This window comes from Listeria goaensis, from assembly GCF_900186125.1.
Taxonomy (GTDB): domain Bacteria; phylum Bacillota; class Bacilli; order Lactobacillales; family Listeriaceae; genus Listeria; species Listeria goaensis.
Map to the genome: position 1 here is coordinate 1 of NZ_FYBQ01000008.1, position 57671 is coordinate 57671.

Annotated in this window: 46 protein-coding genes; 15 read left to right on the forward strand and 31 right to left on the reverse strand. The window is 39.7% G+C overall.

Translation table 11 applies throughout. From position 1 onward, the window contains the following. The 6 genes from CFT42_RS14980 to ppsA all read right to left on the reverse strand — a co-directional run. Positions 1–6091 (reverse strand): Ig-like domain-containing protein (locus CFT42_RS14980; RefSeq protein ID WP_088816034.1); only part of this gene is annotated, 6091 nt, incomplete at its 3' end. Positions 6092–6422: 331 nt separating this feature from the next. Beyond that, the gene (locus tag CFT42_RS09780; RefSeq protein WP_369821476.1) at positions 6423–6854 is read right to left on the reverse strand and encodes a DMT family transporter; all 432 of its coding nucleotides are present in this window, start codon (positions 6852–6854) and stop codon (positions 6423–6425) included. A 48-nt stretch (positions 6855–6902) separates the two neighbouring features. Beyond that, positions 6903–7352, reverse strand: a complete 450-nt coding sequence (locus CFT42_RS09785) for a DMT family transporter (RefSeq protein WP_088810392.1) — start codon at positions 7350–7352, stop codon at positions 6903–6905. Between the two features lie 68 nt (positions 7353–7420). Continuing rightward, positions 7421–8503 carry an excinuclease ABC subunit UvrC gene (uvrC, locus tag CFT42_RS09790; protein ID WP_088816035.1) on the reverse strand — a complete coding sequence of 361 codons (1083 nt, stop codon included), beginning with the start codon at positions 8501–8503 and terminating at the stop codon, positions 7421–7423. A 396-nt stretch (positions 8504–8899) separates the two neighbouring features. Continuing rightward, positions 8900–9577, reverse strand: a complete 678-nt coding sequence (locus tag CFT42_RS09795; RefSeq protein WP_244169958.1) for an HD domain-containing protein — start codon at positions 9575–9577, stop codon at positions 8900–8902. A gap of 26 nt (positions 9578–9603) precedes the next feature. Next, on the reverse strand, positions 9604–12207 hold the full coding sequence (gene ppsA / locus CFT42_RS09800) for a phosphoenolpyruvate synthase (RefSeq protein ID WP_088816036.1): 2604 nt from the start codon (positions 12205–12207) through the stop codon (positions 9604–9606). Positions 12208–12381: 174 nt separating this feature from the next. Here ppsA and CFT42_RS09805 point away from each other — a divergent pair, with 174 nt between their 5' ends. After that, positions 12382–12984 carry a class I SAM-dependent DNA methyltransferase gene (locus CFT42_RS09805; RefSeq protein WP_088816037.1) on the forward strand — a complete coding sequence of 201 codons (603 nt, stop codon included), beginning with the start codon at positions 12382–12384 and terminating at the stop codon, positions 12982–12984. 38 nt (positions 12985–13022) lie between these two features. Here the strand turns inward: CFT42_RS09805 and CFT42_RS09810 are convergent, their stop codons facing one another. Beyond that, positions 13023–13361, reverse strand: a complete 339-nt coding sequence (locus tag CFT42_RS09810) for a zinc ribbon domain-containing protein YjdM (RefSeq protein ID WP_088810397.1) — start codon at positions 13359–13361, stop codon at positions 13023–13025. Between the two features lie 150 nt (positions 13362–13511). Here CFT42_RS09810 and CFT42_RS09815 point away from each other — a divergent pair, with 150 nt between their 5' ends. The 3 genes from CFT42_RS09815 (at position 13512) to CFT42_RS09825 (ending at position 15633) form a co-directional block, all read left to right on the forward strand. After that, positions 13512–14225: a YebC/PmpR family DNA-binding transcriptional regulator gene (locus CFT42_RS09815; RefSeq protein WP_088816038.1), complete on the forward strand. Its 714-nt coding sequence runs from the start codon at positions 13512–13514 to the stop codon at positions 14223–14225. A 253-nt stretch (positions 14226–14478) separates the two neighbouring features. Beyond that, positions 14479–15003 carry a hypothetical protein gene (locus CFT42_RS09820; protein ID WP_088816039.1) on the forward strand — a complete coding sequence of 175 codons (525 nt, stop codon included), beginning with the start codon at positions 14479–14481 and terminating at the stop codon, positions 15001–15003. A 96-nt stretch (positions 15004–15099) separates the two neighbouring features. After that, the gene (locus CFT42_RS09825; protein WP_088816040.1) at positions 15100–15633 is read left to right on the forward strand and encodes a hypothetical protein; all 534 of its coding nucleotides are present in this window, start codon (positions 15100–15102) and stop codon (positions 15631–15633) included. A 130-nt stretch (positions 15634–15763) separates the two neighbouring features. Here the strand turns inward: CFT42_RS09825 and CFT42_RS09830 are convergent, their stop codons facing one another. Together CFT42_RS09830 and CFT42_RS09835 are read right to left on the reverse strand one after the other, a co-directional pair. Then, complete coding sequence (locus CFT42_RS09830; RefSeq protein WP_088810401.1) at positions 15764–16402, reverse strand: Vat family streptogramin A O-acetyltransferase; 639 nt, start codon at positions 16400–16402, stop codon at positions 15764–15766. Positions 16403–16438: 36 nt separating this feature from the next. Then, positions 16439–17308: an alpha/beta hydrolase fold domain-containing protein gene (locus tag CFT42_RS09835; protein ID WP_088816041.1), complete on the reverse strand. Its 870-nt coding sequence runs from the start codon at positions 17306–17308 to the stop codon at positions 16439–16441. Positions 17309–17451: 143 nt separating this feature from the next. On the opposite strand from CFT42_RS09835, the gene CFT42_RS09840 reads away from it, so the two are divergent. Genes CFT42_RS09840 through CFT42_RS09865 form a run of 6 tightly spaced genes read left to right on the forward strand, consistent with a single transcriptional unit; the run spans position 17452 to position 24932 of the window. Continuing rightward, positions 17452–17895 (forward strand): PTS fructose transporter subunit IIA, encoded by a 444-nt coding sequence (locus CFT42_RS09840; protein WP_088810403.1) that lies wholly within the window; start codon positions 17452–17454, stop codon positions 17893–17895. A gap of 17 nt (positions 17896–17912) precedes the next feature. Beyond that, positions 17913–19370: a PTS fructose-like transporter subunit IIBC gene (locus CFT42_RS09845; RefSeq protein WP_088816042.1), complete on the forward strand. Its 1458-nt coding sequence runs from the start codon at positions 17913–17915 to the stop codon at positions 19368–19370. Beyond that, complete coding sequence (locus CFT42_RS09850) at positions 19330–20388, forward strand: zinc-binding metallopeptidase family protein (RefSeq protein WP_088810405.1); 1059 nt, start codon at positions 19330–19332, stop codon at positions 20386–20388. The genes CFT42_RS09845 and CFT42_RS09850 overlap by 41 nt, the downstream gene beginning before the upstream one ends. Positions 20389–20447: 59 nt before the next feature. After that, positions 20448–21602, forward strand: a complete 1155-nt coding sequence (locus CFT42_RS09855) for a MalY/PatB family protein (protein ID WP_088816043.1) — start codon at positions 20448–20450, stop codon at positions 21600–21602. 13 nt (positions 21603–21615) lie between these two features. Next, on the forward strand, positions 21616–23361 hold the full coding sequence (locus CFT42_RS09860) for an HTH domain-containing protein (protein WP_088816044.1): 1746 nt from the start codon (positions 21616–21618) through the stop codon (positions 23359–23361). A gap of 47 nt (positions 23362–23408) precedes the next feature. Continuing rightward, the gene (locus CFT42_RS09865; RefSeq protein ID WP_088816045.1) at positions 23409–24932 is read left to right on the forward strand and encodes an AMP-binding protein; all 1524 of its coding nucleotides are present in this window, start codon (positions 23409–23411) and stop codon (positions 24930–24932) included. A 145-nt stretch (positions 24933–25077) separates the two neighbouring features. Here CFT42_RS09865 and CFT42_RS09870 read toward each other — a convergent pair whose 3' ends face one another. The 5 genes from CFT42_RS09870 to CFT42_RS09890 form a co-directional block, all read right to left on the reverse strand. Then, on the reverse strand, positions 25078–25716 hold the full coding sequence (locus CFT42_RS09870; protein ID WP_159458161.1) for a hypothetical protein: 639 nt from the start codon (positions 25714–25716) through the stop codon (positions 25078–25080). A 73-nt stretch (positions 25717–25789) separates the two neighbouring features. Beyond that, on the reverse strand, positions 25790–27172 hold the full coding sequence (locus CFT42_RS09875) for a T7SS effector LXG polymorphic toxin (protein ID WP_159458162.1): 1383 nt from the start codon (positions 27170–27172) through the stop codon (positions 25790–25792). A gap of 8 nt (positions 27173–27180) precedes the next feature. Then, positions 27181–27534 (reverse strand): DUF3958 family protein, encoded by a 354-nt coding sequence (locus CFT42_RS09880; protein WP_088816048.1) that lies wholly within the window; start codon positions 27532–27534, stop codon positions 27181–27183. Between the two features lie 15 nt (positions 27535–27549). After that, entirely contained in the window at positions 27550–27831 is a 282-nt protein-coding gene (locus CFT42_RS09885; protein WP_159458163.1) for a TIGR04197 family type VII secretion effector, read from the reverse strand. Positions 27832–28208: 377 nt separating this feature from the next. Continuing rightward, on the reverse strand, positions 28209–29219 hold the full coding sequence (locus CFT42_RS09890; RefSeq protein ID WP_088816050.1) for an ABC transporter ATP-binding protein: 1011 nt from the start codon (positions 29217–29219) through the stop codon (positions 28209–28211). Between the two features lie 138 nt (positions 29220–29357). Here CFT42_RS09890 and CFT42_RS09895 point away from each other — a divergent pair, with 138 nt between their 5' ends. Then, positions 29358–29705, forward strand: a complete 348-nt coding sequence (locus CFT42_RS09895) for a nuclear transport factor 2 family protein (RefSeq protein ID WP_244169959.1) — start codon at positions 29358–29360, stop codon at positions 29703–29705. A 9-nt stretch (positions 29706–29714) separates the two neighbouring features. Here CFT42_RS09895 and CFT42_RS09900 read toward each other — a convergent pair whose 3' ends face one another. Both CFT42_RS09900 and CFT42_RS09905 read right to left on the reverse strand, forming a co-directional pair. Next, positions 29715–30278: a DUF2975 domain-containing protein gene (locus CFT42_RS09900; RefSeq protein WP_088816052.1), complete on the reverse strand. Its 564-nt coding sequence runs from the start codon at positions 30276–30278 to the stop codon at positions 29715–29717. A gap of 15 nt (positions 30279–30293) precedes the next feature. Further along, positions 30294–30626, reverse strand: a complete 333-nt coding sequence (locus CFT42_RS09905; protein WP_088816053.1) for a nucleotide pyrophosphohydrolase — start codon at positions 30624–30626, stop codon at positions 30294–30296. A gap of 156 nt (positions 30627–30782) precedes the next feature. On the opposite strand from CFT42_RS09905, the gene CFT42_RS09910 reads away from it, so the two are divergent. Next, on the forward strand, positions 30783–33254 hold the full coding sequence (locus CFT42_RS09910) for a YfhO family protein (protein WP_088810415.1): 2472 nt from the start codon (positions 30783–30785) through the stop codon (positions 33252–33254). 24 nt (positions 33255–33278) lie between these two features. On the opposite strand, the gene CFT42_RS09915 is transcribed toward CFT42_RS09910, so the two are convergent. The 7 genes from CFT42_RS09915 to CFT42_RS09945 all read right to left on the reverse strand — a co-directional run bounded on the left by CFT42_RS09915 (position 33279) and on the right by CFT42_RS09945 (position 44476). Continuing rightward, entirely contained in the window at positions 33279–33734 is a 456-nt protein-coding gene (locus tag CFT42_RS09915) for a GNAT family N-acetyltransferase (protein ID WP_088810416.1), read from the reverse strand. A 23-nt stretch (positions 33735–33757) separates the two neighbouring features. After that, complete coding sequence (locus CFT42_RS09920) at positions 33758–36598, reverse strand: DEAD/DEAH box helicase (protein ID WP_088816054.1); 2841 nt, start codon at positions 36596–36598, stop codon at positions 33758–33760. 24 nt (positions 36599–36622) lie between these two features. Beyond that, positions 36623–37009, reverse strand: coding sequence for a (deoxy)nucleoside triphosphate pyrophosphohydrolase (locus CFT42_RS09925; protein WP_088810418.1), 387 nt, complete (start codon positions 37007–37009; stop codon positions 36623–36625). Between the two features lie 167 nt (positions 37010–37176). Beyond that, positions 37177–39723, reverse strand: coding sequence for a metallophosphoesterase (locus tag CFT42_RS09930; protein ID WP_088816055.1), 2547 nt, complete (start codon positions 39721–39723; stop codon positions 37177–37179). Continuing rightward, positions 39724–41004 carry a methyltransferase domain-containing protein gene (locus CFT42_RS09935; protein ID WP_088810420.1) on the reverse strand — a complete coding sequence of 427 codons (1281 nt, stop codon included), beginning with the start codon at positions 41002–41004 and terminating at the stop codon, positions 39724–39726. 66 nt (positions 41005–41070) lie between these two features. Next, positions 41071–43119, reverse strand: coding sequence for a TerD family protein (locus CFT42_RS09940; RefSeq protein WP_088816056.1), 2049 nt, complete (start codon positions 43117–43119; stop codon positions 41071–41073). 145 nt (positions 43120–43264) lie between these two features. Continuing rightward, positions 43265–44476 carry an RtcB family protein gene (locus tag CFT42_RS09945; RefSeq protein ID WP_088816057.1) on the reverse strand — a complete coding sequence of 404 codons (1212 nt, stop codon included), beginning with the start codon at positions 44474–44476 and terminating at the stop codon, positions 43265–43267. 111 nt (positions 44477–44587) lie between these two features. Here CFT42_RS09945 and CFT42_RS09950 point away from each other — a divergent pair, with 111 nt between their 5' ends. From CFT42_RS09950 to CFT42_RS09960, 3 genes are read left to right on the forward strand one after another with little or no spacing between them, the layout of a single operon-like run. Next, positions 44588–45796 (forward strand): WYL domain-containing protein, encoded by a 1209-nt coding sequence (locus CFT42_RS09950; RefSeq protein WP_088816058.1) that lies wholly within the window; start codon positions 44588–44590, stop codon positions 45794–45796. Position 45797: 1 nt separating this feature from the next. After that, positions 45798–46739, forward strand: a complete 942-nt coding sequence (locus CFT42_RS09955; protein WP_088816059.1) for a WYL domain-containing protein — start codon at positions 45798–45800, stop codon at positions 46737–46739. Between the two features lie 57 nt (positions 46740–46796). Next, positions 46797–48320 (forward strand): glycine betaine uptake BCCT transporter, encoded by a 1524-nt coding sequence (locus CFT42_RS09960; RefSeq protein ID WP_088810425.1) that lies wholly within the window; start codon positions 46797–46799, stop codon positions 48318–48320. A 35-nt stretch (positions 48321–48355) separates the two neighbouring features. On the opposite strand, the gene CFT42_RS09965 is transcribed toward CFT42_RS09960, so the two are convergent. The 8 genes from CFT42_RS09965 to yycF form a co-directional block, all read right to left on the reverse strand. After that, on the reverse strand, positions 48356–48979 hold the full coding sequence (locus tag CFT42_RS09965) for a hypothetical protein (protein ID WP_159458164.1): 624 nt from the start codon (positions 48977–48979) through the stop codon (positions 48356–48358). Between the two features lie 11 nt (positions 48980–48990). Then, the gene (rlmH, locus tag CFT42_RS09970) at positions 48991–49470 is read right to left on the reverse strand and encodes a 23S rRNA (pseudouridine(1915)-N(3))-methyltransferase RlmH (RefSeq protein WP_088810427.1); all 480 of its coding nucleotides are present in this window, start codon (positions 49468–49470) and stop codon (positions 48991–48993) included. Positions 49471–50088: 618 nt separating this feature from the next. Further along, positions 50089–51582, reverse strand: a complete 1494-nt coding sequence (locus CFT42_RS09975; RefSeq protein ID WP_179946584.1) for a S1C family serine protease — start codon at positions 51580–51582, stop codon at positions 50089–50091. 135 nt (positions 51583–51717) lie between these two features. Next, a complete protein-coding gene (locus CFT42_RS09980; protein ID WP_088816062.1) occupies positions 51718–52548 on the reverse strand; it encodes an MBL fold metallo-hydrolase in 831 nt (276 codons plus the stop codon). Positions 52549–52644: 96 nt separating this feature from the next. Continuing rightward, positions 52645–53505, reverse strand: coding sequence for a two-component system regulatory protein YycI (locus CFT42_RS09985; protein WP_088816063.1), 861 nt, complete (start codon positions 53503–53505; stop codon positions 52645–52647). A 2-nt stretch (positions 53506–53507) separates the two neighbouring features. After that, a complete protein-coding gene (locus tag CFT42_RS09990) occupies positions 53508–54818 on the reverse strand; it encodes a YycH family regulatory protein (RefSeq protein ID WP_088810431.1) in 1311 nt (436 codons plus the stop codon). Then, the gene (walK, locus tag CFT42_RS09995) at positions 54815–56641 is read right to left on the reverse strand and encodes a cell wall metabolism sensor histidine kinase WalK (protein WP_088810432.1); all 1827 of its coding nucleotides are present in this window, start codon (positions 56639–56641) and stop codon (positions 54815–54817) included. Before walK ends, CFT42_RS09990 begins: the two co-directional genes overlap by 4 nt. A gap of 277 nt (positions 56642–56918) precedes the next feature. Continuing rightward, on the reverse strand, positions 56919–57632 hold the full coding sequence (gene yycF / locus CFT42_RS10000) for a response regulator YycF (RefSeq protein ID WP_088810433.1): 714 nt from the start codon (positions 57630–57632) through the stop codon (positions 56919–56921). Positions 57633–57671 lie beyond the last annotated feature (39 nt).

A 57671-nucleotide genomic window follows, 5' to 3' on the forward strand; every position in this document is an offset into this window, starting at 1 on the left:
AATCTAAGGCATTAATTGTCGTTGGCGCAATATTACCTTGTGCAACCGTAGTATTCGCACTTTCTGTTTTGCCTTTCGCTGTTGCACTTGCCGTTACGACCGTTCCAAATGCTTGTTTTGGAATAGTTAACATATACGTTCCATCAGAAGCTACCGTTCCACTTGCAATTTGGTTGTTGTTTTGATCTTTAATCACAATCGTTGCGTTTGGTTCTGCGGTTCCTTCTGCTTTCACAGAATCCGTTGTAAGTGAGTTAATCGTCGTTGGTGCAATATTACCTTGGGTGACGGTTGTATTCGCACTTGAAGATTTACCATTCTTCGTTGCGGTTGCCGTTACAACCGTATTGACTGCTTGTTTTGGAATCGTAATGCTATATGTGCCGTTCGCTTGAACAACACCACTTGCAATTTGGTTGTTGTTTTGATCTTTAAATACAATCGTTGCGTTCGGTTCTGCGGTTCCTTCTGCTTTCACAGAATCTGTTGTAAGTGGATTAATTGTTGTTGCAGCAATATTACCTTGTGTGACGGTTGTACTCGCACTTGCTGTTTTTCCACTCGCACTTGCCGTTGCCGTTACCACAGTTCCAACAACTTGTTTTGGAATTAAGAGAAGATACGTACCATCTGATGCTACTCGGCCACTTGCAATTTGATTATCATTTTGATCTTTAATCACAATCGTTGCATTTGGCTCTGCGGTTCCTGCTACTGATGTAGAGTCCGTTGTCAAAGCACCAATTGTTGTCGGCGCAATATCTCCTTGAATAACGGTTGTGTTTGCACTCGCTGACTTACTATTTTTCGTTGCATCAGCTGTCACAACTACTCCAGCCGCTTGTTTTGGAATGGTGATGCTGTAGTTTCCATTCGCATCCACTTTTCCTGTTGCAATCGTAGTGTTACCTACTTTAATAGCCATATCTGCGTTTGGTTCTGCTGTTCCTTCTGCTTTCACAGAATCTGTCGTTAAGCTATTAATTGTCGTTGGTGCAAGGTTACCTTGAGTAACCGTTGTATTCGCACTTGCTGTTTTTCCATTTGCACTTGCTGTCGCGGTTACGACTGTTCCAAATGCTTGTTTTGGAATCGTAATACTATACGTACCGTCTGATGTTACTCGGCCGCTTGCAATTTGATTATCATTTTGGTCTTTAATTACAATTGTTGCATTCGGCTCTGCGGTTCCTTCCGCTTTCACTGAATCTGTTGTTAATGCATTAATCGTTGTTGGGGCAATATTGCCTTGGGTAACTGTTGTACTCGCACTTGCTGTTTTTCCACTTGCACTTGCTGTTGCCGTTACTACAGTTCCAACAACTTGTTTTGGAATCACTAGAAGGTACGTGCCATCTGACGCTACACGACCACTTGCTAATTGATTATCATCTTGATCTTTAATCACAATCGTTGCATTTGGCTCTGCTGTTCCTGCTACTGATGTAGAGTCCGTTGTCAAAGCACCAATTGTTGTCGGCGCAATATTACCTTGAGTAACCGTAGTACTTGCACTCTCTGTTTTTCCACTTGCACTTGCTGTTGCAGTTACAACCGTTCCAACTGCTTGTTTCGGAATTAAGAGAAGGTACGTACCATCTGACGCTACACGACCACTTGCTAACTGATTGTTATTTTGATCTTTAATCACAATCGTTGCATTCGGCTCGGCTGTTCCTTCGGCTACTGTAGAATCCGTTGTCAAGGCACCAATCGTTGTTGGCGCAATATTGCCTTGGGTAACCGTTGTGTTCGCACTTGCTGATTTGCCATTCTTCGTTGCGGTTGCCGTTACAATCGTACCAGCAGTTTGTTTCGGAATCGTAATGCTATAGGCTCCACTTGCATTAGATGTACCCGTTGCAATCGTCGTTTGGCCGGCTTTTATTGTAATTGATGCATTTGGCTCTGCTGTTCCTTCTGCTTTCACAGAGTCCGTTGTTAACGCATTAATCGTTGTCGGCGCAAGGTCTCCTTGCGTTACCGTTGTGGTTGCCGTATTCGATGTTACACCATTTTTTGTTGCCGTTGCTTCCACAACTGTTCCAACTGCTTGTTTTGGAATCGTAATGCTGTAATGACCACTAGCATCTGCTTTTCCTGTTGCAATTGTTGTTTGACCGACTTTAATTGTCATATCCGCGTTTGGTTCAGCCGTTCCTTCTGCTTTCACGGAATCGGTTGTTAGACTGTTAATTGTCGTTGCGGCAATCGCTCCTTGAGTAACTGTTGTGGTTGCCGTATTTGATGTTTTGCCATTTTTTGTTGCCGTTGATTCGACAACTGTTCCAACTGTTTGTTTTGGAATCGTAATGCTGTAGGCTCCACTTGCATTAGATGTACCCGTTGCAATCGTCGTTTGACCGACTTTTATTGCAATTGATGCATTTGGTTCCGCGGTTCCTTCTGCTTTTACAGAATCCGTTGTTAACGCATTAATCGTTGTCGACGCAAGATTTCCTTGCGTGACTGTTGTATCCGCACTCTTCGTTTGGCCGTTCTTCGTTACAGCTGCCGTGACAACTGTTCCAACGGCTTGTTTTGGAATCGTAATGCTGTAGTTTCCATCAGAACCTACTTTTCCACTCCCGATTTGCGTATTGTTTTGGTCTTTAATCACAATATCCGCATTTGGTTCCGCTGTTCCTTCTGCTTTTACGGAATCCGTTGTTAATGCATTAATCGTTGTATCTGCAATAGTAGCAACTAGTGGTACTCTTGTTCTTGCAATTTCAAGATTTTCTGAGTTATAACCAATCGCATAGACTTCATCTGTTGCTGCATTTGTGATAGCTGTACGTGCATAATATTGGAAGGTACCATCTGTTCCAACTGGAATCTTCGTAAGAGGCGTCCCATTTACAACAAGTCCTACTTTGACAACAGAACCTGTGTATGTTCCGCGTACATAAGAATCTGCACCACCAACAACAAAGGTATTCGGTGTAATCGTTCCAACTTTTAAGTCGCCATCTTTCACCGTCACACGTTTCCGGTCTAATTCTTGATTGGATGCATCAAGACCAACTAAATACGCGACTTGATTCGTATTTGTTATCACGCCTTTTGCATAATATTCAAAGCTTCCTGTAACAGGAATGGTTGATTTTCTAACACCATCTACTTCGAGATACACTTTTGTAATATCCCCTGTTACTTCGGCTTGAATGCGACTGTCATAGCCCACATAGAAGTCTTCTTTCACCGTTACGGTTCCCGTATGTTCACGCGTAACTTCAGTAGAGGCACTCGATGTTTTTCCATTTGCAGTGGCTGTCGCCGTTACCATTGTCCCTTCTGCTTGTACAGGGATAGTGAAACTATAACGTCCGTCAGAACCTGCAGCTCCTTGGGCAATCGTTGTCGTACCTGCTTTAATCACCATGCTTGCATTCGGTTCCGCAGTTCCTTGTGCAATCGTTGATGTTGTTGTTAATGGATCAATCGTCGTTTGTGCAATTGTTGCGCCCGCTGTTACGGTCGTATTTGCACTCGATGTTTTTCCGTTCGCTGTTGCAGTAGCTGTGACAACTGTTCCCATACTTTGTTGTGGAATCGTCAAGCTGTATTTCCCATCAGAGCCTACTTTTCCACTTGCCAGTTGCGTATTGTTTTGGTCTTTAATCACAATATTCGCGTTTGGCTCAGCCGTTCCTTCTGCTTTTACAGAATCCGTTGTTAACGAATTAATGGTAGTTTGCGCAATACGATCATTGATGACTGTTGTATTTGCACTTGATGTCTTACCATTCGATGTCGCGGTTGCTGTTACAACTGTTCCAGCTGCTTGTGGTTGAATCGTCACCGTGTAAATTCCATCAGAACCAATTCTTCCACTTGCAATTTGGTTGTTATCTTGATCTTTTAGAACGATTGTTGCGTTTGGCTCACCAGCCCCTGAAGCCGTTACGGATTCAGTATTTAATGGGTTAATGGTAGTTTGCGCAATACGATCATTAGTAACGACCGCAACGGCACTCTCTGTTTTTCCATTTTTAGTTGCTGTCGCTGTGACAATCGTTCCAACCAATTGTTTCGGAATCGTCACACTATAAATACCATCAGAACCTACTGTTCCACTTGCAATTTGATTGTTATTTTGATCTTTAAACACAATCGGCGCATTTGGTTCTGCAGTACCTTCTGCTTTCACAGAATCTGTGTTCAATGGGTTAATCGTTGTTTTCGCGATACTACCTTGAGTGACGGTTGTGTTGGCACTCGATGTTTTCTCGCCAATTGTCGCGGTTGCCGTTACAACTGTTCCGACTGTTTGTTTCGGAATGGTAATGTCATAGCGACCATCAGAACCCGCTTGTCCCGTCCCAATTGTACTCGAACCTACTTTAATCACTACATTCGAGTTAGGTTCAGCTGTTCCTTGTGCTTTTATCGAATCCGTTGTTAACGCATTAATCGTTGTTTGCGCAAGGTTCCCTTGTGAAACGGTTGTATTCGCACTCGATGTTTGGCTATCTTTTGTTGCCGTTGCCGTTACAATTGTTCCTACGGCTTGTTTTGAAATCGTCAAGCTATACGTGCCATCAGAAGCCACTTGACCATTAGCCAGTTGGTTATTATTTTGATCTTTAATCACAATAGCCGCATTTGGTTCAGCGGTTCCTTCTGCTTTTATTGAATCTGTTGTTAAGGAATTAATTGTGGTTTGCGCAATAGCTCCTTGTGTGACGGTCGTATTCGCACTCGACGTTTTGCCAGCTAATGTAGCTGTTGCGGTAACGATTGTTCCTACGGCTTGTTTTGGAATACCTAAGCTGTAATTACCATCAGCGGAAACCCTACCTGTTGCAATTGTATTTCCACCAACTTTAATCGTAATATCTGCGTTGGGTTGGGCAGTTCCTTCTGCAAGAGTAGAATTAGTCGTTAACGCGCCAATAGTTGTTTGCACAAGATTCCCTTGTGTAACAATTGTAGAATCGCTTTCTGTCTTACCACCTTTTGTTGCCGTTGCCGTTACAGTTGTTCCCACCACTTGCTTCGGAATGGTTACACTGTACGTACCACTTGCGGTTACAGTACCAGTTGCAATTTGATTGTTGTTTTGATCTTTAAACACAATGCTTGCACCTGGTTCAGCTGTTCCTTCTGCTTTTATTGAATCCGTTGTTAAAGGATTGATGACTGTTCGTGCAATATTGCCTTGGGTAACTGTTGTATTTGCACTTGCTGTTTTATCATTCTCTGCTGTCGCAGTTGCCGTTACAACCGTTCCTGCGGCTTGCTTCGGAATAGTTACACTGTACGTACCATTAGCGGCTACATCGCCACTTGCAATTTGATTGTTATTTTGATCTTTAAACACAATCTTTGCATTTGGCTCAGCTGTTCCTTCTGCTTTTACAGAATCTGTTGTTAGTGCATTAATCGTTGTCGGCGCAATTTCTGCATCTAAATCGACAATGCTAAAATCGCTCATTTGAATGGTCCCATTCGTTGTTTCAAACATAACGTGAGACTTGTCTGAAAGTGCTGTAAATGTACCAGTTGTTAATTGACCGTCAGCATTTGCAAAGCCATAAGGACTGTTATGATGAGAGTAGAGTGCATCGCGATCGGTTACATTCGGGAAATAATTGTCCCCATTATTAACAGCCACCTCTACTTTTCCAGTTCCCCCAGTTGGCGTAACTCTATATTGAATTCGATAGTTATGTCCTGCCACCGTGTCGAAACCTTGACCTATCCCAAAAGATGTAGCGTAAGGTTGTGTTTGATTAGCACGTATTTGACCTATTCCATTCCCAGAGAATTTAGCGGCATAATTATCATTATTCCACGTATATTCCCAACCATCTTGAGATGTTCCCCAACCAGGCCTTGTTAAATTACCTGTATTTGGTACACCAATCCAATAGATAGGATACCACTTTAGTTTACTGCTGAAACTTGCATCCACAAGATTTCCGCTACCTGCTTCCAAATTGGCTTTAAGATTATTTACGCCAGCATTAGCTGCATCTGCCGTTACTACATTAAACGGTATCGATGTCGCAATAGTCGACGCAAAAACAGTTGCTGCCACTGTACTAAGTGCAATTTTTTTCAACTTTGATTTTTTGATCTTCAAATTGTCAATTCTCCTTCTTAATTGTTTTTTGAACATAATAAAAGATAGAAAATTTACATTAGGGTTCTAATCCCTAAACTCTTTTCTACTAAATCGCTTCCCGTCTATAGATATCTAATTTTTTCGTCAATCCTCCTCTTCTAAAACAAATTGATATTCTATACTTTTTCATAGTAACACTTAAAATCTATTGAAAATGGCTATAAAAATAGATTTTCCAATTGATTTTTTGTAAATTCTGTGACAAAATGACACAACTAAACTTCAAACAGCAAAAAAAGCGAGAAAAATAAATTTCTCACTTTTTTTCGTTATTTTATACCTTTTTAAATCAGAATTTTTGAATTAGAATAACGCCTATCAGCATAATAAGAACCCCTAAAACACGGTAGCGATTAATCGGATGGCGGATAACTCCGAACCAGCCGAAATGGTCAATTAAAAGAGCGATGAGCATTTGACCACAAATCGCGAGAACAACAACCATTGCGGAGCCGAGCACTGGCAGAAGCAGGATATTAGACGTGATGAAGAAAACGCCCATTAGGCCGCCTGTGAAAATCCACCACGGTACTTTTCCGACACCGCGAAGTTTAAAAGTGACTCTTTTCTCAACGACAAGGCAAATGATGAAAAGCGCGATTGTTCCGACTGAAAACGAGATTAGCGAAGCGACAAACGGAGACCCGACGGCTTCGCGAAGTTTTCCGTTGATGGACGTTTGAACGGGCGACATCATTCCAGCGAAAAAGCCCATCATCATGAATAAAAATACTGTTTTTGGAGCTTGTTTAACCAAATGAATCCCTCCCTAAAATCTTTGCATCAAAAAGACGCCGAAAAACATGAGTAACACTCCAATGAGTCGTTCGGGGTTTAGTTCATGGACAGGCAAATTGAACCAGCCGAACTGGTCGATTAAAATTGCCATAATCATTTGTCCACAAACGGTCACCATAACGGTTAATGCCGCGCCTAATTTTGGTAAAAGTAAAATGTTATTCGTTAAGAAAATGATGCCGAGCACACCGCCGCCAAACCAAATCCACCATGGGCTTGTAGCGATGGCCTCGCTAAACACACTATAATCACGAAATGTAATTAATGAAATAATAAGTAAAACGGTGCTGCCGACTGCAAATGAAACGAATGATGCGATGAACGGTGATTGTGTGTACCCTTTTAATCGCGTGTTTACAGATGTTTGAACGGGCAGCATCATGCCAGCTAGAATACCGGCTAGTAAGTAAAAAGCAATCAATTTTTTTCCTTCTCCCTCTCTAATTCACTCACTTAGTTTACGCGTAAATATGCCATTTGTAAACACCATTACTGTTCAGCATATTCAAGCATTTTATAATGCGCATCTAACGCGCTTTTGGCATTTTCATAAACAAGATTTAATAGTGCTTTCTTTTCGCCTTTTTTAGGCGTGCGGACTTTGATTTCGAGCGTTTCTGCTAATAATTTCGCGTTTAGTTGTTCTGGGATGAGTAGTTCTTTTGGTTTTAAATGGTTGGGATGCGAATAAAATGTGACGAGGTAGCTTTCGACCATTTCTTCGAGGTCCGTTGTATACTCAAATACTTTTGCGGTTCGGCCAACGATGGCGCCATTTCGAACGAAGAAAACTTGAACGGCGAGAGCCGCTTCTCCGGCGACAAAATTGGCTACGTCGCGGTGGCCAAAATCGCGGGTGATTACTTTTTGTTTTTCGGTAAGGCGTTCTAACACGCTTAAAAGTTCATTTGTTTCTTTGGCTCGTTCAAATTCGAGCGCCTCCATTTGGCTTGCCATACGCATTTTCATTTCCCGTTTGACTTCTGTTTGTCCGCCGTTTAAAAAGTGCCTAATCTTTTTGATTTGCCTTGTATACTCTTCTTGACTCACATTTCTAGCACAAGGGCCAATACACATGCCTAAATGATAGTAAAAACATGGTCGGCCTCGCTTTCCTGAACAATAACAGAGGGGGTAAAGTTTTTGTAGCAATTCAAGGGTTTCTGTTGCCATGTAACGGCTTGCGTATGGTCCAAAGTAATGGGCACCGTCTTTTTCGATGTCTTTTGTGAGCTCAAGATGCGGGTTTTTTTCGTTTGTGATTTTAATGTAGAGATAGCGGATTTCTTCTTTCAACATAACGTTATAGGGCGGCTGATATTTCATGATGAGCGTCATTTCAAGCAGAAGTGCCTCTTGTTCGGTGTCTGTAAGAATAAGTTCAAAATCGTGGATATGGTGAACTAAACGTTTTGTTTTCCCAATTTGCGTTTTTGTAAAATAGGATTTTACACGTTTTTTTAAGTTTTTTGATTTTCCAATATATAAAATTTCGCCTTTTTTGTCGCGATACATGTAGCAACCTGGCGACTCTGGCAAAGTTTTGAGTTTTTGCTGCAACTCGCTATTCATTTGACGACCTCCAAAAACGTACGTTCGCCCTTTTATTTTAGCCCTTTCGGATAGTTTTGTAAAGACGAGACAGGAAATGTCTTTTGTCAAATTGAGTTGTTTATTCAAATTCGCTCACTTTTAAATAAACCCCGTTTTGAGAGATTTTTTTGATTTTCTCGTTCAGCTTTCTAATTTTGATAGAGTATTTAGACGCACACTCTATCTTTCCAGCTATTCTCACAAGCGGATCAACGTAGCGCCACTTTAGCTTCTTATGGATATCAAATGATTGTTCTGATTTTCTGACGACTACTTTGGCATATAACTCGCGTATGCACTCGCTAAGCTCTTGGTTCTTAGATGATTTTAAGATTTCGAGCACCTCATCATCTGTTTTTAATAAGTCTTCCCACTTTATAATATTTTTTCAAGAGCGAGGTTTAAGGCAGAAGATAGTCGTTCGTATCCATAAATGTTTAATGGATGATAAAAGAAATCTATCACTTCTCTCTTATAAATTTCAACAAACCATTCTGCACTTTTTAAAGATGTCACAACAATTTGATCATCCATTAAAACCAATTTTTTTAAAAAGGAATGACTTTCATCAAGCGTAATGAAGCCATACTCATACATGTCTCGCAATGTATAATCAATTCTATCTACACTTAAAAAGGGAAGTTTTTTGTCTAAAAGAAGCCAATTGCCGTTTAAAATAGTTGATAAGTTTATCCCATATTTTTTTAGGATTTTGGGAATTTCTGAACGCAGTACAATATCTTCAAATATCTTTTCATGATAACTTTCATCTATCAGCTTCAAGCTCATATCAATTACATGCGAAAAAGCTGTATGCGAAATATCATGGAGAAGTCCTGCAATTTGTTCCTCAAGAGACCCGCCCAACTTTTTAATGAGGAGCATTACTCCAACAGAATGGTCGTAGCGATTTACATTCCATGAAGGATTTACAATATAGCTCGCGCCTCCTTGGTGGATTTCTTTTAATCTTTGAACGGGGGCTGACTCCATTAGCTCAACCACCACTTGTTCAACCTCAAAATTTCCATATAAATAGTCGGCTATCTCCATATTTTTTTCACCTCAGTTAATGACATCTACAAAATCTCAATATAACCTTTCGTGCCATTTACGCGGATCATTTGGCCGTCTTTGATTTGGCTGGTTGCGCCGTCTACGCCTACAACTGCCGGGAGGCCATATTCGCGTGCAATGACGGCGCCGTGTGTCATCAAGCCGCCGACTTCTGTCACTAAACCTTTAATCCCAAGAAATAACGGCGTAAAACTTGGGTCGGTAAAAGTGGTTACGAGAATGTCTCCCGGTTCGAGTGCGGCGTCTTCTATTTTGGTAATCACTCGGGCGCGTCCTTCGGCAACACCAGAAGAAACGGCAAGCCCTGGAATGGCGCCTTTTGGAAGGTCGTCCGTTTTATATTCTCCTGTCACAATTTCGCCGTCTGACGTCATGACTCTAGGCGGTGTTAGGGTTTGATACAAGTCATACTCGGCTTTTCGTTTTTGGATAAGCTCGGCATTGGCGGTTTGCGTTTGGAATACTTCTTCTAATTCAGCAAGCGTGAGGTAATAAATATCCTCTGGTTGCTCGATGAGGCCAGCAATTTGCAGGGTTTCTGCTTCTTTTAAAAGCGCTTGTTTGTAGACAAAATAATGCGTGATCATGACATATTTTGGATACTCGCGGAAACCGCTGAACGTTCGGAGCGCCTGAATGACCTGACTAGTTTCAGCCGCTTTTGTTTCCCCGTCTTCGAGCTCCATGAGGCGTTCTAATAGTTCGCTCCGTTTGTTTGACGCTTCCGTTAGACCGGCATCAAATTTTTCTTTGCGAGCACCTTGGCTGAAATTTTTAATGTTGCTTAAAATCATTGGGACAAGTATTTCTGGTTCCTCACTCCAGCGTGGTTTCGTTAAATCAATTTCGCCGACACAGCGCATACCATACGCTTGTAGGTAGTCGAGTAAGGCAGCGCGTACTTCTTCTCCTCCTTTAAAACGAGGGAGCTCTTTTAAGAATTGATTGTCTTTTACGCTTTCCAAGTAGGCGATGTTTTCGGGATACGGGCGGAGTGTGTCGGCAACGTCAAGCAGTGCGAGGCCCATTTCGGACGTGATGTTGTCTGGAAGTGACTGTGAGAGAACATCTGCGGCATTTATTTCGCCTAGCCAGTCCTGCATTTTCTCGTTTAGCCATGCGGCAGAATCCATGGAGGCCATGATGGCGCTAATCGTTTGTTTATCCGACAAAAAGCTTTTTAATTTGGCTATATCATTTTGAATGAACTGAATGAGTTCGGCGCCAGTTAACGTTTTAATCTCATGTTTTAACTCATTTAGCACATTTTCACGATTTTGTACGATGGTAGGCACAATTTGCGGGTCGAGATTTATCGTTTCTGGCACAGATGCTAGTTTTTTCACTTTGTTTTCTGTAATTCTCGCTTCATCAAATTCGTCTGCTGTTTCAACAAAATTGCCGCGTTTTAAAATCGTTGTCAGCGCATCTTTCGTTAGCGGCTCAGAACCGAACGTTTCTAAAATAGCATAGCGGCTTTCAGGCGAAACGAGCCTTGGCAACACATCAACGAACAGACGGCCACCCGCTTGAAATCGCTCGCCAAAAGACGTCTGCACATAAACAGACATGCCAAGTGGCAAGAGCGGTTCGGTCATCATTTGCTGGTGCCCAACTGACAAATAAATTCGCTTAACCGCCTCATCATTTGCCGGTAGCGGGTAAAGCGTCGTAATCGGACGGGCTTGCACGACATAAAACTTGCCGTTAAATAAGCACCACTCCACATCAACCGGGTAGCCAAAATTTCGCTCGATTTCACGCCCCACGTTCGTCAGCTCCAAAATTTGTTCATTCGAGAGCACTTGCTGGGCGCGCCTCTCCTCGCTAAGCGCCTGCTTCAAAACCCCTTTTTCTCCCTGAGTAAAAAAAGCGACCTCTTTTTGCGCCACCAGCCGAGAGGTTACCTTGCCGTTTTTTGTCTTATAAACGTCCGCCTGAACTTGCCCAGAAACAAGGCCTTCGCCTAAACCAAAACTTGCGTCCACCGTCGTGACCGTTCGATCCCCCGAAAGCGGATCCGCTGTAAATAGCACGCCTGCTGCCTCAGCCGGCACGAGTTTTTGAATGGCAACCGCGAGTTTAGGCTCGCCCGAAAACCCATTTTGCAGCCGGTAAATAATGGCCCGTTCATTGTAAAGCGACGCCCAACACTTCTGAACGTGCGCTAAAATGCCATCTTCGCCCTTGATATTCAAAAATGTATCTTGTTGCCCTGCAAATGACGCCCCCGAAAGGTCTTCTGCTGTCGCGCTCGAACGCACTGCATAGGCAAAATCAGTTCCGTAGCTTCGGAGGACGGATTTGATTTCATCTGCTACTTCATTTGGTATCGCTTGAGTTAAAATGGCATGACGGATTTTTTGCGCAACTTCGCGAATCGCCGTTTGTTGACCGATTTCTAAAGCCGCCAATTGGGTGAGCACATGTTGAATGTCACTTGAACTCTCCATCATTTTTTGGAAGGCATCTGTTGTAACGCAAAAACCTGCTGGGACGCGGATAGCTTGGATTTTCCTAAGCTCACCTAAATTCGCTGCTTTTCCTCCCACTAAAGAGAATTTCGTTTGGTCAATCTCCTGAAAATCATAAACAAATGAACCCATTTGATCTCCTCCTCTTTCAAAGTAGACTTATTATAGCAAGCAAAAAATACAATAAACAGTCTATAATTCTAATTTTTTATCTGGTATAATAGAAATAGAGATACGGAACATTCATGGTTTGCCCTAATTTGGGGATTATAAACCATGTTTTTGTTTTTTAGGAGGATAAGTATAATGGAAAATAATGTTTTTGAGGGTATGGCGAAAAAATATGATTCTCCTGACCGAATCGAGCTTGCACAAGTGATTTCGGCGCAAATTCGTACGAAATTACCAGATGCGCATGACAAGAATATGTTAGATTATGGCAGTGGTACGGGGCTTGTTGGCTTAGCACTTACGGATTTAGTGAAGGACATTTTGCTTGTTGATTCGTCCCTAAACATGGTGGAAATCATTCAGGAAAAAATCGCGAAACGCTCAATTTCAAACGCAAAAGCGGAAGTAGCTGATTTAACGAAAGAACGCTTGGCTGAAAAAGTAGATATCATCATCGTTTCATTAGTTTTGCTACATATTCCTGATACGAAATTAATTTTACAACGCCTTTACGACAGTTTGAATGCTTCTGGGCGTTTAATCATTGTCGACTTTGATAAAAACGAGGCCGTCTTTCATCCAAAAGTTCATAATGGTTTTGTTGCTTCTGAACTTAGCAATTTATTGCAGGAAACTGGCTTTTCGTCTACTGAAATAAATATTTTCCACCACGGTGAAAATGTGTTTATGAAACAGGATGCGGATCTTTTCATTGCGGTTACTGAAAAAAGCAACTAAAAAAACAGCGGAAATTCAAATTGAATTTCCGCTGTTTTTTATATTTTCTTCACGAATTCTGATTTTAATTTCATGGCACCAAAGCCATCAATTTTACAGTCAATGTTATGGTCGCCTTCGACTAATCGAATGTTTTTAACTTTCGTCCCGATTTTCAAAGCAGAAGAGCTTCCTTTTACTTTTAAATCTTTAATGACTGAAACCGTGTCACCATCTGTTAGCAGGTTCCCGTTTGCATCGCGCACAACGAGCTCTGTGTCAGCCGTAGCTGTCGCCTCCGCGCTCCACTCATGACCACATTCTGGACAAATAAAAAGTCCACGGTCCTCGTAAGTGTACTCTGATTTACATTCTGGGCAATTTGGCAAATTTGACATTTTAAACACATTCCTCCATTCATTTCTTCTATTATAGCTCAAATACTCACAATTTCACAGCGCTTTTTCATTTTCTGCTTAACAAATCGCTGTTAACCCGATATAATAAAATTAGTGTTTTTAACGTAAATATGGAAAGAGAGTGTTCTTATGGGCCGTAAATGGGCAAATATTAAGGAAAAAAAAGCTTCAAAAGATACAAATAACAGTCGAATTTATGCAAAATTTGGGATTGAAATATATGTCGCTGCAAAACAAGGCGAACCAGATCCTCATGCCAACCAAAAGCTGCGTTTCGTTATTGAACGCGCGAAAACTTACAACGTGCCAAAACATATTATTGACCGCGCTATCGAGAAGGCAAAAGGGACAGGCGATGAAACTTACTCCGAACTTAGATACGAAGGTTTTGGACCAAACGGATCCATGGTCATCGTGGATGCACTCACTAATAACGTCAACCGTACCGCGTCTGATGTTCGCGCGGCATACAACAAGAACGGTGGAAACATGGGTGTGAGCGGTGCTGTCGCTTACATGTTCGATAACACAGCTGTTTTTGGCGTGGAAAATAAAGATGCCGAAGAACTACTTGAACTTTTAATGGAACAAGACGTCGACGTACGCGATATTATTGATGAAGATGGTCAAGCCATTATTTACGCTGAACCAACTGAATTCCACAACGTCCAAGAAGCGCTTAAAGCTTCTGGCATCGAAGAATTTACTGTTGCCGAAATTGAAATGCTTCCCCAAAGTGAAGTCACCCTAGAAGGCGATGATTTAGAGAAATTTGAAAAACTAATTGATGCGCTTGAAGATTTAGAAGACGTACAAAAAGTTTATCATAATGTGGATTTGTAAAAGTTAAGGTATCAATAAACAAGCATAGAGCCATAATACTCCATTTTTCATGGGATATTAAGGTTTTATGTTTTTCTATTTTTATTTCCGAGACAAAAATTAATTTATTATTTTCTCAGCATCAGTCATTAATTTTTTTACACCTATTATTTTATTATTACTATTACTTCTTAGAATTTCTGCGGAACTCGCAATGGTCAAAGTGCTGAGAAAATCCAAAATATCACTAACTAAATTTAGGAGAATAAATTCTATGAAAAACATAATTTACTTCTTGCTTGCTCTTTTATTAACAGTAGCCCTAGCATCCTCCTCAGCTTTTATATATTTATATTTCGAAAAAGATTTTTCAACTCTGTTTTTGATTAGTATTATTAGTAGCAACATTGTATTACTATTTTTAGGAGCATTACTCATAATTAAGCTACTAAAAACCCGTCATTTCTTTAGCGCTCTAATCGCATGTCTAGTAGTGGTATTTAGTATAGGTTTTGCCCTAAAAATCTCTAATTGGGATGGGAGCATCGTTACAGGTTTTTATAATATTGCAGGTAAAGAAAAAGTAAATGATCAATATTATTTAGAACTTTACTACTTAGATTTAGACACATATTTAAAATTTCGAGTAGATGAAAAAGAGTATAACTCTGTTGATGTGAGTGATAGAAAAGGCTATTTGTTAGCTTTTAAATATATAAAAATCAACGGGAACATTTTTTCAAACTTAGACCATATAACTACGCAAACAACTGACATTTCTAGTGAAGAAGATATATAACATAAAAACCATTCCTTATAAAGCTTTAGCAACTATGATAAAAGTAGTGAACAATCTAAAAATATAACAAATTAATTTTATTGGAGATTCTAATTTATGAAGAAAAAGATAACTTATTTTGCTGTCATTTTACTATTTATTTGTAGTATTTCAATCGCCTCCTTGTATACATTCTTGTACTTTGAGAACGATTTTTATGGCTGGTTCCTAGCTGTAATAATACTTTCAGATGTTGTCCTTCTATTTTTAGGCTTGAATATTTTTATTAATCTCGCTAAGGGCCGCCATCTATTTAGTGGAGTAGTATTAATGGGGATTACAATACTAGGAATTTATTTTTCTATAAATACCTCTATTTTAAGCCATGGGATGTCGTCCACTGGTTTTTGGAACATTATCGATAAACAAGAAAAAGATGGTACGTATCACATTGTCATTTATAATGGAGATATTGATAAAAATATAGAGTTTGAAACATCTAAAAGAAACTATCAGGCAGTTAAAGTGAGTACTAAAGAAGGCTATTTAATGGATTTTAAGTATATAGAATTAGGCGATAAACTATTTTCCAATCTAGCCCATATAGATACTACCCCTGCTGAATATACGCTTGATGAAGAAATTGATTAACAAAATAAATACTAAGACTAGTAGGGGAACCTGTGCACGTGGTTCTGTCTACTAATCTTAGTATATTTTTTTATTCAAATAGCTCTACTACCTCTTCTTTATGTCTTGATAAGGAGTAGAAGCCCACACCTCACTTTATCCCTTTGAGTTTTTCAAGCGTCAAGTCAGTATCGCACAATATCTCTAAGTTTCGCGCCAACTTGTCGTTCGGGAAGTCCCACCAGGCGAGTTCTTTTAAACAAAGTGTTATCTCTTTAGAAAAGCGGTCTTTTATTTTCCGTGCGGGATTCCCGCCGTAGATTTCATACGCCCCCACGTTTTTAGTGACCACCGAATTCGCTGCGATGATGGCTCCGTCGCCAATTTGAACGCCTGGCATTACCGTCACATTTTGCCCAATCCAGACATCATTTCCAACAACAGTATCACCTTTATATGGCAAATCCGTTAATTTTGGCGTCACCTTCTCAAAGCCGCCGCCCATAATGTTGAACGGATATGTTGTGGCAGAAGCCATCCGATGATTCGCCCCGTTCATAATAAACGTAATACCTTTTGCAATCGCACAGAATTTCCCGATTATCAATTTATCCCCGAGAAAATCATATAAATGTTCCACATGCGCCTCAAAATTTTCTGGCCCGTCTGGATCGTCATAATACGTATAATCCCCCACAATAATAGACGGATTCGTCACACAGTTTTTAATAAACGCAACCGAGCGAATGTCAGGATTTGGATAAAGCTCATTTGGGTTTGGTCCAATCATTTCTCTCTCTCCTCCTCACAAAATTTATCCTCTTTATTATACCATTTTTAACATCTCAAAAATCAACCGCCTAGCTTCCTCGGACTCTGGGATTTCGAAAAGCGGATAAATGTGGGGAAGCTCGCCTGCCTCGTAATATGTCACATTTGGAAGTCCCTTTTCAAAAAAAAGATGGGTGTCAGGGTTTGTGATGTCGCGCGTGCTTGAGAGAATTAAAATTTCAGGGATGCCTGAAAAATCGCCAAAGAACGGGCTCACTAGGCTGTCCGTGTAGTCTCGGCCGTTCGCGTACCACGTGCGAATCTCTTTTAGCGCCGTCGTCCCGACCACATTATCGCGCTGCTCCACCTCAAAAATGGCCGGATTATCCAGGCAAAAATTCATGAACGGGGAGATTCCAACCACTTTTTTGGGTAAAGCTAGGTTTTCTAGCTTCAAAAACTGGACAAATGACAGCGCGATGGCTCCGCCTGCCGAGTCTCCTACGAGCGACACATCTCCCGGATATTTCAAATAGACTTCCTTCAAAAAGCGCATCACATCGTCAACATGGTAATCAGGCGCGAGCGGATAATTTGGTACCACTAACCTAGCACCTGTTTCAAGTGCAATTTGTTCGATGAATTCGTAATGCATGGACGTTATCGGCAAAATGAAGCCGCCGCCAGCTAAATAGATAATGGTTTGTTCCGTTTTAGTTTCTGGCGTGATTTCAAAATAGGAATGTGCGCCAATTTCATGTTTGGACACATTAAAACGTTTAGCAAGTTTTGTCGGTACGGCCGGCTGTTTTTGCTTTTTCGCAATCGCTTTTTTTAACTGCTCGCCTTCCAAATTCCAAATTTTCTTCACATTAGCGACTTTCGTTGCCAGTTCAATCACGCGTAACATCATGCTTTTTTTCATATTTCGTCCTTCTTTCTACTACTTCGCAAGCCATTATATCACAAAATGTCACCCTCCTAGTGACAAAAATTTGCTGTTTTCAAAATACCATTCCTCTTATAATAAAACTAGGATCCCAAACGATAGAAATTGGAGTGATTGTGATGCCCATTATGGCGGAAAATGGAATTGATTTACAGTTGGAAGGAAAAACGAAAAACGAAATTTTAGGAAAAATTGCCGAGGTCGCGCATCAAACGGGCAAAGTAAGCGATACGAAATTGTTTTTTGAAGATTTATGTAAGCGTGAACAAGAGTCGACCACTGGATTTGGCGGTGGCGTTGCGATTCCCCACGCCAAGTCAGACGCCGTGAATGAAGTTGGTATCTTATTTTTTAGAAGCACAGAACAAATTGAATGGCAGGCACTGGACGGTGCGCCAGTATTTTGTTTTATTTGCTTGATGGTACCTGCAAATGGCGGCGAGGAACATTTAAAACTGTTGTCAAAGCTTAGCCGCAAATTGGTTGACCCTGATTTTGTAAGCGCATTAAAAACGGGTGAAGAGCATCAAATTTTAAGTCTCATTCGTTCAGTAATTTCTTAAAAAAGGAGAGGTTTAGGTTGAAAATTGTAGCTATCACGAATTGTCCTGCTGGCATCGCCCACACGTATATGGTCGCTGAGGCGCTGGAGCGAAAAGCGGTATCGCTTGGGCATACGATTAAAGTGGAAACGCAAGGTGCGAGCGGGGTCGAAAACCACTTGACGCCGGCGGAAATTAAAGCGGCGGATTACGTCATTTTGGCGCTAGGACGCACGATTAGCGAAGATGACTATTTCCGTTTTGCTGGGAAAAAAGTAGTTGAAATTAAGGTTTCTGAAGCGCTTAAACAAATTGAAACGCTTTTTGATGATTTGGGTGCCAAAGCAACGACATTTGGCAGCGATCAAGCGGTTAAAATGGGCAAACAGGAAACGCCATCTGGTTCTGTTATGGGTCATCTGATGGCTGGCGTTTCAGCAGCACTTCCGTTTGTTATTGGCGGTGGTTTACTTGTTGCAATTGCTAATATGCTCGTGCAATTTGGCATGCCGTATACTGATATGACAAACGGCGATCCGTCATTCACTTGGATTGTTGAGTCCATTGGTTATCTTGGCTTTAAATTTATGATTCCAATTATGGGCGCTTATATTGCGAGTTCAATTGGCGATAAGCCGGCATTTGCGCCTGCTTTCTTGGTAACTTATTTGGCGAATGATAACACGATGCTCGGCACACAATCAGGCGCTGGTTTCCTTGGTGCCGTTGTCCTCGGACTTGGCGTTGGTTATTTTGTGAAATACTTCCGTAAAGTGAAACTAGGCAAGGCACTTCAGCCGCTCCTAGGTTCGATGATTATCCCTTTTGTCACGTTATTTGTTTTTGGAATTTTAACCTACTACGTTCTTGGGCCTTTGATGGGTGGTATGATGGACGGCATGCTTCATTTCTTGAACACGATTCCGTCATCGATGAAATTTGCCGCGGCCTTCCTTGTTGGCGCTATGCTTGCCTTTGATATGGGCGGTCCGATTAATAAAACAGCCTGGTTCTTCTGCTTCGCTCTTCTGGATAAAGGGATTTACGATTGGTACGCAATTGTTGGTGTTGTGGCACTTATGCCACCAATGGCCGCTGGTATCGCTACATTTATTGCCCCGCGCCTGTTTACAAAACAAGAAAAAGGCGCTGCCATCAGCTCGATAATTGTTGGGGCTACCGTTGCAACAGAACCAGCAATTCCTTATGCGCTTGCCGCGCCGCTGCCGATGATTACGGCGAACACAATTAGTGGCGGAATTGCTGGCGTTCTAACGATTATGTTTGGTGTTGAACGTTTAGCACCAGGAATTGGAATTTTCGACCCGCTAATTGGACTTATGTCTCCTTGGTATTGGTTCTATCTGGCGCTATTCATTGGACTCGCGCTAAATATTTTCTTGATTATTACGTTAAAATCGATTTGGTTAAAACGGAAAGAGGCGAAATTAAAAAATGAAGAAAGACTTACTGAAACGACTGGTGAAGGCATCTAGCGTAAGCGGCGACGAAGAAGAAGTGCGACAAATTTTAAAGGAAGAACTAGGAAGTGTGGCCGATGAAATTAGTTACGATGGTTTAGGCAGCTTTATTGCGCGAAAAGGTTCTAGCGGCCCTAAAATTGCGGTCGTTGCGCACATGGATGAAGTTGGCTTTATCGTGAAACATATTACAGCAGATGGTTTCATTTATTTTGACACGGTTGGTTCGTTTTGGAGTCAAAGCTTACTGAATCACCGCGTTGAAATTCGTACGGAAGACGGGGCAAAGGTTTTAGGGATTATCGGGTCGGTTGCCCCGCATGCATTATCTGAAAGCGAGAAACAAAAACCTGCTGCTATTTCTGAAATGTTTATTGATATTGGCGCAGATTCTTATGAAGCCGTTCTAAAAAGAGGGGTTAACATCGGGGATTTTGTGACACCAGAAGCGAATTTTGCTGCTCTTTCAGACGATAAAATTCTCGGAAAAGCGCTCGATAATCGGGCGGGATGTGCGCTCATGGTGGAAATTTTCAAGGCATTTGATAATGCGAATGCGACGCTTTACGGCGTGGCGACGGTGCAAGAAGAAGTCGGCCTGCGCGGGGCACAAACTTCGGTTCAAAAAATCGAGCCTGACATCGCCATTATTTTAGACACGCTCGTAGCAGGTGACACGCCGAACATCAACCCGATTCATTTCCCGCTAAAACTAGGCGGCGGTGCTGGCATTCCGCTTTTCGATAAACGCTACTTGGCACACAAAAAACTGACAAAGGCTTTTAAAATGTTAGCAGGAAAACTGGATATTCCTTTGCAATTTTGCACGCTGAAAACGGGCGCAACTGATGGCGGGCGCTACAACGTGATGGCTTCCGGGCGCCCGGTCATTGCCTTCACTTTGCCAACTCGTTATTTACACGCAAATTCAAGTATGATTTCCTGCTGCGATTACAATGCGACCAAGCAACTCGTTTCTTCCTTTGTAAACACATATAGCACGTCAGTCCATACGGAAATTAGTCAGTTTTAATACAAAAACAAGGAAGCTTAAAAATTAAGCTTCCTTGCATAGTAGAAAGGGATTTTAAAATGACCTATCATTTCGACCAAGTTATTGACCGGAGAAATACGTTTTGTACGCAGTGGGACTATATTCAGGACCGCTTTGGGGAGGAAGGCTTATTGCCGTTTTCCATTTCAGATACGGATTTCAAAGCGCCGGAACCTGTTATTCGAGCCGTTAGCGAACGCGTTTCGCACGGTATTTTTGGCTATTCGAGATGGAACCATCACGCCTTTAAATCGAGTATCACTGGTTGGTATAAAACGCGTTTTAATGCCAATTTTGAAGAGGATTGGGTGCTTTATAGTCCGACTGTGTGTTACGCCATTTCCGTTTTAATTGAACTGAACAGTCGTCCGCATGATAAAATCGTCGTTTTCTCTCCGCTTTATGATGCTTTTTTCAACATCATTAAGGAGCAAAATCGTGAACTTGTCTTGAATCCATTGCATCTTGAAAACGGACGTTATACAATTGACTTTCACTCACTTGAACAGGGACTTCAAACGGCTAAAGTGTTATTATTAACAAATCCGCACAACCCAACTGGGCGCGTTTTCTCAAAAGAAGAGCTTTTAAAAATTATGGCACTTTGTAAGGCATACGATGTTTTTCTGATTTCGGACGATATTCATATGGACATCGTGTATCCAGGCTCTGCCTATACGCCGGTTCTAAGCCTTGGCACGGAGCGGGTTGCGATTTGTTCGTCCGCAAGTAAAACGATGAATACGCCGGGGCTGATTGGCTCCTATTTGCTCGTTCCAGATGAAAATTTGCGGGAAAATTTTTTGCGCATTTTAAAGGGGCGTGATGCGCTTTCTTCGGTCAGCATTCTCGGCATGCACGCGCTAATCGCGGGGTATAATGAGGGGGCCGACTACGTCGATGAACTGCTCATTTATTTGGATAAAAACATGAACCTCGTGCGCGATTTCTTTTCGGCCGAGTTACCAGGCATCGCATTTTTGAAACCCGAAGCCACGTATCTTGCTTGGCTAGACGCGAGGTCCCTCAATTTGACGGATGCCGCCATTCAAGAAGCGCTTGTCACAAAAGGAAAAGTGGCCGTCATGTCAGGCGCGACTTACGGAGCCAGTGGCTTCCTCCGCCTAAATGTCGCCTGCCCGGAAAGCAAACTTCTAGATGGACTTTCGCGCATGAAAAAAGCTTTAAATTAGGAGGTGAACAACTTTGAACGAGCGGCAAATGAACCTGATCCAACTACTATTACATCAAAATCAAACTGGTCCAGAGCTTGCCAAGCAATTATCGGCATCAAAAAGAACGATTTTACGCGACATTCATGCGTTGAATGACGAACTCATTTTAGTGGCGAAAATTACTTCGGTTGAAAACGGCTACGCGCTTATCATTTCAAACGAAGATAGCTTTAATCAGCTTTTCAAGCGCACGGCAAGCGATGCGGAACTCCTTTTGTTTGAGCTAGCAACACGCGATTTTGTCACGCTCGATGACTTATCTGAAACCTTATTTTTATCAAAACCGATGCTAACTGATAAAATGGCGTCGTTGAAACAAAGCTACGCGAAACGGCTTTCGATCCTGTCGAAAAAAAATTATGGTCACTTTTTAGATGAGCCTAAGTCCCGCAAAATTACACTGCTCGCCAATTTGATTTTGCAGAAACCAGCTTTCTTTTTAACAAAACTTGGTTTGGCGCCTACTATTTTTGAGCGATTGACAGAAAATATACGCAGTGAGCGCCACGCGTTTCATTATGAACACGCCCACTCTGCCCAAATTGCAAGTATTTGTTTGGCCATTTATGCGCTGCGTTATGAAACCGATCTTCCTGACACAAAAATAAACGGCATTTTAGAACAATCTGGTATTTCTTGTGCCCATAATATCGGTAGTATGGTGCAAACTTTTCTTTCTGAGCAAAATAAACTGATTGCATCGCTTTCAACCGAAAAGATTTTAGATTTATTGCAACTTACTTGCGAGGAGCACGGGGCGCCTTTTTACGATATCGAACTGGCGACGAGTCTTGCGAGTCATCTGAAGCGAAGCGTTGCCTATCCGATTATTCTTGCGGACCGGAAGCTTCATAATATCGCGAATATTAAGGCGCTTTATCCGCTTGCTTTTGACCTTAGCATTCATTTTATTAGTCTTGTGAGGCAAACTTTCTCTGTCCAAATTTATGAGATTGATTTGATTGGGCTGTATTTTTCTTGCGCGATGGACCGTGTTAAGACCGCGCCGATTGAACTCGTGCTTTTTTCTAGTCAATATGCGATTGCAAACATTAATAAGCAGGCGATTGAGCGCGCGATTCCAGAAGTGAACGTTAAACTGGCGATGAATCTCGCCGAACTGCAAAGTTTGGTTCAAAATTGCGCGATTAAACTGGTTTTAAACAATCAAGACGGCGCCGCGCCGCAACTAGCAACCGAAAGTTATACAATCCGGCAAATCATGACGGAAACCGATTTACGAGCCATTCGCGACTTGCTCGAAAAAATTGATATTGAGCGGCATTTGGAAGATTATTTCCCGAAGACGACCGAAACCGAGTTCCACAACGAAAAAAACGCATGTTGGCAAACGGTCATTCAAGACTTAACGGCTTTTCTTGTGCAAAAAGGGATTTTATCGGCTGGCGAACGCGAAAAAATTGTGAGTCGGGAATCAAAAGAAAACAATTTGGTGATTAACCATTTGGCTGTCCCGCACTGCACAACAAATCGCGGCACACCGTTTCTTGGTATCTTCGTCCATTTAAAACATGCTGTCCAAATTGAAGGAGAAACCGTACAAAACGTCCTTTTATCTTGCATCAACCCGAATGTGCGTAACGAATTGAAAATTTTCAGCTACTTGTATGATGTTTTAAACAAAATCGACAGTAGTGTTATTTTAAGTTGGAAAACACACGGTGAATTCATGCGAAGTTTAAACCAAAAAGATTAAGTATTTGGTGGTATAATAAACTCATCTTAACTAAAGGAGTTACTTGTATGAATAATCCCTATGTTCCACTAAATTTATTTACCAATTTTAAAGAATCCGCTGAGCGCTTCCCTGATGTGCCCATTTTCTTTGATGAAACGCTCGCCGGATTTGCCGAACTTGGTCTAGAAACGACGTATGCTGGCTGTTTAGATGCGATTGTGCAGAAAGCCACACAGTTAAAAAAGGCGGGCGTCAAGAAAGCAGACAAAATCATCATTTACAAATCCGCAAAATTTGATACCTACTTGTTCGCCGTGGCCGCAAGTTACCTCGGGGCAGTCCCCGCAATGATTTCGCCACACCTTCCCACTACTACAATGGAAATTTTAGCAGAACGCTTAGATTTGCCCTTCTTACTTTTCGATGCAGCAACGGCTGACAAAGCCCGTGCAATCTCCAATTTGAGCACAGGCCAACTCATTTGCGCCGAGGAACTAGCAAGCTTCGCTGTAGAAAAAATCGCTGAGCAAGAAGAACTCCCAAAAGATATGATTTCCTACATGACGCACACGTCCGGCACAACTGGCATCCCGAAATTAATTGCCCACAGCGCAAACTCCATGGGTTGGCGCACCAAATGGCAGCGCAATATTTTAAGCCTTATTCGCGAAAAAGAATTAGCCGCTTTTCATATTTCGCCCGTTCATTCGCGCTTTAACATCGGCATTTCATCCTTGATGTCACAAGGCTTCCCGCTACTTCCAATTGCAAATCCAACAAAAACGAGCATCGAACGACTTTTCAACAAATTCCAGCCGAAAATCGTCGAAACACACCCGAATAATTTCGTGCAGTGGGTTTCACTCGCTCGCGAAAAACCGGAAATTTTCAAGTCCATCAAATACTATCACTCCACCTTTGACGCCATCAACAAAGAAACCATGGCCACTTTCTTAAACACATCTTCTGAAAAACGGCCAGTTTTCATGCAAGTTTACGGTCAAAGCGAGTGCGGGCCAATGATTTTGCGTTTCCATACAAAAAAAAGCCTGCAAAACCTCGACGCCCGTAACATGGGTTACGGAATGAAGGGTTTAACTGAAGTTCGAATCGTAAATGATAAAGGTGAGCCCGTTCCAAACGGCACGCCCGGTAATATCCACATGCTTTCAAAAGGAAGAGCCCTTACCTATTTTAAAGAAGACGCGCGCTTCACTGAAAATACGTACGGCTTATGGTGGGACAGCGGCGATTACGGCGTAAAAAATGAAACCGGCGCCCTATACCTCCTTGACCGCCAAGTCGACCTCGTTGAAAATATCGAAAGCACCCTCGCAATTGAGGACAAACTGCTAGATTCCCTCGATTTTCTCGATGAAGTTGTCATCATTCGCGGCAAAGACGGCAGTCCGCAGCCGATTATTTCAGTATGCGCCAACCACGAAATGAACTGGGACGCCTGGTTTAACGAACTAACCGACCTCCCGCACATAAACGAACCAATCATCATGGCTTACGACGACATTCCTCGCACAGCCACAATGAAAGTCCAACGCTTACGCCTAGAGGAAGAGTTGAAAGCGAAGTAAAATGCTACTTGATTTAGCGAAGTTAGAGCATTAAGAAAAACAAGCATAAATCTTGTAATAACACCATCTTAAAAAATGGCTTTTACTGGATTTATGCTTGTTTATTTTTATGAAACAAAACCTTTATGTTCCATACACTCTTACATTACCAAGACGTGTTAAACACTTCCACATCATTTGGCAAATCTTTCAATGCACTTTCAACTGATAGAATGACGTCATTTTTTACTACTTGAGCTTCCTGATTTCCATTTTTGACATACTCATTATCATCTTCTTTTATATCCTCATAGCTAACATAGAGAACAAGTGCATCGTTACTAACAATTCCTTCTTTTGAATTGCTTCTTTCATACGAAGTTCTATACTTTTCACTACTATCGTTCAGTTGAATTGACATAACATCAACATTTGTATTCTTTACAATAGATTTAGCATGCTCATCTCCAGATTTCTTACCAGTAGTAATTAAATACTCAATATCTTTCTGCGTTAGCCTCTCTGGATGTGCATTATTTCTAATATAGATATACTCTGATTCCAACTGACTATTCTGTTGATAATAGTTTTTTTTCTTTACTGGTTTAAAACCTTTAGCATTTAATGTAGCATCAACTTGCTTAAAATCATAGATAGAATTCAAATATTCACTAAAGAAAAATAGATAAATATTTTGTGCTTCCTTATATTCGCTCTCCGTTCCTATACCCTTTTCAGATGCTTCTTTTAAATTAAAATCAGCGGTTGGATAGATTGAAGCTGAAATATCTTTAATATCTTTCATTTGTGACTCACTCCCATCAATATTCGTACACCCTGTTACAAATAATAAACTTATCATGATTAAAGCTATTTTCTTACGCATATTTAACCAACTGCATATTGAAGTTATTTGCATCATTATAATCTTTAGGATCAACATAAAATTTCTCCCCCCATGAAGATACAACTAAACGGCCGTCATCTGTTTTTCCAGTAATACTAATTGCATGTCCACCTTCAGCAGTATATGCATTTTTACCTTCTTTATCTTCAAAAATAATTGGATTAACTGAAAGTATAAGTTCCCCGTCATTTTTATATTTATCATAATTTGAAACAGATGGCGTAATATTATTTTTAAAATCAACATTAATATTGTGGTCCTCTAAATATTGTGTGAGTCTATGTTCGCGACTTTCTTGATTTGTTCCAGCTCCAACAGTGTCTGACTCATCTTCATTTTCGTCAAAAGTATCTCCCCACTTCCACCATAAAAATTCTTTAGGGTTATGGTTATCTTGTGAAGCATATAAATCTACTAAAAGAAAATTAAAATTAATTTTCTTTTCTCCATTCTCAGTTGAATATAAAGGAAATCCAAACTCTTTCTCAAACTCTTTTTCACTTCCCTCATATTGCTTTAAAAATCCATTAACAAGAGCTACATAGCCACAACCTTCATTTTCTAGTTTTTTCAGATAATCAGTCATTTCTTTTTGTGTCATATTCGGGTAATACTTGTGCAATATATCAATAATCTTTTGTTTTCCATTATAAAAATCTGCTAATGGACTAGATTGATCACCACCATACAAGGGGTAATCATTGTAGACACCATCCAGCTTATCCATATTTTCGCGTGCAGACCATTTGCTCACTAAATCATTGGCCCAGTCCATATTCAAAGAATCCAAACTAAATATTCCAGTCGATGCGTCAAATCCTTTCCCACTTCCCATTTCTTTCAAACCGCTTTCAACAAAAGCTAAAAGACTTTCTATTTCTGTAAAAAGAGTGGCTGAGCGAGGATTAAACGCAAGTAATTTGTCTAGCTTCTCTTTTTGTGCTTGTTGCTGATTCTGATAGTGCTCTTCTAGTCCAATAAAGCCTTTCCCAAGAAAATTTTGAGGCGCTATTATCGTTAAGTGTTGAGCAAAATCTATCAAGTTTCCGAGCCGCGAAATTTGGCTTCGCAAAACATCTTCTTGTAGTGAATTTGTGTCAACATCAGCCTCATATTGGTTAGGTAATTTTTGTGCAGCCTTACTTAAATTTTCTGCTACCATAATAATGCCATTAATGAGTGGCAAATAGCCATCTTTAAAATAATTCTTTGCTGACTCATAAGTTTTTCCTTTTAATCTCTCTTCAATCACAAATCGATTTATCAAAGTTTTTATTTCTCCCAACAAATCAATTTGTTCCATACACATTTTTTCTATTTCCGAACCCTGTCCCATTGCATCTTCTAAAAACATATTAACACTCATGGTACCATCCCGCCATCCCATGCTTTTTTTCGCTGCCGCTCTAATTTATCTATTTGTTTTTCTAATTTTTGATTAGTCGAGTGTACCTCTTCTCGAGCTTGAATGATATCTTCCATAATTAATTGTTGTTTGTTTTTCAGCTGTAATACTCTTTCATTTGTTTGATATGCTATTTCACCAACTCGCCAAGTTTCTTGAATTTCATTAAAAAGGGAGTCTTTTTGATAAATATGTTCATCAAATAGTTCTTCTATTTTCTCTAATTGACGTTGCTCTTGTTCAACTTCATATTTCGCTTCTTCCAAGCGAAATAATTGTTGTGTAAGTTCTTCTGGGGATGTCCCGCTCACCCATATCACTCCTTCTCAGTTTAAAGTTGTATAACTTTGTTGCAATTTTTTGTCCATCTCTTCAAATTTCTCCGCTACATGCTGAATATTCGCAATATCTTTTTGTAACATATCCATCAAACTAGATATACAATTAATTTCTTGCCTATAAATCATCTTAATCTTTTCATTTCCTTTTAAAGTAGTCCGTTGATCCGTATCAAAAAACCAATTTTTTTCAAAAGAAGCCATAACATCTCGAAAATTAATAACGTGTTCATCCACAACGCTCAAACGGCTTACTATTATTTCGGACACTTTTATTCCTCCTCTTTTAAATCAAATAAATATTATGTACTCATAATAACATTATTATACCATATACAGATAATAAAATATCGTGTCCAAAATATTAGCATTTTGCAAATAATCCTATTAATAACCAACCATTTTCATCGTACAGAACAATCCAAATTCATCTCCAAAAAAAGAAACTCACATTTAACATTGATTATTTTTTAATAGATTACCTCTATTTGTTCTGAAAGCTTTGATTTATGTTACTTTATTTTTAATAAATGTGTTATCATAATGATGAAATCAATAATTAACAGACTTCAAAAGCCGTATTCTAAAAAAAGGATGTAACCTGCTCGGTAGCTAGGTTATATCCTTTTCGTTTATTTGAAATTTGCTCAAGCGTTTTGAATTGGTACTTTTTCGTTTGCATCTGCTTGGCTAGTAATCTGCGTTTGTGGTGTACCGTCGGCGAACAAGCCGATGAATGATGTGCCACTTGCAACTAAATAGCCGAAGAAAATCGTGAGTGCGGCAATAAAACACGCAATAAATACGTTTGTTTTTGAAATTGTTTTTTGATTTGGCTTTTTGCGTTCCTCGGAAAGACCTAGGCCAATTTTTTGTTCCTCGCGACGATCCTCGATATATTTTTTCTTTGCCTCTTTGGTAATGCTGTTATACCAATTAACAAAATTGATATAGGACTCCGAAACGGTTTCCTTATCGCCATCTTCGCGAATACGACCATAATGCATCCACACAATACGATCACATAAGTTTTTCACTTGTGTAATAGAATGGCTGACAAAAATAATCGTTTTCCCACGAGCTTTAAATTCATTGATTTTATCAACACATTTTTGATAAAACGTTTGGTCCCCGACGGATAACGCTTCATCAATAACGAGAATATCCGGGTCTAAATGGACCGAAATGGCAAAGCCAAGACGCGATTTCATACCACTCGAATAGTTTTTAATGGGTTGGTTGATGAAATCTCCAATGTCCGCAAAGTCAATAATGGACGGAATTTGCGCTTCAATTTCTTTATTCGTCATGCCGTGCATAAGGAGTTTCAAACGAATATTTTCAATTCCAGTAAGAGGACCTTTAAGACCTACTTGAATCGCAATTAAAGATGCCTCACCATTAATTTCTACTTCACCAGAAGTCGGCACGATAACGCCCGAAATAATACTTGAAATGGTTGATTTCCCAGAACCGTTAATTCCGATAAGTCCCACTGTTTCGCCGTCACGGATTTCGATACTTACATCACGGAGAGCCCAAAAACTATCGGTTTTTTTATTTAAAAGCGCCGCAGTAATCTTTTCTGTTTTATTTTTAAGTAAATCATATTGTTTTGTGACATGTTTCAGTCTGATTTTAACAGGTTTATCTGTCATTTTTATTTCACCATCCGGTAATTTACTTTTTTATAAACTGACATTCCTATTTTACCTAAAGTGGCAAGGAAAGTCTAGGAAGATTCATTTAGAAAGTGCTATAATGGGCTTAAAATCTGGGTTTTAGAAAGGAAAATAATGATGCCTATGCAAGAATGCAACTTTTATGAACTTGAAATGACGCATTTAAACGCCGAAAATCGTTCAACTATGACTGAAATCTTAAATCTGTTAGACGAAAATTACTTGGAGTTTGGTAAATCTGGAAATAAAACGCAAAAAAAAGATTATTTAAATGCCTCATTGCCGGCTGATCAATATGAAATTTTAGAGTTTGAATCGCATTCATTAGGGCAAAAAAGCCAACTACCAACTTATACGCTACTAAATCATACAACAAATGAAACAAGCTTGCGTAGCAGCATTTGGAAATATCAAAATGGGCACTGGAAATTATATTTTCATCAAGGAACGCCTGTAAATTAACAGATACGCCTAGTTTTGCGAGTCTGATTTCTCCTGAAGCAATTTGTCTTTCAAACTTTTTTCCACATTGTTTCCGTACACGAAAACTTCTGCCAAAATGAAAAATGCAATCGCTAATAGGAATGTGATTCCGATTGACAAGGAAAAATAATAGCCGGGGATAAAAATCGTATGTAAAAGGGAATATAAAACTTGTGGGATAATGGCGTAACAGAGCGTTAATGTTGCGATTTTCTTAATACGCTTGACGTTTCTCTCACGAAACGGTGTTTTCCCTTTTGAAAAGCTTCTAAAAATTTCACTTGCTAGCCATAATGCACCAACTAGGAATATTAAAGCGATAACGGCAACAAAAAAGCCGATACCAGCTTCAAGTGCTACATTTGTTTTTTCTGCCGCAACTGAAGAAGACATAGTAAAGCTAAAAGGGCTATTTTCATCAGGAAAATCGTTAAAACTAACTTCTCCCCCCTTTAGCAACATCGTTCCGCTTACGATTAATGTACCCGCGTAAATTATCGCTAACAATTTCAAAAATGCATGCAAAAAGTAACTCCATTTTGTTAGTTTCATCACTGTTTCTCCTTTTTAGTTTAATTCCGTATATTTTTGACGGGAAACCTTGCTTTTTTCTATAGGATATTTTGCTTTATTCTTCTCCAATTTGGCTAAAATTAGTTCCTCAATATTTAAATTTAAATCAGCTGCCAACATGTAGCTATAAATTAAAACATCTGCAATCTCATCACGAATATTTCCCATGTTTGCTTGAATAGCTTCCTCGCTCGTTTTCCACTGGAAATTTTCGAGTAGCTCTGCTGCTTCAATCGACACCGAAAGCGCTAAATCCTTAGGCTTATGAAACTTGCGCCAATCGCGCTCTTCGCGAAAATCATTAATTTCTTTCATCACATCACTCATTTTCAATCCGCCCCTTTTATTTTTATTATAACAAAAATGCAGAACTACAAGATTACATTTTTTAAAACGTGGTAAAAATGTAATATGTTGAGCAAACTATAAAAATGAGATGAATGTAACTTCTCACAGATTTTAAAAATTTATACGAGGTGTGTCATGAAAAAAATAATTTTTTACAGCGGGAGCTTTTGTATTCCATTCGGCATTTGTTGTATCGTTTTTTATTCGCTGCACATTGTGCCCTTTGGAGATCAAGCATTTTTAGTGAGTGACATTGGTTCACAGTACATGCAATTTTTGCACTTATTTCATAATTTTTTTACAGATGGATTTAGTCTTTATTCTTTTTCAAATGGTATTGGAGATTCTGTTTTATCGCTTAGTGGCTACTATTTGGCAAGCCCTTTCAATCTGATTAGCCTCATGTTCAACGAGGCGAATATGCCGATTGCGCTATCTTGGATGATGATTTTAAAAATTAGTGCGATGGGCTTTTCCATGAGTTATTATTTAGCTAAACACTACAAAACGACCAGTTATTCCATATGGTTATTCTCTACAGCGTATAGTTTTTGCGGTTTTACCATTGCCTATGGTGTGAATTATATGTGGCTGGATGCACTGGTTTTGCTGCCTTTTGTTGTTTTAGGGCTGGAGAAAATTTGGCTTTTGAACCGCGGGACTATGTACGTGATAGCACTTTTTCTTACCATCGTAACAAATTATTATTTAGGTTACATGGTATGCCTTTTTGCGGTTATTTACAGCCTTTATTTGTACGCAATCCGCTATAAAAAACGGGAGGACTGGCGCTTTCGCACACTGCTTTCACGAGGGAAAAAATTTGTTTTTTGTTCGCTTTTTGCTGGTTTAGCGACGAGTTTTATTTTAATCCCGTCTATTTTAGGGATGCTGAATACGGAAAAAACTAACTTTGCGTTTAGTACACTTTTACCTTATCCAAAGTTCTTTGTTTCTTTCTTGTCGCAATTCGGAGTAGGGACAATTCGGTTTGATTCGCGGCTTGATCACTTACCTACCATTTATTCAGGAATATTGATCACTTTATTTTTCATCATGTATTTTTTAATCCGCAGCATTCCTAAACGAGAAAAATTAATTGGTGCTTACTTATTTCTCGCGATTTTTGCTACATTTATCATCGAACTTTTCAACACAATTTGGCATATGTTTCAGGCGCCTGCTGGCTTTCCGTACCGTCAGTCTTTTATATTTAGCTTTCTAATTATCGCATTTGCCTATAAAGGTTTTCTTCATTTCAGGAAATCTTTCGAATCGGTTTATCTTTTTCGGGCAGCTGGAATATTTATCGGCATTCTTATTGCTGGAGAAATCGGGCTGGGCTTTCAAAATCTCGTTTTCAAGCAAGAACCATTTTTTGAAGCACAACAAGTGTGGAGTTTACTAGCGTCAGTTGTTTTTATTGGCATTTATGTTCTTTTGCTACTACTATGGGCACGAAAAAAAGCCAATTGGCTCCTTGTTTTTCTCGCACTTCTCCTTTTCTTTGAATTAGGCAGCAATTATCGAATGGGTCTTCAAGATGTAGATTTTGGTAAGCAACATACTTTTTCAACTTTCTCAAAAAATATAGCTTCCTTTATGAATAAACTTAATCCAGGCGATGAACTTTTCAGGGTTCAAACTAAAATTCCAGGCGCTAAATTAGGTTATGTTGATGTTTATAATGGCTATAATGATGCGATTTCGTTCCATTACGCGGGCACTTCCGCTTACACATCAACATTAAATAAACAAACACTTGAAACGCTCAAAAATTTAGGTCTTTATTCGAAAAATGAACGGCGCTATAGTTATGTCGATGCAAATCCTGCAATGAACTTATTGCTCAATGTGCGCTACCAAATTTCCTATCAAAACGATGCTTTACATGCTGTTCAAAATGCGGAAGCAGTTGGTTCTGGCTTTTTCATCGCTGACGGCAACATAAAATTACGTGACGGCGCTGTTTTTTCAAATTTGGAGTCTGTTCTTCAAGGTATTTTACCTAACAAAGAGCCTTATTTAGTGAAAACAACAGAAGAAATCGTCACGCGTACAAGCGGCGATGTGCTCATGTACCTGCCTAATGCGGAATTTCGCGCAACTGATGAACTCTACGTAAACGGCAAATTGCATCAAACAAACATCGCGATTAACTCTAATCAGCTTTATAATCTTGGTTTCTTTAAAAAAGGTGAAAAAATCTCGGTTATGTTTAAACCGAAAAAACGATTTTCAACTGAGAAAATGGCATTTTATACTCTGGACGAGGCCCGCTTTCAAAATCTCACCCATCATGTAAACTCCGGAGCGCTTCAATTAACGGAAGAAAATGGCGACCATTTGAGTGGCACTGTCACCGCGCCAAAAGGCAAAAAAGAGCTCTTTTTATCCATTCCGTACGATAAAGCTTGGCAAATTAAAATTGACGGAAAAAACACAACAACTAGCCAAGTAATGGGCAATTTCACAAGCATTTCAGTCCCGGAAGGAAAACATCAAATTGCGCTTAGCTACCGTCCGAAAATTGTTCCATACAGCATTTTATTTTCTATTCTTGTTATTGTTGTTGGGCTAATTATTAGACGACGCCAAAAAAAATGACTCCCTACGTTTAGGGAGTCATTTTTATAAATTTTCGCTTTCATAAATTCGCGATTTTTCACCCCACGGATGATAACCATCACCAATATAGCGAAACTGCTGTTTTTCATAGTAGCCAATTAAATTCGTGCAAAGATAGATTTTAGGAAATCCTAATTGTTTCGCCACTTCTTTCGTATGATCGATGAGAAGCTTGGCGTAATTTCTACCCCGATAAGTTTCTTCGATATACAGTGCACATAGCCACGGGTACAAATCCATTCGGCTAATAAAGTCATTCGTGATAAGACCGGCGCAGCCGATAATCTGCTCCCCATCATAGAGCAAGAACCATTGCGGCAGCGGGCTTTCTGTCTGCATCGCATGCGTTAGACAATCCTCATAAATCGTGCTAGTATCCTCATCGGCCCATTTTGATTGGAAATACTCAATTGCTGGGCGGAGGATTTCGGGGTGGGTGCGAATGGATTTTAGTTGCATTTGGAGAGCCTCCTGACTTCTAATTATAAATTCCTTGTTAACGAATGATATAGTGACGGCTCTATCTCATTCTCCAATTTCAACAACATATTAACGATGGGCTTATCATCATGAATTTCTTCCTTAAAACTATCTTTAATTGGACTACATTTTCCTAAATAATAGAATTCACTTTTATCAGATTCATCTTTTTTTATAAACAAATGCATTTCAAGGTTTTCTTTTTCAATATTTCTAAACTGCATAATATCTTTGGAGTTTAAGTTTCGTTGCGTTTTAGAGTACCAACTTAATACATCAGGAGCAATTAATGTATCTTTATATTTATAATCTATGGCATCTTTTTCATACGTCACAAAGATTGGACAGGTATTATGCTTTATCCTATATCCGTAAATAGTTGATGACTCATCTTTACTCCAATTCATTAATCTACAGAAATCTTTTCTTGTATAGCGTTCATAAAGTGAGAAACTGCCACCATTTTTGTATCGTTGCCCTCTGCAAAGTCCTGTTTCAATAATATCATCTACTAGAATGCGAAAACTTGAATCACCTTTCATTAGCGCTACCATTGTATCCGATAGTTCTAACTTCTCACTATCATTTTTAAGCAAAGAAATATGTCTATATGGATTTTTATTATCTGATTTGAAAAACTCGAATGTTAACACAGATATTACACTAGAGATAACAGCCTCATCATAGGCAATCCCTCGACTCTGCAATAATGAACTAATTTCTTGCTTAGGTATAAAGCTATATTCTATTAAGTATTTTAGCACTATTAATTCATGCGTTCTTTTACCTGTTAAGAGCTCTTGTGTCAAGAAGTTTAAGATTTCCTCACCTTCACTCTCAACATAAAAATTCTCTTTCATAGTTTTTAAAAAGGCATAATAATTCTTTTTCTTACTCGCAATTATGATTGGGTCTATAGAATCATTCTCAATAAAATCTTTGAGTAGAGGTACTCGATTTAACCTATATTTTAGATCTAAAAATAATTCTTTGAGTTCTTTCATTGAATCTAATGTTGCTACCGTTATAGCTTCATAAACTCGAGCTTCTGCAATTCTCTCAAAATTGATAACAGATACTCCCGAGAGTACTGTTTTGCTCAAATAATCTTTGAGATTTCCTTTATTTAGAGACTTATCTCCATTCAAAGCTATTGGGATTAAGAAATTATTTTTGTAATTTCCAATAAAATCTATTACTGTAAGAAATTCTTTCTCTGGATACTTTCTTAACCCTCTACCAAGTTGTTGGATAAAAACAATGCTAGATTTTGTATGGCGTAACATTATTATCTGATTAATACAAGGGATATCTATTCCCTCACTAAACAAATCAACTGTTACAATATAATCTATTTGTCCCTCTTCTAACTCACAAATTACTTTTTCTCGTGTTTTAATGCTATCTTCACCTGTTAAAGCTTTAGTCTTTAGTCCTCTTGCCGTTAATTCTTCTGCCAGTGACCTTGCTTCCTCTTTTAGACTACAGAAAATTAAACCATGTACTTTATCCCCATCAAATCCATAATAATTAATCTTTTCAATTATATGCTCAACTCTCTCTGATTCAATTAAATTTTTCAGCTTTGTATTATCATCCACTACTACACCATCTTTTTCATAATCAACTACCCCAAAATAATAAAATGGAACTAGCATATCAGCTTCCAATGCTTCTTGTAAACGGATTTCATAGGCTACATTGAAATCAAATAAATCATAAATATTCAATTCATCAGTACGCTCGGGAGTTGCCGTCATTCCTAAAAGAAATTTAGGGTTAAAATAGTTTACAATATCTAAATATGAGTTTGCTGCAGCCCTATGTGACTCATCAATGATAATATAATCAAAGTATTCTTTTCCGTAGTAGGTTCTAACTTCTTCCTTAGATATTGTTTGCACAGTAGAAAAAAGATATTTAGCCGTATAATCACGTTGATTACCCGTTAATATGCCGTAATCTCTCTCATCTCCACCAATAATATCCTTAAAACATTCCAAAGCTTTTAACAATATTTGCTCTCTATGGACAATGAATAAAAAACGCTTTGGCTTAACATTTTGAACGTCAAAAGCAGCTAGATACGTTTTTCCTGTTCCTGTTGCAGAAATTACTAAAGCTTTCTTTTCTCCCTGATTTCGTAAAGTCTCTAACTCAACAAGTGCAACTTTTTGCATACTATTAGGTGCAATAGTCACTTCTGACTTTTCAACTTTTATTTTACCTAATACCTCAGCCTCTATTTTTTTCATTTCTAAAAACTTTTTCTCATATTGATTAATCAAGTCAGGAGTTAAATTAACCGCGCTTTTCCATTCATCTTCAAATTGTCCATTTATTTGTTCAACAACTTTTCCGTTTTCATTCGAACTAATCTTAAAGTTCCATTCATAATTTGTCATTAATGCTGACCTTGTTAAATTTGAACTGCCTATCATAATAGATTGGTAATTCCCATGATCAAATATATACCCCTTTGAATGGAAACCTTCCGAATCAGAAATTCTCACTTCTAAATTCTTAATTTTCAAAAGTTCTCTATACATCTTTGGACTATTAAATGCAAGATAATTTGAAGTAATGATTCTGCCTTTTACACCCTTAATTGCTAAGTCATATAGTACTGTTTTTAGTGCCGCTAACCCTGCATAAGAAATGAAAGCAATTGTAAATGAAAAATTTTTACACACTTTTAATTCAGACTGAAGAACTTCTAGAACTGTTTCATCAGCTTTTTGATTATTTATCACCAATCTAGGCGATAGTCTATTTTGTATGTAATCTTGGCCATCAATTAGGCTGGATTGAATCGATTCTTTTAAAGCTTCATTTATATTCATTTAGGAATCTCCTTCAAATAGATGTTATCCTTTAATTCTAGCCACTGCTTCCAAATCTGCTGGTGCCCAATCAATTAAATTCAGTTCATCTCTATCTAACCATACAATTTTGTCATGGTCATTTAATTTCATTTCTCCACTAATTATTTTTGAATAAAATACTGTTAAATTAACATCACCAAAGTCATATGAATAAGTACTCGAACAAATTTCTTCACCTATCTCTAAATCTACATTCATTTCTTCCATTATCTCTCTCTTTAACGCATCTCTAGGCAATTCATTTTCCTCTATCTTTCCACCTGGGAATTCCCACAAACCGCCTAAAGATTTATCTTTCTTTCTTCTCGCACACAATACTTTATTTTCTTTTATAATTGCTGCCCCAACAACATTGATTTTTTTTTTCATATTTTTTTAAGCCCTCACATTTTCATTTTATATTTATTATAACAAAAAACTTCCATTTTGCAGGTCAAATCAAATTTTTTATTAATTTTTGAATCACACAAAATCCTTTTGCTTTTAATTGCTTAATTAAAAGCAAAAAAGCGTAACTTCTCGTTACGCTTCATAAACTACAACCGCGGATCAATCTCCGCTTCCTTCATCGTTTCAAACAACATATTAATAGCGGCCGCTTTATAAACGTCATTGTGCTCCGAAATTTCTGCTAGCGGCACATCGAGCATTTCTTCACCGTACTTATATTCCGAAATCGATGTTCGAAGCTTTTGTTTAACTTTTTTGTTGCGTATTAATTTGGCATATTTTCCTTCAAAATGATAGTCGTAGCCGTAAATTAAGTGTAAATAGTCCTCATTGCGCACTTTCATTGCGGGAGCTACATTTTCCACTTGCTTTTCTGGCTTTATTACAATACCTTCCATTTTTTGGTCGAAAGTAATGGTTTTAAAGTAGTCTGCCGCAATTTGTGAGGCATCCTCATTTTGGAGATTAATCGTGACAAAAGAGTCGTCTGATAGCACAGCATACATTTCTGAAGTTGTTCCTGCCCAACGTTTTTCGGTACCATCATTTTGAACCATCTTTAAAATAGAAAATGGTTTGAATGTCATTTCTTCAGGTGAGCCGTATAATTTTAATTGTTCATCAAATTTTTCTGCGGCTTTTTTCAGACTTTCCGTCGCAACATAATTATTTTTTAAAACTAGGGCATTTTTAAACGTTTGATAGTCACCACTTCCATATTTTTCAATGAGATTTTTTTTACTCATTTTCACTTGGTCGTATTCAAAATCGGTTGCTTCCATTTTCTGAATCACCGCCTGAAAGGCTACATCATATCCTGCTTCAGCCAAAATATCCAATTCGGTATGTTGCGCGACACTAATTGGTGTGTATTTCTCATCAATTAAACCTTGTCCGAGAATGTGCCATGGCATGAGTTCGCCGTCCAAAATGAGCCATGATAAATCGTTTTTTTCAAAAATATCATTAAACCGCGTTTTTAGCGTAGCGAATAAATCATTTAGACGTTCGTCGCGGATTTTAAAGCCGTTACGGCTAACCGCGTAGCTTTTTTTACTGTTTTTGTGCAAATAAATATTGCAACGGGAGCCCATGTATTTAGGCTGTAACGTAATTTCGCAGCAGTCTTTAGAGCGGAAATAATCAAGCGCTTTGTCTAACGACTCAAGTTCATTTTTCTCTGCATCACTTTCAGCGGGCGCAATTGTTCCTGAAATGAAATTAATTTTTTCCTCTGCCACGTACGCTAAACGCTTCGCATCTGCCGTTGTTAGTTCAGCTTCCGACACTTGTTTTTGGCGTTTAAACAAAGTAGGCAGTTGCTCGGTTTCTGCGTTGTCGCTTTGTACGGACTGATACGACAAACGATAGTTCAGCGTCACACCCGTCAGCGAGCCACCCTGCACACATCCCGTATCAACATGAATATTATTTTTTATGCGAAAAGCCTGATTTGAAGCGATGTGACCGAAAAAGTGGTACGGGTGAATCGATTTCGCCTCATCTCTCAAAAACGACAACTGCTCTTCAATATTTTCATCTCGGAATAAACGGAAGTTGCGCATCTGCCGTTTTGATTCATCGTCGAGCTTGCCTAGGAATTTCGTTTTACACGGCGCATGAGTTGCGTAAAAGCTTGGTTGTCTTTCTCCAATGACACGATAAAACGGCTGCGCCTGTAAAACAAGTTCAACAAATTTCGCATAAAGTTCTGCATCTGAAGAGAGTACAGGAATTGAATCAAAATAGTCTCTTACGAGTGTTTCGTCCGCACCTTGAATTTTCTTTTCAATATATTTATGCACAAAATTTTCATGATTACCTAAAACAATGCGAAAATGCGTTTTATTTTTATAAAGAAACTCGACCATCGCGCGCGTATTTTTCCCCTTGTCGATAAAGTCGCCAAGCAAAATAAATTCGTGACTTGGTTTTTCGACAATCATTTCATCCGCATCAAAAACGAAATTATATTTTTTCAAAAGCGAGATAAGGCTCGTTTTACACTCATGAACATCCCCGATAAACGTGTAGGTTTCGTCTGGCGGAAGAAGCGTACCAAGCATTTCCTCATAATTTGAAATCGCCACATCTAGTTTCTGCACCGGAAATCTTACCCGGTGAACAGCCTGATAATTTTCGCGTCGTAAAACGGGTAATACCTCACGCCGCAAACGTGTAATATGGTTCGAAATAATAGTTTTACTTCGTTCCGTTCGAAAATAATCAGCGCGATTTTTATAATCAAACAGCACTACTTCCACATTGTAATGATTTTCTACGGCAATTTTTCTTATTTGCTCGCGAAATTTATCGGAAAGTCCCGTTGAATCAATAACGACGAAATCGGATTGAATCGGAAACGATGTCGCAAGTCTCAGCTTTTCATACAAAAGAGAAAAAGCTTGCTCACTGCTCTCGAGCATGACTCTCGCATATTTGTCATGCGCATGCCCCAGTAAATCTTGGCGAATTTCATCTGAAGAAAGATAGCTGATGTTCATAAAATAGTTCTTCTCCGGTACATCTTTACGGAGTGCCGGCATCAAAAATTCCTTCGCAAATGTCGTTTTCCCACACTCACTCGGTCCAATCATCAAAAAAATCGTATGTAAACTCGTCCTAAGCTCCATCTATTCCACCTCTTTTCTATAAATAATTGCACCGCTCGACGTACTAATACCGTTCACTTTATCCCCTATTTGAAAAAAATCCACTTCAAAACGGTTAGACCGCCCGACAATTTCGCGAAGCCAATCTTGAAATTCTTCAGCAGAACTTTCGAATTTATGGTCCGTATGGCGGAACGCATCTTCCAGTTCATAAAACGCATTGAAATCCCGATTAGGCGTCGTCACAATAAAATGTTCGAAATCTGTACTATTTAAAACTTGCGTCACCAATTTGTCAGCCTGCTTTATCGGCATATGCTCAATCACTTCCGTAAGCAGAACATCCACTTTTTCAGTCGGCGCATTTTCTAAAAAATGTTCGAATGATTCGTACGTACCGATATTTTCAATTTCCTCGCGGCTCGCCCGCTTTTCAACGTGCCTTAGCAATTCGGTATCAATATCAATCGCGTAATAAAAATCCGTGTCGGCTAGCTTTTTCGCAAATGGAATCGCATAAAAGCCTTCCCCACAACCAATATCCACAATGGAATTGGAAAAATCAAGCCGCGCTAAAATGGCGTTACGACGCTGCAAGTGTGTGCCACCAAATTGCAACTCGATATCGTATTTTTCAGTCGCTTCCAATTGTTTTTTAAATTTTTGAAACGTTTTCGGACGAAAAAGGAAGTTTTGCGCGAATAAATAACGAATAAAATAAGGCACATCTAAATCGATGAGGAACTGAATGTATTTTTGAATTAAACTATCCTCCACTTGGATGGACTCTTTACTATTCATCGCTAGGAACAAGCAAAATACATTAGCTAACTTTAATAAGTCGCCTAGTGTTTCCTCGGTTTCAATTGCCACTTCATAATAATTCTCTGTCTTCTTCACAACCGTAAAATCATAGTTCTCAAAATGTTGTTTAAAAAATCGCAAATAATGTTCTTTTCGCGCATAAATCATTGAAAAAACAAGACGATTTTTAAAACCTCGTGTATCTTGATCGTTTTCTTTCGTATAAACACTCCTAAAAAAGTCATTTGTCATCTGCAAATAAGCAAATGGGCTCGTATATTTCGATAGGTTTAAGTAATCAAAATCCGGTTCATTTTTCCCCTTAAAAGAAATTGTGTTTTGCGCATCTTGAAAAAAGACGTGGTATGTCCCTTCAGCGCTAAACCAGCCTGTCGCAATGCCTTTTCGAATGCCCCGAAAAACCATACCAGAAGCTGGATTTTTCTTAATCAGAAATGAAAATGCCGGATTTGTGCTTTTCAATTGAATAATTGCCATGATGTTCTCCTTTTTCTTTTTAGTATAACAAAATAAGACTAGCAGCACCCATATTTTTCGATGCCGCTAGATAAATTCACCCATAATTTTTTCGAAATCGCTCGCTTCCACATTGCCGCCCGCTCCAAAAATAACATCAGCTTCTTCTCGGTTTAAAACGAGTTCGCCGCGAGCCTTCCCGTGCAAGCAAAACAAATCATAGAGCGTTGGCTTTTTAAGTGTCGTCATAGCATAAGTGATTGCCTCAATCCCCGTTAAATGCGTATGGATATTGTTTGGCGCTCCCTCCTCATGCCCCAAACCTAAATCACACCAAACGAGCTCTTGTGCTTCCAAGTCAACAATAAATGGCATGACCGCCATCTGTATAGATGTTAAGTCAAATTTTTGCGACACCGTTTTCGGTTCGAAAATCTCACCTGACTCGCTATCCGTTCGGTTCATCAATCCGACAAAGCATTCCTCTAATTCCGAATACGGGATTCTTGAAAAACTATTGATAGATATCGCTGCATATTTCGCGCCAATTTCCTGAGCTCTTTTCAGTTTTATATCAATAAATTCGGAAGCCCCATCTGGCGCAGACGTAATATCACCACTATGCGTCATTGTATGCGCCGCATCTCGCAATTCATAATACGAACAGTAAGACACTTGACTATAATTTTCATCAAAAAGCATTACCGACGAATCAATATCCACCATGCCACCTTTCCAGTAAATAAACAAACGCAAAATCGGATGCTCCTCAAAATTCAGTTTGATTCTTGAACCACGGGCAAATTGCTTCAAACTTTTATTCGTGGAACGATTCGCAAACGGAACCGTGTAGTTTTTCAACTCCTCATCAACAAAGACTTTTCCCAAATAATCTTTTTGCGCAAACTGCGAAACTAACGCATCGTCGCAAATTTGAATGACACGCAAAGCCGTCTGCATGGCGATTTTGACACGTGTTTCTTCCGTCACAAAAACTTTTGCTTTTTGACCTTTTGGGAAAAAAATACGCGCCGCCTGATTTTTCGTACGGCTTTCAAAATGGCTGCGCATGTTAAGCAAAATCGGCACCGACGTGCGAGTTGCCACTTGCTTAAATGCGTGAAACAGCTGGTTTTGTTCCGCTTCATCGAAAAAAATTCTAAGCAGATAATCGAAACGGCGCGCAAATTCGCCTGGGCGGGATTTTAAAAGCGAGATTGCTTCCGCCAAATTAGATTCAGCAAGGGCACACTCTACTTTCCGATTAAACGTAATGACTTTTTCATTATTTCGTATCACATCAAATCCCGCCGCTGCGTGCGGATATACGTTCCGATATTCAGAAGGGTGCAATTTCTCACCAAGGCGAATGAACGCCCGTTTGTGTCGGCGCATATCCTCCGTTAAATTGGCTGTTTCATTAAGATTTTCCAGCATTAAACGGCGCATTGGTCTTTTGAAGGTAATAAAGCGAGTGGGTTCAGCAAGCGATGTATCGCCGTCTGACAAGCTAACCGCAAAGCGAAGTACATCCGTTGCCGTTTTCATTTCCGCCATCAAAGCTGCCGTGTCCAACTGGTATTTAAGACACATTTTAATTAGAAAAGCCAAATTTTCTTTTTGTGTCACATTTTCAAATTGAGCTTTCCCACCAAAATTTCTAAGTAAAATTTTCAAATCGGCTTTATCATGCCCACTGAACGCTTCCTTACTATGAATCAGTTGGTTGGTGAGCTTTATCATGTCCGCTTCACTGACACATTTGATTTCTTGCAACTTGTAGACCCCGTTTAGTGCTGCACGCGTTTCTTCTTTATCATTTGGCAAATAGGAACCGAACGTCGCATAATGCAAAACGGCTTTCCCGTAAAGTTCCAAATCGTCCATTTCCGCCACTTGTTTTGGGAAATTTTTATGGAATGCTTTATGATTTTTCACGCCTTTTATTTCATACATCGCTGCCAAGATCCCTTCTAAATGTTCATTAGAAAGGCCTTCTATTAGCTCGATTGAAACAGAATAGCCTAATTGCGCAGCTTTTGTTAGAAACTGTTCTAATTTTTTTGTAGTGACCTCACTATTTTTTATTTGAGGTAAATAAATTCCGTTTTGACGTCGAATTGTTAATTCATACATGTTGTTTCTCCTTTTTATACGGAGGAAAAGAGGCGAACTAGTTCCCATAGAAGGAAGTCCGCCAAGAGCCTCCAAATTTCGGTAGCTGGAAATGCAATAGACTAATTGAGGTTAAGAAGGAAGTCTATCTGGAGCCAGCTTGTTTTTACCCTTTTATGACCCCTAGTGTGTGTAATGTTTTCACGATTGTGACGAGGTCTTTTTGGTTTTGCATCACTTGGTCAATGTCTTTATACGCGTAGCGGCTTTCTTCAGCTACATCTTTTAAATTGGTTTTCCCAAGTGTCACTTGTTGGTTTTCTAAATCTGCCAACACTTCTTTAGCTGGGAAATTCGCTTTTGCTCGTGTTCTGGAGTAATTTCTGCCGGCGCCGTGTGAGGACGAATGGAAGCTTTCTTTACTCCCTAGTCCCATTGTAATGTAGCTTTTTGAGCCCATTGCGCCTGGAATTATACCTAGTTCGCCGTTTTTAGCACTTGTCGCGCCTTTTCGGTGAACATACACTTGTTCGTCGTAATGCGTTTCAAGCGAAGCATAGTTGTGGTGGCAATTAATCCGCCCTTTAAATTCGACCGTTTGATTTAATTCTCGCTGCACAATTTCACGCGTGATTTCCATCGTTCGGTTCAACATTGTTTCGCGGTTTAAATACGCGTAATCAAGCGCGAAGTTCATCCATTCAATATAGGCGCGCCCTTCTTCGGAATCAATTGGTAAGAAGGAAAGCGCGTTTTCTGCCGACAAATTACTGTACCATTTTTGGTTCGCTTCTTGCGCAATTTTATCAAAATGCGTACAAATTGCGGCACCAAGATGGCGGCTTCCAGAATGGAGCATAATACATAAATAGCCTTTTTCATCTTCTTGGAATTCAATGAAATGATTCCCACCGCCTAGCGTTCCAATTTGATAGTACGCATATTCAATTGTTTCGCGCACATTTGGAAGCGCCTCATAAAACGTCATTTTTTCTGCTCCATCCAGTTGCTCGGAAATTTGCTTCTCGCTGTGCTTCCCTTTTCCAACCGGAATTTTTTTAAGCGTCGTTTGAACAAGTTGCGGCATAATTTCGCGCACATCGCGTGCTAAAATATTCGTTTCAATAAAACACATCCCGCACCCAATATCCATTCCAACCGCGTAAGGCACAATCACATCTTTCGTCGCCAAAACCCCGCCAATCGGCATTCCTTTCCCAAAATGCGTATCCGGCATAAGCGCAAGCCATTTGAACACGAAAGGCAAACGAGCAACTTCTTTCGCTTGTTCTAAACAGCCTGCCTCAATATCAGACGCGCTTTCAAGCCATATTTTAATAGGTTTTCTGTTCGCTTTTTTTTCGTAGTTGACAAACATATTCTTGCACTCCTTCACTAATCGATATCTTTAGTATAGAAAAAAGTCATGATTTTATCTTTTAAAAAAAGGTGCGCAATGTTAATCTGAAAGAGAGAGGAGAAGATTTTTGTGGCAAAAGAATTCCAAGAACTAATCAAAAATATGAATACGGTGCGCACTTACGCCCGCGATTTCTACATCTACGGCTTTAAAACACGCGAAGAATTTGGGCAAAAAAGCATTCGCAGCTACGATACCGAGCGCCGACGCATTGAAAGCTACTTCCATAATTACATTGAAACGGAAGTAAGTGGCACGAAAAAAGTCGTCCGCCTTGCAATTAACACCAATTCTTTAAGCGAAAACCCTTTTTTCTCGGTATGGAAAGCAAAATCCTTTACGAAGAATGATATTTTCTTGCATTTCATGCTCATTGATGCACTCACACTCGGCACCAAAAACTTGCAAGAAATACTCGGCATCCTTGACGCGGAAAAACTAATCGAAGAGGGCACTGTTCGAAAAAAACTATCGGAATATGTCAAATTAGGAATTTTCGAGCAAACCAAACAAAAAAAAGTGAACTATTATAAGCTTGCTGATTTTCCAAAACTTTCAAATGGATTTTTAACGGCCATTCAATTTTTCAAGGAAGTGCTGCCAATTGGGGTGCTAGGCGCGTATATTTTAAACGTGCAGCAATTTGTCCCCGCTTCGCCGTTTCAATTTAAACATTTCTATCCTGTTCATACTTTAGATGAACAAATTGAGTTTGATTTACTTGCGGCCATTCAGTCGAAAAAGTACGTTGAAATCCACCGTTTCGGTCATGAAAATGTCATTTCAAAACCATTTTTACCGATAAAACTACTAGTCAGCTCGCAAACTGGGCGGTGTTACGTCATTGGGCGAATGAAGCAAAGTCGTTTTTTCACTACTTTCCGCCTAGAACATCTTGCTTCTGTAAAGCTGTTAGGTCATTCGGAAGATTTCGATCATATCGTAGCAGAATTTGATGCATGTCAGCCGTATTTTTGGAGCAATATGACTGGGAATTGTGAGAAAGACAGATTGGCGATGCAGCTTCAAATCGATGAAAAACGCGATGAATACCTTATTGAACGGATTAAACGTGAGGGACGTTCTGGAAAACTCACGAAAATTGGGCCGCAACTTTTTGAATATGAGATTGAGCTGTTTGATTTGACGGGTATCAAACCATTTTTACGAACCTTTATCGGGCGAATTGTTAAGATGGAAGCTAGTAAACGAGGTTTCGTGCAAGCATTCTTTAAAGAAATTGACGAAATGAACGCCTTTTATGAGGAGGAAGAGTGAAATGCCCATTTTTAGCGAAATTTATGGCACGTATTATTTTATTGTCAATCAAATATTGATGCAAAATCGTCCACTTTCTGCTGATGAAATTCGGGCGATTATTCAAGATTTAGGCTACAACGAAACACTTTTCCATCTCGAACCGCAGTTATTACAGGAAGGAAATTGGGATTTGCTACATAAAAAGGAGCAAACTTTCACGCCTAAATTGCCCGCAATTCCACCTGTTTATCGTGAGCTTGAAAAACGGTTTTTGAAAACCATTTTAGAAGATGCACGCATGGCTCTATTTTTAACACCGGAAGAACAACTTGAATGGCAAAATCATTTAAAAGACGTGCCCCCATTATTTTCTTCCCAGGATATTTTTTATTTTGATCAATTCGCAGATGGCGATATGTATACAGATTCCAACTACATTCGCTGTTTTAAGGTCATCTTAGAGGCGATTCAAACGAATAAGCAAGTTTATTTGGAGTATGAGAATGCTCGGAAAAATCAGCTAACTGGGGTTTTTAGCCCACAAATTCTGGAGTTTTCTCAAAAAAATGATCGTTTTCGTCTTCATGCTAAATCTGTGCAAAATGGCACAGCCTATATTTTAAATGTGAAGCAAATTCATTCGGCCACTTTAATGGCAGAAAACGCGCGTGAGCAAACGACTCCAAAGCCTGTCACTAAAACGATTCACTGCACACTTTATAATCGGCGAAATGCCCTAGAGCGCGCTATGTTACACTTTGCAAGCTATCAAAAAACAACGAAACGGATTGATGACAAAACTTATGAGCTAGTGATTTCTTATCCTGTGCCAACTGAAAATGAACTGCTTATTCAAATTCTTTCTTTCGGTCCTATGCTCCGAGTCACTGCACCAAGCACGTTCATTAGGTTGTTAAAACAAAGATTGCAAAGACAAACTGAACTTTCTTTAGGAGATTAGGTTTTCATTCACAAAAAAGGTATAATGAATACTAAGTAGAACGAAAAGGAGGATGTTATGAAAAAAATTGGGATGGTTTTTTGGTGCTCCGTTATACTTATCCTTCTCGCCGTTTTACTCGGCGTATTTTTCCCACAAGGCTTTGAAACAGCAACAGCCAACATTCAACAATTTTTAACAAGTACGTTCGGCTGGTATTATTTGCTTGTTGTCGCCATTATCGTGGCTTTTTGTATTTTCTTAATTTTAAGCCCCATTGGCGCCATACGTTTAGGGAAACCAGGCGAAAAGCCAGAGTACAGCAATACATCATGGTTTGCCATGCTTTTTAGCGCAGGCATGGGGATTGGCCTCGTTTTTTGGGGTGCAGCAGAACCGCTTTCTCATTTTGCGGTCAGCTCACCAAGCGGCGAAACTGAAACACAAATCGCGCTACAGGAATCGCTACGCTATACTTTCTTTCACTGGGGGATTTCTGCATGGGCCATTTATGCGGTCGTAGCCCTAGCTCTTGCTTATTTTAAATTTAGGAAGAAAGCACCGGGTTTAATTAGCGCAACCCTCTACCCTATCCTAGGTCACCGGTCGTCAGGAACGATTGGGCATATCGTAGACATCATCGCCGTTTTCGCGACAGTCATTGGTGTGGCGACAACTTTAGGGCTCGGCGCCCAACAAATTAATGGCGGACTTGCGTATCTTTTCGATATTCCGATCAATTTCACCATTCAAATGATTATTATCATCATTGTGACAATCCTATTCATGATTTCCGCGGCTAGCGGTTTAAACAAAGGCATCCAGATTTTGAGTAATCTCAATCTTTATATTGCGGCTCTGCTTCTTGTGCTGACGCTCTTTTTGGGTCCAACGGTGAAGATTTTGAATGAATTTATGAATGGTTTTGGAGAGTATTTGCAAAATTTTGTGCAGATGAGTTTTCGAACGGAGCCGGGCAATCCAGCTGGCCGCGAATGGATTAACAGTTGGACGATTTTTTACTGGGCGTGGTGGATGTCCTGGTCGCCATTTGTCGGCTTTTTCATCGCCCGTATTTCCAAAGGGCGCACAATTCGCGAATTTCTAATGGGCGTCATCTTGCTACCAACAATTGTGAGCGCACTCTGGTTCGCGGTATTTGGCGGTACAGCCATTAACATTCAGCGCACGGTTGTGCCAAGCTTGCAAAAATTACCAACGGAACAAGTTTTATTCGGCGTATTAAATGAGCTGCCACTAGGCTCCATTTTATCGATTATCGCGATTATCCTCATTGCTGTTTTCTTTGTGACTTCGGCGGATTCAGCAACGTTTGTACTCGGGATTCAAACGACAAATGGCTCACTAAATCCAAGTTTCCAAATTAAATTAGTATGGGGCATTTTACAAGCCGGCATCGCAAGCACGCTTTTATTCTCTGGTGGACTGCAAGGCTTACAAAACGCAGCAATTATTGTCGCATTCCCGTTTTCGGTCATCATTATTCTCATGATGATCTCGCTCTACATTTCCCTTTCAAAAGAACAAGAGCGACTCGGTCTATTTATCCGTCCGAAAAAATCACAGCGAGATAATTTATAGCACAAAAAAACAGGGCCGATTGCCCTGTTTTTTTGCTATTTGAACATCACATACAAAATAATCGACTGATCCATCTCGCTAAGCGCCTCTTCCGCAAATAAGTCATCAACAATTCGTAGGCCTTTTTCTGAGAAACCCCAGTACTGAAGAACATAACGTTTGCCGGGCTCTATTTTTCCACCCTCAAAAGGCTCTGTAGCACTTCCTGCGTGTTCAAATTTATAGAACAACTCTGCAGATAACGGCACTTTTTTTTGTGATTCCGCCCCGTTCGCGAGGATTTTAACGCGAAGCTCTTCTGGTTTCATCACATCAAAACCAACTGCGCCCCAAACAAGTTCCCCGTTTATCGGACTTTTTTCTTCGCGCGCAATTTCTACAACTTTTTGATGGCTCACGCGCTCCGCTTTTTCATACACATCGAGGTACACTTGAACCCGCTCGCCCTCCGTATTAAAGGCAACCTTTCCGCTAGCCGCCAAAAGAAGATCTAGCGTATCAATCGATTCCTTATCTTTTTTGATTAAAGCTCCGTTTGGCACCCCCGCAATTTTATCACCTTGAAACGGCCAAAGATTCCAATACGCCAGCACGCCTAAACCCCCGCCAATAAGTAACACGCCAACAACAATCATGATGCTAATTTTTTCATGATGCACTCCTTCATTTGTTATTTATGGTACGGCTCCCCGCGCATAATTTTAAATGCACGATAAATTTGCTCGACTAAAACTAGACGCATGAGTTGATGCGGTAGTGTCAATTTGCCAAACGAAATTTGTTCATCGGCGCGTTTTAAAACACTATCGCTTAAGCCAAGTGAGCCGCCAATGATAAACGCAATTTTACTTTTCCCATATGTCATGAGGTGATGAAGTCCGTCAGCAAAATCCTCGCTCGATTTTTGTTTGCCAGCAATTGCCAGCGCAAAAACGTATGTATCCGCAGAAATTTTTGTTAAAATTCGTTCTGCTTCTTTTTCCTTTACTTGTAACATTTCAGCTTCACTTAACATTTCTGGCGCCTTTTCATCTGGGACTTCTACAACACTTACATTCGCATATGGACCTAAACGCTTTAAGTATTCTTGAATGCCTTGCACTAAATACTTCTCTTTTAATTTTCCTACTGTAATAATTTGGATTTTCATGTATCCACCTCAAAATTGCATTTTCTCCGTTTATCATACCATAAAATTAACTGATACGTGCTTTTGACCTAAATTCGCACACAAATTTCTTTTCCACAAGAAAATGGCACTTATACACAAGTTTTATCCACAGAAAGTATCCACATATCCACAGACGCATCTATATTTTGTATAAGAACAAACATTCCCTACAAGATATACTTTTAGTGAAATTCACTATCCACAGGTTATCCACATGATCATAATACTCGCAAAAACCTTGTGGCAGAAGCAATTTGGAATTTGTTAGCAAATGAAACTGTGGATAAATGAGCGTTTTTATAGTTGTTTTTCACAAAAAGGTATATCTTACTATGAAAGTTGGGCAAAAATGAAATTTGATTCAATTTTTTGTTCGAAAAGCAACTTTTTATACTTAAATTGTCAGTATTTTCGATTTCCCACAGCTTATTCACGGTTTACTAACAGGTTATCCACAAAAATTATCCACATATCCACAACTCCCTTCTATATTTAGTGCAAGAAAATATGTTCTCTCCTAAATATTGATTGCTTGACTTTTGGAAATCCACAACTTATCCACAAAAAAATACGACTCCGAGGAGTCGCATTTTATATTTATTGTTTGGATGATGTAGCTGATTCTAACGTAACGTTTGTGGATTCTTTCTTACCGTCACGGTAATACTTCACGTTCATCTTTTGACCTATTTCAACATCATTGCTGTAAAGAATTTGACGCAACGTCATTGAGTTGGTTACTTTCTTACCGTTCATTTCTACAATTACATCGTATTGTTTCAAACCAGCTTTATCCGCAGCAGAGCCGCTAACGACTTGTTGAACCATTGCGCCGTAATCGACACCTTCAGGCAATTTCAGAATGTTTTGTTGTTGCTGTTCTGGAATTGTATCCACGTCGCGGAGTGTTACGCCTAGCGAAGGACGAGTTACTTCACCTTTTGTTTCAAGTTGTTCGATAATAGGTTCAACTGTGTTAATCGGAATCGCAAATCCAATTCCCTCTACATTTTCTGTGGAAATCTTCATGGAATTAATACCAATCACTTGGCCTTCTAAGTTAATTAAAGCTCCACCACTGTTACCTGGGTTGATAGCTGCATCAGTTTGAATAACTTCTGCTTCCCAGTCTTCTTGACCATCACCATTTGTATCCACTGGAACAGCGCGATTTAAGCCGGAAATAATCCCTTCTGTAACGGAACCGGAGAATTCAGTACCTAGTGGGCTACCAATTGCGATGGCAGTTTCTCCGACTTTAAGGGAATCTGAATTGCCGAATTCAGCTATGGTGCTCACATTTTCATCGCTGATTTCTAGTACTGCAAGGTCGTTCCATTCGTCAGTTCCGATTAACTTGGCGGATGATTTTTTCCCACTAGAGAAAGTCACTTCAAGTTTATTGGCGCCTTCGACTACGTGATTATTCGTCACGACATATGCTTTGCCGTTTGATTTTTTGTAAACAACGCCTGAGCCAGAAGAGGCTTCCTCCTCAGAAGTTGTGGAACCGTCAAGTGAACTTGTTGCTTGATAGTTTAAAACACTTACAACAGCGTCTTGTACTTTCTCGACTGCTTTTGTAATGTTGGTTGTATTTTCATACGAAACTTTTTCTACTTTTCCCGTGTTTGAACTTGATCCAGATGACGAATCGTTTGAGGAATCACCTAAGCCGCTAACGGCGAAAAAGATAATCAGACCGCCTACTAGAACGCCAATTAGGCCTGTTAGGAAATAACCTAAAAAGTGCTTACCACCGTTTTTCTTTGGTGGCTCACTACCGCCGTCACCGCCACTTGAACGTGTTGGGGGAACAGGTGGTACTGGGGGAACTGTGTTGTTTTTTTCAGAAGTATCGGAGGCTTCTTCAAAAAAAGCGTTCGTCATGCTTGCTTCGGCTTGTTCACGCGTCGCCCCCGCGAAAACTTGCCCTTCGTCTGTTACACCTTCCGAAATCGGCTCAGAAACTGGTTCTTGTCTGTGCGGACTATGTAACGTTTCTTCTGTTTTTTGTTCCTTTGTTGTTTCTGGCGATTGATTCGCATCATCGCTTACTGTTTTGTCAAACTCATTTTTCTCGTTTTCCAAAATTAACCATCCCTTTCCGCATAAAAATTCATCTATAGACTTATCTTACAAGAGAATTATGAAAAATTCATGAAATTACTTTAAATTTTTAAGAAAAAAGAGACGTACTCATTCGCTTTACGTCCCTTCTCAGCTTTACAATGCGAAAATGCTCGTCGGAATTTCTGGATCTGTGTCAAATAATTCTATCTGATTTCCGACCACAATGCCTTCACTTGCAAGCGTTTGTGCCACACTCATTCTAGCTAAATCTTTCATATTGTTATCCTTGCTTAAATGTCCAAGATAAATTCGCTTTGTTTGATCGCCAATGACTTCACTCATCGCGATTCCTGCATCTTCGTTCGAAACGTGCCCTTCATCGCCTAAAATTCGACGCTTCACATTCCACGGATAACGCCCCATACGAAGCATTTCGACATCATGATTACTTTCAAATAAATAGGCATCAGCATTTTTGATGTGCCCCTTCATTCGGTCGCTCACATAGCCCGTGTCCGTAATCATAACAAACTTTTTATTCCCGTTATGAAATATGTAAAACATGGGCTCAGCCGCATCATGCGAGACTCCAAATGATTCTACTTGCAAGTGCCCAAAACTTTTTACAGTTTCCATATCAAATTGAAATTTTTGATCCGAGCTTACCTCGCCAATCATATTATCCATTGCACGCCAAGTTTTCTCATTTGCGTAAATAGGGAGTTTATATTTTCTCGCCAAAACACCTAAACCTTTAATATGGTCCGAGTGCTCATGCGTAATTAAAATTGCGTCCACTTCGCTAATATCCCGGTCAATTTGTTTAAAAAGACCTTCCATTTTCTTACCGCTTAAACCACAATCGACTAATATTTTTTGGTCGTCTGTTTCAATAAGTGTGGCATTGCCAGAACTCCCACTTGCGAGAATACTAAACTTTAATTGCGCCGCACCAGTTCCTGCTAACAGTTGACTCTTCATCATTACATTCGTACCCCCTGACATATCCTTATTTTAACCTTATTTTTTACAAAAGAAAACAAAAATCAACCCGAATGTGGATTGATTTTCGTTTTATGCCTAGTTGCCCATCATTGTTTCTGGTGACATTTGGATTGATTCGCTCATGGACGTTTCTTCTGGGTTTTGCGCGCGCGATTCATTTAAATTGATAACTTGTTCATCTTTGGCATTGATTAAAAAGTACGTCGTCGTACCTTTATGTTTTACCTCAAAACACCAGACTGGGAAATAAACATCGCCGCTCGATAATTGTACCGTTGTATAGTAGCCAAACGTTGCTTTCACAATGTCGCTATCCGTTTTTAAGTCGCCATGTTGATAAATCGCTTCTAAGGCATCCATCGAAGACATTAAATTGGTTTTTTCTTGCAAATCATCTTGTTTTCCAAGATACGTTTGCGTGTATGATACTGCCTCGTCGGCATTATTCAATTTAAAAGTAATTTGCCCGCCGCTATCAAAGAGGACCATATCTCCTTTTATCACTTGATTGTAGATTAGCTTATTTTCCTCTTTATCATATTTCCAAAATTTATAGGACGAACCTTTGTACACCTTTTCTTTGACAAAACTGGCAAGTTCAGGTGTTTCTTTGTCCTTGTCAGCGGGAATCGGTGTTTTTAATGTAGACGAAATTTCACTGGCATTATTCACAAGAAAAACATTTTGATCTTTTAAGCTCGCAACGTCCTTCGCAGAAAACGCGTCTTGGGTAGCTGTGAAAATTTCCCCCATAACCGGTTTTGAAGACAGTTTTGGATAGCTGATGTTATCTGTTTTTAAATGGTCTTGAAGCGTGTCGTTTCCAAGTTTATCAGGATCATTGGTTGCTTGTTTATTTAAAAACATCACCACAAGGAAAATATCGAGTAATAGGAAGGCGATAATAAAAATAATTTCTGTTTTTCTCCAATCCAACTTTACTCACTCTCCTTCATATCAGAAACGAACCATTGCCCGTTGTATTTGAATATCCATGTCGGTCTTAGTTCTACAATTCGGTTAAGTCCTTTATCTTCTACCCATGACATTTCATAACCGAGTGTAATCATTTGCAATGAGCGAATATCAATATTAGGATTGCTTTCCAAATTCTTGTAGACAGATAGTGAAGATGGTAGCGTCACTTCTTCGCTTTCGCGCGGAATTGGATAGTCTAATTTAAAGAATGGTCGGCTATATTTATATACTGCCTCTTGTCCTTCCGTGACATAAATTTGCGACATACCTGCTGAATTTAAAACTTGCAAATTGTTCACGAATAAACCGAAGTTTACCGTTCCAGACTGGGCATAGTAGCCAGTATAATAATAGTTGTCCGTCCAGCCTGCATGTTCATTAATAAAGTTAAAACTATCTTGAATGCGGCTATCTCGTTTCGAAATTGTTTCAGTATTTGTTGTTACTTCTTGTGCTGGATTAATATATTCCAACACCTTATTCGTTGTATCCAGCACGATTTTGCTTGAGCCATTTGTATAAGAATTATCTTCATTTTTAACAGAACCAACATCTTGGAACAGCGCCTTCGTAAACAAATTGATATCCATTGAATCGATAATATATTTTTCACTGCTCATTTTTATTCGTTCGTTTGAAAGGAAGATGGAATGCTTGCTCGGTCTTACTTCTGGGACTTCATTAAATACGTCTTCCTTGTTTGCTTCTTCAACAATATTTCGAACGCTCTCAATATCCTTTTCTTGAAGAGAACTTTGGTAAATCGTATCTTCATAATCATTTGTAAAATAAACGGTATATAAGCCGGTGTCCGTTTTATTTGTGTCAAAAATAATCCGATTGAATGAAGCATTATCAAGCTTCTTACCTTCAACTTGGAAGACTTGCGCAAAAATCGAAAATGGGATGTTATTTGGGTAAATAAGCTCAATCGCTCCGTTTTGGTGAATAATACGGTCGTACTCCTCACTCCGTTTTTTCCCCGAAAGAACGACTTCTGAAAAACTAAAGTTGCGCCCATCTGCGGCTAGCTCGTTCACATAAGTGCCATTGTTCGTTTGAAAATGTGTATCGTTTTTATTGACTTGAATCATCATCGGTTTAAAAACTTGGGCAGCGGTTTTCTGCTTATCAATTGTTGTTTTTTCCACTTCTTTCACATCAATCGTTTCGTAATCTGGCTGGCCTTTCCAAATAAAATAGCTGAGCACGATACTAAAAATAACGAGTACGGTGAGGATAGCGCCTCTTAAATATGCATTTGTCTTCATTCCCAATCATCCTCCGGCAAATCGCTATATGGCAAGGTGAACTTGACTGTCGTACCTTTGCGCTTATTACTTTCAGCCCAAATACGACCACCATGCGCCTCAATTACTTCGCGCGCAATAGCCAGTCCTAGCCCTGTTCCTCCCATTTCTCTCGATCTCGCTTTATCCACCCGGAAGAACCTATCAAACACTTTGTCTAAATCAGCTTCCGGAATTCCAAGTCCCTCATCGCTAATACTTACTTCGATTTTATCGTCCATTTTTTTCAAGAAAAAGGAGATTTGACCGCCGTCCGGTGAATATTTATTCGCATTGGAAATAATATTGTCCAGCACTTGCATCACTTTATCTTCATCAATTTCAATGATAACCGGCACGCGCGGAATATAGCGTTTAAATTTAATCGATTCTTTTTTCATCATTTCAAAACGATCGATAATATGATTAAAGAAGTCCGTAAAATTCACAAAACTTTTATCCAGATGTTCTCTGCCGCCGTCCATACGCGATAATTTCAAAAGGTCATTGACAAGGCGAATCATTCGCTCTGTTTCATTTTGCGTCACTTCAAGGAAATGCGGCGCGACCTCCTTATCCTCCCACGCCCCGTCACTAAGTGCTTCGAGATAACTATGCATACTGGTTAAAGGCGTGCGAAGTTCGTGTGACACGTTTGATACGAAGTCGCGACGTTCTTGGTCAACTTTCTCTTGATCTGTAATGTCATGTAAAACCGCAATCACACCATTTACAAACCCTGTTTCACGTTGAATGACTGATAAATTGGCGCGGAGAACATAGCGTTCTGCTGTACTACGGTCCATCGTAAGCGGCTCGGTCATATCCATCAAATCTTCAAAAGCATACTCATCTTGAATGCCGAGGACTTCTGTAAGTGGCTGTCCATTTGCGGTTTCATGGGCAACGCGAAGCATTTTTTCCGCTGGTGAGTTAATTAAAATGACTTTGCCGCGGCGATCAGTTGCGATAACCCCGTCTGTCATATACGAAAGTACGGAAGACAATTTGCGTCTTTCCCCTTCGGTCATGGCTTGGGCTTCCTGAACCCGTTTTGTCAGCGAGTTAAAGCTTTGCGCAAGCTCACCAATTTCATCAAGTCCGTATACTTTTACTTTCCGAGTATAATTCCCTCTCGCCATAGCGTAAGCTTGTCGTTTCATATCAATAATCGGCTTCGTTATCGTCCGCGACAAGAGCACCCCGAGAACAGCCGTTATGACCATCGCAATCAGCGTCCCGGTAATAAAAATGTTCGTAATCGAGTCCACCTGCGAGTAGACGGACTCAATATTCGCGACAAGATAAATAGCCCCAATCACCGTATTTTTATTTTTGATTGGAGAAACCGTGACCCAAACACGTTTATTGTCGTTTGACTCGTCCATATAAATTTTTTCTTCTGAAGTGCCAAGCGACAGAGCTCTTTTGACTAAAGGCGTGGTTGATTTTTGGCCTACAATCCCCTGATTGTCCATGTTGGACGTCCCGAGAATTTTGCCACGCTCATCAACAATGCGCACCTCGAGCAAACTCGAATTGTTGCGCGCATAATCGACCAAAAGTTCACGAATATCCGTCTGCATCTGCGCACTATTATCGCCGTTCTTTAAAATCTCCTCCCGCACGTTATAATCCAGTAATGTCATACTATTTTTGATAGAATCTTGAAAGTTCTTTTCAAGCTGCCCCTCTAGTTCGCGCACGAAATAAGCGCCAATGACTTGCATAGCAACTAAAATAAGCAACAAGTAAATCATCACCAACCGGAATTGCACCGACTGGAAAAACTTCATTTTATGCATAAAACACGTCTACTCCTGTTCAGGGTTAAATTGATGTTTCTATCTATGGCAAATCGCAATTTAGTTTCTTCTTAATTCTTGTATTATACCATAATTCACGCTTACAAAAAAACACATCATTTATTAGTAAAATAAATGACGTGCTTCGTACAATTATCTATATTTTGATTCCCATATCAATTTCTTTATAAGTTTGTAAATCCCGTAAAATATTGCAGTAGCCATTCAAATAGCGCCATCACTATACCTACAAGATTTATTTAAAATGCCTCTGCTGCTACTCCTGCTCTGGGTTTCGCAAATAATAGCCCACGCCGCGGCGTGTAACGAGCCATGCTGGGTGGCTTGGATTGTCTTCGATTTTTTCACGCAGACGTCTTACGGTTACGTCAACTGTACGGACATCGCCGAAATAATCATAGCCCCAAACAGTTTGAAGCAAATGTTCGCGCGTCATAACTTGGCCCATATGTTTCGCTAAATAGTGAAGAAGTTCAAATTCGCGGTGCGTTAACTCGATGGTTTCGCCGCGTTTAGATGCCACGTATGCGTCTGGATGAATGACGAGGGAGCCAATTTCGATTTCGCTATTTTCTTCTTCTTCAGCGGATTGCGAGCTAATTTGGCTATGACGGCGCAAATTCGCTTTAACCCGTGCGATAAGTTCACGATTACTAAACGGTTTCGTCACGTAGTCGTCGGCGCCTAGCTCGAGGCCGAGCACTTTATCGATTTCGGAATCTTTTGCGGTAACCATGATGATGGGCATATCGTATTTTTTGCGCACTTCACGACAAACTTCAATGCCATCGCGGCCCGGAAGCATGATGTCGAGCAAAATTAAATCTGGTTGTACTTCCTCAACAAGCTCAATAGCTTCGTCTCCGTCATAGGCACAATATACATCGAAACCTTCTTTATTTAAATTAAATTTAACAATGTCTGCAATTGGTTTTTCGTCATCTACTACTAAAATTTTCTTTTCTGCCATTTTTCAAACAGTCCTCCCATAATTGGATTTTTCCGGTTC

Bases quoted from the DNA above. Each gene is read 5' to 3' on its own strand.
- CFT42_RS09905 (WP_088816053.1), bottom strand. From the start codon at position 30,626: ATGAGTGATGTGATGAAAGAAATTAATGATTTTCGCGAAGAGCGCGAT.
- CFT42_RS09870 (WP_159458161.1), bottom strand. From the start codon at position 25,716: ATGAAAGATATTAAAGATATTTCAGCTTCAATCTATCCAACCGCTGAT.
- CFT42_RS09780 (WP_369821476.1), bottom strand. From the start codon at position 6,854: ATGATGATGGGCTTTTTCGCTGGAATGATGTCGCCCGTTCAAACGTCC.
- walK (WP_088810432.1), bottom strand. From the start codon at position 56,641: ATGCATAAAATGAAGTTTTTCCAGTCGGTGCAATTCCGGTTGGTGATG.
- CFT42_RS09920 (WP_088816054.1), bottom strand. From the start codon at position 36,598: ATGAATATAAATGAAGCTTTAAAAGAATCGATTCAATCCAGCCTAATT.
- CFT42_RS09935 (WP_088810420.1), bottom strand. From the start codon at position 41,004: ATGGCAATTATTCAATTGAAAAGCACAAATCCGGCATTTTCATTTCTG.
- CFT42_RS09900 (WP_088816052.1), bottom strand. From the start codon at position 30,278: ATGAAACTAACAAAATGGAGTTACTTTTTGCATGCATTTTTGAAATTG.
- CFT42_RS09910 (WP_088810415.1), top strand. From the start codon at position 30,783: ATGAAAAAAATAATTTTTTACAGCGGGAGCTTTTGTATTCCATTCGGC.
- CFT42_RS09960 (WP_088810425.1), top strand. From the start codon at position 46,797: ATGAAAAAAATTGGGATGGTTTTTTGGTGCTCCGTTATACTTATCCTT.
- CFT42_RS09980 (WP_088816062.1), bottom strand. From the start codon at position 52,548: ATGATGAAGAGTCAACTGTTAGCAGGAACTGGTGCGGCGCAATTAAAG.
- CFT42_RS09895 (WP_244169959.1), top strand. From the start codon at position 29,358: ATGATGCCTATGCAAGAATGCAACTTTTATGAACTTGAAATGACGCAT.
- CFT42_RS09865 (WP_088816045.1), top strand. From the start codon at position 23,409: ATGAATAATCCCTATGTTCCACTAAATTTATTTACCAATTTTAAAGAA.
- CFT42_RS09830 (WP_088810401.1), bottom strand. From the start codon at position 16,402: ATGATTGGACCAAACCCAAATGAGCTTTATCCAAATCCTGACATTCGC.
- ppsA (WP_088816036.1), bottom strand. From the start codon at position 12,207: ATGGGTTCATTTGTTTATGATTTTCAGGAGATTGACCAAACGAAATTC.
- CFT42_RS09915 (WP_088810416.1), bottom strand. From the start codon at position 33,734: ATGCAACTAAAATCCATTCGCACCCACCCCGAAATCCTCCGCCCAGCA.
- yycF (WP_088810433.1), bottom strand. From the start codon at position 57,632: ATGGCAGAAAAGAAAATTTTAGTAGTAGATGACGAAAAACCAATTGCA.
- CFT42_RS09835 (WP_088816041.1), bottom strand. From the start codon at position 17,308: ATGAAAAAAAGCATGATGTTACGCGTGATTGAACTGGCAACGAAAGTC.
- CFT42_RS09945 (WP_088816057.1), bottom strand. From the start codon at position 44,476: ATGTTTGTCAACTACGAAAAAAAAGCGAACAGAAAACCTATTAAAATA.
- CFT42_RS09795 (WP_244169958.1), bottom strand. From the start codon at position 9,577: ATGGAGATAGCCGACTATTTATATGGAAATTTTGAGGTTGAACAAGTG.
- CFT42_RS09840 (WP_088810403.1), top strand. From the start codon at position 17,452: ATGCCCATTATGGCGGAAAATGGAATTGATTTACAGTTGGAAGGAAAA.
- CFT42_RS09940 (WP_088816056.1), bottom strand. From the start codon at position 43,119: ATGTATGAATTAACAATTCGACGTCAAAACGGAATTTATTTACCTCAA.
- CFT42_RS09810 (WP_088810397.1), bottom strand. From the start codon at position 13,361: ATGTCAAATTTGCCAAATTGCCCAGAATGTAAATCAGAGTACACTTAC.
- CFT42_RS09955 (WP_088816059.1), top strand. From the start codon at position 45,798: ATGCCCATTTTTAGCGAAATTTATGGCACGTATTATTTTATTGTCAAT.
- CFT42_RS09855 (WP_088816043.1), top strand. From the start codon at position 20,448: ATGACCTATCATTTCGACCAAGTTATTGACCGGAGAAATACGTTTTGT.
- CFT42_RS09850 (WP_088810405.1), top strand. From the start codon at position 19,330: ATGAAGAAAGACTTACTGAAACGACTGGTGAAGGCATCTAGCGTAAGC.
- CFT42_RS09875 (WP_159458162.1), bottom strand. From the start codon at position 27,172: ATGTTTTTAGAAGATGCAATGGGACAGGGTTCGGAAATAGAAAAAATG.
- CFT42_RS09930 (WP_088816055.1), bottom strand. From the start codon at position 39,723: ATGGAGCTTAGGACGAGTTTACATACGATTTTTTTGATGATTGGACCG.
- rlmH (WP_088810427.1), bottom strand. From the start codon at position 49,470: ATGAAAATCCAAATTATTACAGTAGGAAAATTAAAAGAGAAGTATTTA.
- CFT42_RS09890 (WP_088816050.1), bottom strand. From the start codon at position 29,219: ATGACAGATAAACCTGTTAAAATCAGACTGAAACATGTCACAAAACAA.
- CFT42_RS09990 (WP_088810431.1), bottom strand. From the start codon at position 54,818: ATGAAGACAAATGCATATTTAAGAGGCGCTATCCTCACCGTACTCGTT.
- CFT42_RS09925 (WP_088810418.1), bottom strand. From the start codon at position 37,009: ATGAAAAAAAAAATCAATGTTGTTGGGGCAGCAATTATAAAAGAAAAT.
- CFT42_RS09825 (WP_088816040.1), top strand. From the start codon at position 15,100: ATGAAGAAAAAGATAACTTATTTTGCTGTCATTTTACTATTTATTTGT.
- CFT42_RS09805 (WP_088816037.1), top strand. From the start codon at position 12,382: ATGGAAAATAATGTTTTTGAGGGTATGGCGAAAAAATATGATTCTCCT.
- CFT42_RS09815 (WP_088816038.1), top strand. From the start codon at position 13,512: ATGGGCCGTAAATGGGCAAATATTAAGGAAAAAAAAGCTTCAAAAGAT.
- uvrC (WP_088816035.1), bottom strand. From the start codon at position 8,503: ATGAATAGCGAGTTGCAGCAAAAACTCAAAACTTTGCCAGAGTCGCCA.
- CFT42_RS09820 (WP_088816039.1), top strand. From the start codon at position 14,479: ATGAAAAACATAATTTACTTCTTGCTTGCTCTTTTATTAACAGTAGCC.